The following is a 56115-nucleotide window of genomic DNA, read 5'->3' on the forward strand; positions in this document are numbered from 1 at the left end:
ACCCGGTGCACGGTGGAGGGCACCAGATGCAGCAGGCCCGCGATCCGTGCCGGTCCCCAGCGGCGCAGCACGCGCACCTTGATGATCCGCCGCTCGGTACGCGTCGGCGTCCGCCGTGGGCTGGCATGCGGGCGGCTGGAGCGGTCGGCCATGCCCGCCTCGCCGTGCTGCCGGTAGCGGTCGGCCCACCGCTTGGCGGTGCTCACGGAGACCTGGAAGCGTTCCGCGGCCCGCCGCAGAGGCCAGTTGTCGTCCACGACGCAGCGGGCCAGGCGCAGGCGTCCGGTCTCGGTCAGGGGTGCATTACGGTGGGGCACGAGGGCCTTTCTGGTCGCCGGTGCAGATGTCGCAATCCACACCGAGCCAGAAGGCCCTCACCTATTTCAAGATCACACGTCAGTGATCGCTGTCACCAACCTCCGTGGACAGAACAACTAGGGCCGCTCGACCGTCTCCAGGTAGAGCTTCACGAACCGGTCGACGTCCACCTCCAACGCCACGTCCACCAAGGGCTGTTCGCGGGCGCCCTCGTGGATCTCGGACTCGCCGGGGCGGGGGCGGCGGTCGACGATCGTCTGTCCGCGGGCCGGGCCTGGGGCGAGGGAGACCTCGACGGGCAGCAGGCGGGTGGCGATGCCCGCCGGGTCGGCGACCGCGCAGACCGCACCCGCGTCACCCAGCCCGCCGGCCGCCTCGGCCTCGGTGGGGCCGCCCTGGGCGGTGGGCCGGTGGGCGAGCAGCTCGCCGGCCAGCCGGGTGCCGGGCTCGTCGCTCGCCCGCAGCCGCCGTACGTCGGTGCCGGGGACGACGACCTGCTGGAAGACGTCGAGCCCGTACATGGTGATCGGCACCCCGGCGGTGAGCAGGATCGCCGCCGCCTCCGGGTCGTGCCAGACGTTGAACTCCGCGACCGGCGTGGCGTTCCCGACGGCCACCGCGCCGCCCATGAACACGATCCGCTCGATGTTGCGGGTCACCTCCGGGTGGGTGCGCAGCAGCAGGGCGATGTTGGTGAGCGGGGCCGTCGGGATCAGGGTGACCGGGCGCCGGGCGGCGAGGATCTCGCGGCGCAGCAGCGTCACCGCGTCCACCTCGACGGGCATGCGGTCCGGGGCGGGCAGGCCGAGGTCGCCCATGCCGTCCCGGCCGTGTACGGCGGCCCGGCGGGTGTTCTCGATCAGCGGCCGCTCGGCGCCCCGGGCGACGGGCAGGTCCGGGGCGCCGGCCTGTTCCAGCACGGTCAGCGTGTTCCGTACCACCTGGTCCACGTCCGTGTTCCCGGCGACACAGGTGACGGCCCGCAGGTCCAGAGCCGGGTGCCGGACGGCGAACAACAGCGCCAGTGCGTCGTCGACGCCGGTGTCGCAGTCGATGATCACGGGGAGGGGGGTGGTGGGCTGGTCGGTCACGGCGGAGCTCCTTCCTGCGTCCCTCGTGCCGACCCTATGCGCCCCTCACTCCCACAGCGCGCCCCTGCGAGCAGCGGCCCGGGCCGCGATCCGGGCAAGGAGCTCACCGACGGGCACAGGCCCCGGGCGGCGCCCGTCCCGCAGGCGTACGGCCGCCAGGCCGTCGGTGGACTCCCGTTCGCCGATCACCGCCTGGTACGGCACGAGGCGCGCCGCGCGGATCCGGGCGGCGAGACTTCCGCGTTCCGGGCCGGCGAGTTCCGCCCGCAGGCCCTGGGCGAGGGCCTCCCGGACCACGGACTCCGCGGGGGCGTACTGGGCCTCGGCGACCGGCAGTACGACCAGTTGTACGGGCGCCAGCCAGGCGGGGAAGGCTCCGCCGTGCTCCTCGACGAGGTGGGCGACGGCGCGTTCCATGCTGCCGATGACGCTGCGGTGGACCATGACGGGACGGTGCCTGGCTCCGTCGGCGCCGATGTAGCGCAGGTCGAAGCGTTGGGGCTGGTGGAAGTCGATCTGGACGGTGGACAGGGTGGCCTCGCGGCCGGCGGGGTCGGTGATCTGCACGTCGATCTTCGGGCCGTAGAAGGCGGCCTCGCCCCGAGCCTCCTCGTAGTCCACGCCGGACTCGTCCAGGACCTCCCTCAGCAGGGCGGTCGCACGCTGCCACAGGGCCGGGTCGGCGACGTACTTGCCGCCCTCACCGGGGAGGGACAGGCGGTGGCGGGCCGCGCGGATGCCGAGGTCGGCGTAGGCGCGGGCGATCAGGTCCAGGGCCGCCCGCGCCTCGTCGACGGCCTGGTCCAGGGTGCAGAAGATGTGGGCGTCGTTGAGCTGGATGGACCGCACCCGGGTCAGCCCGCCGAGCACACCCGACGGCTCGGAGCGGTACATGGCACCCAACTCCGCGATCCGCAGGGGAAGTTCGCGGTAGCTGCGGGAGCGGGAGCGGGAGCGGTAGATGAGCGCGTGGTGGGGGCAGAGGCTGGGGCGCAGGACGACCTCTTCCGCGCCGAGGCGCATGGGCGGGAACATGTCGTCGCTGTAGTGGTCCCAGTGACCGGACAGTTCGTACAGCTCGCGTTTGCCGAGGACGGGCGAGTACACGTGGCGGTAGCCGGCGGCTCGCTCGGCTTCCCGTACGTACTCCTCCAGGGTGTGCCGTACGACGGCCCCGTCCGGGAGCCAGTACGGCAGCCCCGCGCCCATCAGCGGGTCGGTGTCGAACAGGCCCAGCTCACGGCCGAGCCGACGGTGGTCGTGCATGGGGTCTCCTCGCGGTGGTGCGGCGGTGGGGGGCGAGGCACCGGGACGCGCACACACCGAAGCCCCGGGGCACTCGCCCCGGGGCTTCGGACTTGAGGTCACATGTCAGCGCGCCGGGACGTTCTCCGGCGTCGTCGTGCGGGAGGAAGAGGACTGGGCGCGCTGCATGGGGGGACGGTAGCAGTGGGGCGGAGGCGGGGCGACGCGTTTTCCGGTGGCGGTGGGGCCGGTCCTGATCACCCGGACGGCCCGGACAGCTGGTGAGCCGCCTGAGGCAGTGATGCCGTGAGTACATGTCCCACCCCCCGGCCGCCCGCCTCCCCGCCGCCGCCGTCCTCACCGCGGCCACGCTGCTCACCGCCACCGCCTGCCTCGCCGTCACACCGGAGCAGGCCCAGGACCCGCTGACCGTCACCTCCCCCGGGACCGAGCGGGACGGACAGGCCAGCCCCACCCCCGGCCTCACCGACGCCCAGGTCCGGGCCGCCCTGATCAACGAGGCCGATCTCGGCGCCCCCTGGATGCCCTCCGAGGGCGCGGCGACCTGGCGGGACGGGCTGCTGAAGGGGACGGCGAACGCCGCGCCCGACTGCCAGCGGCTGCTCGAGGGGCTGTACACCGAGGAACTGCTCGGCCCGCCCTCGGGCGGCCAGGCCGTGACCGCCCTGGACGACGGCGACGACCAGGCCCAGCTGCGCTACCAGGTCGCCGTCCACCGCCCCGCGGACGTGGACCGCACGCTGGCCTGGCTGAAGACGCTGCCGGGCACCTGCGGACAGTTCATGGCGACGACCACCCGCGCCGGCGTCGAGGCAGTCCAGGTCGAGGAGCTGCCGCTGCCGGCCCTCGGAGACGCCCGCCAGGGCCTGCGGGTCACGCTGACCGGCGAGGGCGGGACGGACGGCGAGGCGGCCCCCGTGCTCACCCTGGACGTCGCCGCCGTACGCGCCGGAGACAACGCGATCCTCCTGACCATCGGCGCCCTCGACACCGTGCCGCCGGACGACCTCGCCCCCCGGACCCTCGCACTCGGCACCGGACGCCTGATCCAGATCCGCGAACAGAGCCACACGCAGGCCTGACGCCCCTGGAGAGCGCCCCTGGGACCGCCCTAGAGGCTGTCGTCGTCGAATCGCCTGCGGTGCCCGACCACGTCGTGGGCCGCCTCCAGGGCCGTCCGCCCGCACGCGAACGCGTGCCCGCGCAGCCGGGCCAGCGCCTCGTCCGCGCCGACCCCCAGCTGGGCCATGATCATGCCGATGGCCTGGTGGATCTCGTCGTGCTCGGCGGTCAGTCCGCCCAGCCAGAAGCCGCCCGAGCGGCCGACCTCCTCCTCACCCCGGGGCAGCGACATCAGCGCCACGGTCAGCGCGCTCGCCAGCAGGCGGGCGGTGTGCAGGTCGGGGCCGGCCAGCTCGCCGGGCCCGGTGCCGTACAGGTCGAGCGTGCCCACGCACACCACGGCGTCGCCGAGCGGCAGCGAGTACGCCGCCCGGACCCCGGCGGCCGTCGCCTCGTGCGCGTACACCGGCCAGCGCGCCACGTCCGGCCCGGCCGTGAGGTCGCCGGCCAGCACCGGCTCGGTGGTCTCGGCGGCACACGCGCACGGCCCCTCACCCAGCGTGGCCTGCATCTCCGCCATGCCGGCCGCCGTCTCGTCGCTGGCCCCGACCAGCACGGGCAGCCCCTCGCTGCGCAATGACACGCTCGCGCCGGCGACCGGCAGCAGCTCGACCGCGACCGAGCACAGACGTCCGGGCACCTCTTCGGGCGCCGCGCCCCGCAGCGCCGCGGCGAGGGTTTCCGCCGTGTCCGCCCGGTGCGGTGCCGCACTTCCCGGAGCACCCGCGTGCCGCCGCCGCTCCTGGGGACCTCCGCAGCCGCCCACAGGAGCGCCGTCGTCGTCCCTGGGCCGCACCTGCACCGCCTCCTTCAGCATCGGCCCAGCCGTCGTCGAAGGCTCCCCGGGGCAGTTGTCCCTACCCCCGGGAGGACTCCCGACTACCCCTGGCGAGGGGGGCGAAACGGCGGGGGTACGGGACACCGCCAGGTGGCCTCCGACATCGTCCGGGGCCTCTTACAGTGCCGAGCCGCGCGGGCGCAGCGGGCGGCCGGCCGGAGGGCTGCCGCCGACCTGGGTGACGATGTCGGAGGCCACCTCGCGAAGCTTGGTGTTGCGCTGCTGCGACAGGCGCGTGAGCACGTCGAAGGCCTGCTCGGCGCCGCAGCGCCGCTGGGACATGATGATGCCGAGGGCCTGGTCGATGACCGTGCGCGAGGCCATCGCCCGCTGCAGGTCCAAGCTGAACTGCATCTGCCCGGCGATCTTCAGCGCGACGCCCAGCGCCCCGGAGGCGTGCCCGGCGAACAGGGCGGCCTGCTCCCGCACCGGCTCGGTGAAGGCGTTGGGCTCGCTGGAGTAGAGGTTCATGACCCCGCAGACCTGCTGCCGCGGCGGCGTCAGGGGCAGCGAGAGCATGCTGCACATGCCGTACTCGCTGCAGAGGTCGGGGAAGGGGCCGAAGCGGTCCTCCGCCTCCAGGTCCGGGATGTCGTGCGGCGTCCCGGTGCGCAGGGTCGACAGGCAGGGTCCGTCGTCGATCTCGTACTGCCGCTGGTCGAACAGCTCGACCTCGGGGTCGCTGGCCGCCGCGGTCGTGGGATGGTCGCCGCCCTGCGGACTGAGGGTGACCGAGCAGTGGGCGGGAACCGGCAGTGCCTGCGCGGTGAGAGTGACGAGTTCCTCCAGGAAGTCCTCCAACCGGTCCGACTCCACCAGCAGCGCCTGCAGCCGGGCCAGCACCCGCTCGCCGCGCCCGCCTCCGTCTACGTGTGCGTTCGTCACGACGAGCCTCCTGGGGATCCGAACGATCGTGCGAACTCCGAGTACCCCGCCAGGAGCGGCTGAGGCAGCCGGTACGGGCCGGACCGCTCTCCCGGCTTCCCGTACGGCACCGTGGCTCAGAGAGGGGGCTGCGCGGGCGCGGGACCGAGGGTGGTGGTACCGGGGGCCGTACGGTGGCCCAGTCCCGTCCGGTACGCGTCCAGTGCGGCCTCCACCCGCCCGGTCCGGCGCAGCAGGTCGCCGAGCATCCGGCACAGGTCGGCGAGATCACCGGCGGCGCCCACGCGCTCCAGCAGGCTCAGGGCGCGTACGTAGTGCTCCTCGGCCGCCTCCGTGTCCCGGGCGTCCTCGGCGATGATGCCGAGCAGGCGGTGCGCGGCCGCGGAGTGCACGGCGCCGCGCTCCGAGGACAGGTCGCCGAGCACCCCGTGCAGCAGCTCGGCGGCCTCCTGCGACCTGCCGCGCCGGTGCAGGACGTCGGCGAGCTCGACGGCGACCTGGCTGCTGTAGAGGGTGGCGCGGGTGGCGGAGAGCATGGCGAGCGCCTCGCGCAACTCGCCTTCGGCACAGTCCAGTTCACCGTCCTGGGCGTACACGTACCCGCGCATCCAGTGGCAGTTGGCGAGTTCGGTACGGATCTGCAGCTGGCGGTAGAGTTCGGCCGCCTTGACCAGTGAGGCGTCGGCCTCGGCGACCCGGCCCTCGGCGAGCAGGGTACGGGCGACGGAGCGGTGCATACGGGCGAGCAGCGCCGGGTCCTCGACCTGCGGGGCGAGGGCGAGGGCGAACTCGGCGGCCTGGGCGGCGCGGGCATGGGCGCCCATGTCCATGTACGGCCCGATGACGCTGGCGTAGAGCAGCAGGAGGGCGTCCGGATCGTGCAGGCCACCGCGATTGAGCTCGTCGAGCGCGGACTCCAGCAGATAGACGGCGTACCGGAGTTCACCGGCCAGGTAGTGAGCGACGGCCCGCCCGCGCAGCGCGGGCACCCGTACCGGCAACGGCTCCCCGGCCACGGCTGACTCGGCCCGCTCGAAGTACTGCCGGGCCTCCACCAGGTCACCGGTCTCCAGGGCGCACTCCCCGAGCCCCAGCAACGCGGTGGCCTGCTCACAGGCGAGCCCGTGCGCCTCCGCCTCCGCGAACAGGGCGGCGTACTGCGCGGCGGCCTCCTTCGCCTCCCCGGTGGCCAGGGTGCGCTGCGCCTCGGTGAGCCGCAGCCGCAGACCGGTGGCGAGGTGGGCGGGCCGTCCGGTGACCAGCTCCTCGAAGGCGACGCCGAGTCGCCCCGCGATGTGCCGCAACGCCTCGTCGGAGGCCCGCACGCGCCCCGCCTCCAGCGTCGAGATGTAGGCGGGCGTGTAGGCAGGCTCGGCCAACTGCCGCTGGGTCAGCCCGCGCTGAGCCCTCAGTCGCTGCACCCGCCGCCCGACGGTCTCCGGATCATCACGCTGCTGCATCCCCCGACTCCCCCTCCACCCCTTGCCGTTCGGCCGGGCCGACCCCTAGGTTAAGCGTCGCATTAAACATGCTTAACACGCCGCTGTTGTTGCGAGGTTGCCGTGCTCGGACGCTCATCCGCACGCTACGGACGCCCCACCGCACGGTACGCCAGGAGCCTGGCCGCCGCCGTGCTGGCCGTCGCCGCCCTGATCACCGCGGCGAACGCGGGCCCGGCACGAGCGACGCCCGCCCCGCCGGCCGCGCATGGGTCCGAGCGCTGAAGAGGCCGTCTCCCACGACGCCGGGAACGTCGCGCAGGGTTCGTGAGGGCGCGGACATCCCGCAGAGGTGACATGGGCGGCCGGACCCTCTCCCGGTGTACTTCCCGCTGGGCTCCGACGGCGTCTCCGAGGTGCACTGACCGGCAGCCACGGCGAGGACGTGGGCCGGCGTCTGCGGGTCCGCTCGTCGTACGTCAACGGCACCTCCGGTCGCACCGTGAACTCCACGACGCACGGCTCCCGGTAGGAAGTACTTCACGTTCACCAGCTGAGCCGTCACTGGGTCTGGAGCTGGCGCAGCTGCTGCTGGACGTGGTCCAGCGCACCCTGCCGCCGGCCCGGCACCCTCAGCCGCAACTCCGCGAGCGCGGGGCCGAGTTCCCGGGCCCGCGCCGTGTCGCCGATGCGCCCCCACTGGTGGTGGGCGCGGTCCACGGCCGCCTCCACGGCGGGCGCGTCCGCCGCCTGCCCGGCGGCCAGCCGGGCCGAGGCGACCGTCAGCCAGGTACGGCAGCTGCGCACCGGGTCGCCCGCGAACATCGCGAGGTCGGCGCGGACCTCCGCCCAGTGCAGGGCGTCCTCCGATGCGGGCCCGAGCGCGCGTACGGCCGCCTGTTCGTAGCGGGCGGCGAGGGCGTCGGCGTCGGCGTGCCGCCCGGCCTGGACGGCGGCGCTGATGGCCGCGTGCGGGTCCGCGCCGGGAGCGGAGCCCCCGGGGACGGCCAGCGCCAGATCACGGCCCGCGCTCGACTCGGCGATCCGGGCCCACGCCTGCTCGTGCAACTGCGCGAGCGGCGGCCGGTGTCCGCTGCGCAGCAACGTCGCCACCGCCTTCATGTACGACGGCTCGGCCGAGTCCCGCCGGCCGGGCGGTGGCGCGATGCGGCCGTACACCGCGCTGGTGCGGCCCGAGTCGAGCGGATGCGCGGCGAGGTACTGCCAGGTCTCGGCGTCCGCGTGCAGGTCGACGACCAGCGTGGTGTCCCCGGCGGAGCGCAGCCGCAGCTCCTCGCGGATCCAGTGCCAGGGCAGGGCCGTGTAGCGGACGGTGGCCGGGGTGGTGCGGGCCAGCGCCAGGTGGGGCAGGCGCTGGCGGCGGTCGAGCTGGAGCTGGCCGGTGACGAACACGGTCAGCGGACCGGGGGCGGCCGCGGCGGCGCGCAGCCGGGTGAGGACGGCCTGCGGGTCGAGCGGGTCGGCGAGTTCGATCACGTTGGCGGTGTCGGTACCGGAGAGCACGGCGGGGGAGACGGCCGCCAGCACGGGGAGCACGGAGGCCGCGTCCACCAGACGCCCCTTGCCCATCGGCGAGGCCGCGAGCAGCAGCACGGTTCCGGGCATCGTCCCCCCTTGTCGTCCTGTCGTCGTGTTCGTCGCGCCGGCGTTCCCGGTGATCGGTCAGAGCAGCACCGTAACCGCTGCGGCTGCGAAGGTGGGTGTCAGGACCGGAAAGCGCCTCCCGTCACACCCCTTCGAGCCTGCTGACCGCGAAGATCGTGGTGTCGTCCTGCAGGTGGCCGCCGGTGTGCCGCAGCACGCCGTCGCGGACCAGGCGCACCAGACGGCGCGGCAGGGCGGCGCGCGGGTCGGCGGCGACGGCGCGGGCCACCTCGTCGGCGAGGCCGTAGAAGACGCCGCGGCCGTCCCGGGCCTCGGTCACGCCGTCCGTGGTGAGCAGCAGGGTCTCACCGGGAGCGAGGGACACCCGGGTGGGGCGCGGAGGGTCGCCGGCGGGGACCAGTTCGCCGAGACCGAGGGGGAGGCGGTCGCCGGGCGGCAGGGACCGTACGCCCTCGGGGCCGGCCGCGAGCGGGGGTTCGTGGCCGAAGTTGACGACCTCGACGGTGCCGTCGTCCACCACGGGGAAGCCCAGCAGGACGGCGGTGGCGAAGCGGTCGCCGTCGTCGCGGCCCAGGGCGGTGCTGTGGTGGCGGTGGCGGCCCATGCGTATCTCCAGGCGGGCGGCGACGGTCGCCAGGTCCGGCTCGTGGTAGCCGGCCTCCCGGAAGGTGCCGAGCAGCGCTGCCGCCGCCTCGACCGCGCCCAGGCCCTTGCCCTGCACGTCGCCGAGGAGGACGCGGGTGCCGTGCGGGCCGGGCTGGATGTCGTAGAAGTCGCCGCCGACGCGGGCTTCGGTGTCGGCGGCCAGGTAGGCGGCGGCGTGCTCCAGGCCGGCCCAGCCGGGCGGCAGGGGGCGCAGCACGGTACGGCGGGTGGTCTCGGCGATGTCCCGCATGTGCAGCATGCGTTTCTCGCCGCGCAGCCGGATCGCGCAGGCCAGCGTGGCCAGGGCCCCGCCGAGGGCGACCAGGACGAAGTCGGACCAGCCCACCTGGTACTGGTTGAACCAGATGCTGTCGACGAGCACGTAGGTGACGACCGAGAGCACGGCGAAGGCGGCGGTGGTCCACAGCCCGCACAGGGCGGCGGCGATCCCGGGCACCAGGACGATCCAGGAGATGATCCGGAACCTCTCGGTGGTGTTGACGTCGACCACCGAGATCCCGAGGAGCAGCAGCAGCGGGACCACCCATGCGACGCTCCGGCCACGGATCCGCAGCAGCTGCCGCCGCCGCAGGGCCTCCTCGTCGGTCACGGCGAGCAGCCCTTCATGCCTCCAGCGAACCACGGGGCCGCCCGGCCCGCATCCGGGCACCCGGGTCCGGCAGGCCGACTTGCCAGGCCGCCCCTCCCAGGTGTGACCTGGAAGGCAGGGGCGAGGAGTAAGGAGTGCTCTCATGGCTCAAGCCGCACCCACGTCCGGTGAGGTGTCCCGGACCCGGCGTTCGCCCGACCTGTTCGACGAGCGGACCCACGCGGTCGCCAGGATCGCCGTGCCGGTCACGCTCGGGCTGCTGTACGGCTACTGGGCCGCGGCCAACCGCCGCGCCGGCGGTCCCATCACCGGCTGGAACCTCCTGTTCGGGTTCGTGACCGCGATCGTGTTCGCCGTGGTCTACCTGGGTGTGCAGGCCCTGGCCCCCCGGATGAGGCGCGAGCAGCACGCCCTGCTGTGGACCGCCTTCGCGGGCTGCGCCTTCGGCTTCCTGTACAACCAGACCGGCGCCACCGTCCTGCGGTCCGCCGGCATGGCGCTGGCCGTCGCGGCGGTCGCCTTCGTCGTGCTGTTCTACCGCTACTACACGCACGAGGACTCCGCCGGACGCCGGGTCACCTGACCCACCGCCGGCCGCGCGTGGACCCCGGCCCGGCGGCCGGGGTCCACGCGCTCCCCTGTGTCCCCCTCACCTGCCGCCGAGCCGGCTCCACACGGCCGGCGGCGTCAAACATGTCGGTGTCCTTTCACCAGGAAACACCCGTTCGGGTGAACTCTCCACCGGAGAGCGGAATCCCCAGTTCCACCAGGGTGTCGGCGAAGTGACACCCGTTCGGCTCGGCACATCCACCCGAACGCAGTCACACCGCTCGCGCGTCCCGGCCCCGGGCCGTGTCCTGAAAGCGTGGCCCCACATCCAAGGAGCGGCCTGTCGGCCGTGCTGATCGCCCTGTCCTGCCTTCTCGTGCCGTTCGGCGCGCCGACGGCCTGGGCGTCGTACGGGCTCGCCGACACGGGCCGGTACGTCACCGCCATGGCGCCCCTCGCCACCGACCCGGACGTGCGCGACGCCGTCGCGGACACCCTCGGTGACGGCATCATGCGCGAAGCCGGCCTGGGACACCCCATGCGCCGTACCGTCCGGCCCTTCGTGCACGACGCGGTGCGCTCCTTCACCCAGACCCGCGCCTTCCGCCTGGCCTGGGATGCCGGCAACCGGGCCACCCACGACGCCGTGCTCCGGGCGCTGCGCGACGAACGCGGGGCGGACGACCAGCCGGTCACCGTCGACCTCGCCCCCGTCACCGCCCTGGTCAAACGCCAACTCACCCACGACCACGTGCCGCTGGCCGCCCGCATCCCGGTCGCGCACACCACGGTCGCCGTGCTCCCGGCCAGGGAACTGGCCCGGCTCCGGAAGGGGTTCCCCGTGCTCGAAGTCGCCGGCTTCTGGCTCCCGGTCGCGGCCGTCGTCTTCGCCGCCACCGGGATCGCCCTCGCCGTCCACCGCCGCCGCGCGGTCGCCGCCACCGCCCTCGGCACGGCCCTGGGCGGCGCCCTGCTCGCCCTCGCCCTCGCCGTCGGCCGCCGCCTCACCCTCGCCGGCCTGCCCGCCGACGTCCCCCGCCCGGCCGCCGGTGCCGTCTACGACGCCCTCACCGACACCCTGCGCACCGTCTCCTGGCTGCTCCTCGCGTGCGGCCTGGCGGTGGCACTGGCCGCCTGGCTCACCCGGTACGTCCGCTTCTCGCGGGGCCCCCGCCTCGTGCGACGCCGGCGAGCGTCCGCAGCGCCCGTGCCAGCTCCGGCTCCGGCACGGACGCGAGCCCGAGCCTGACGGCGTCCGGGGTGCGACTGGCGTCCACACAGAAGGCCGTACCCGGCGTGACGGCGATCCCGTGCGCCGCGGCGGCGGCCGTGAAGGTGTCCGCCCGCCACCGCGCGGGCAGCTCCCACCAGGCGAAGTAGGCCTGTGGGTCGGACCGTACGGCGAATCCGGCGAGTTCCTCGGCGAGCAGCCGCTGCCGCCGCGCCACATCGGCCCGCTTGGCCGCCACCAGCCGGGCCACGGTCCCGTCCCCGATCCACCGCACCGCCGCCTCCAGCGCGAACGCGCTCGCGCTCCAGCCCCCGGACCGGATCGCCGCGGCGACCGCCTCGACCCGGTCCGGCGGTACGACGACGAAGCCGACGGTCAGGCCCGGGGCGACGCGCTTGGAGAGGCTGTCGACGAGGTGGGTGAGGGCGGGCGCGAGGGTGATGAGCGCGGGCTCGGTACCCCGGTCGTCCTCACGGAGGAAGGACCAGATGCGGTCCTCGACGACCGGGATCCCCAACTCCTGGACTGCCTCCGCCAGTTGTGCGCGCCGCTCGGCGCTCATCGTCACCGACGTCGGATTGTGCAGGGTCGGCTGGACGTAGAGGGCGGACAGGGGAGCGGTCCGGTGGGCGGCAGCCACCGCCTCCGGACGCAGGCCCCCGTCGTCCGCCGCGACCGGGACCAGCGTGATGCCCAGCCGGGCCGCGATCTCCTTGACCAGCGGATACGTCAGCGGCTCGACACCGACGCGACCGCCCGGCCGGACCAGCGAGGCGAGGGTCGCGGCGATGGCCTGGCGGGCGTTGCCGGTGAAGAGGATCCCGGCGGGGTCCGGGCGCCGGCCGCCCGTGGCCAGCAGCTCGGCGGCGGCCGCCCGGGCGGCGGCGGTTCCGGTGGCCGCCGCCGGACGCAGGGCCTGCGTCAGCGCGTCGGGGCTCAGAAGGACAGCGAGGGACGGGGCGAGCAGCTCCGGCTGGCCGGGCGCGGAAGGATAGCTGAGCTCCAGGTTCACGGGCGCGGTGGTGGCCGGCTCGATCAGCGCGTGCCCCGGCTGGACCGGCGCGGTGGCCCGCACGAACGTACCGCGCCCGACTTCGCCCACGACCAGCCCGCGACGCACCAGTTCGGCGTACACGCGCCCCGCCGTGGAGGCCGCGATCCCGCGCCGCCGGGCGAACGTCCGCTGGGGCAGCAGCCGTTGTCCCGGCCGGAGCCGCCCGGCGGCGATCTCACCGGCGATCCGGTCGGCGAGGTGCCGGAAGTCGTCCACAAGTCCCCTTGGTCCGCAGGTCGGTTGGATTGCACCGAGGGCAATGATCCTATTGCACCGAGTAATTGATCACCCTAGGGTCACCTGTATGGCCCCCTACCTCGCATACGCAGACAAAGGCCCCGAAGTACCGCACGGGGTCCCCCTCGTCCTCGTCCACGGCCACCCCTTCGACCACACGATGTGGACCCCCCAGCTCGAGGCCCTCTGCGCCACCCGCCGGGTGATCGCCCCCGACCTGCGCGGCTACGGCGCGTCCCCCGTCGTCCCCGGCATCACCCCGCTCCCCCGGTTCGCGCGGGACATCGCCGAGCTGCTGGACGAGCTGAAGGTGGAGTCCTTCGTGCTCGCCGGGCTGTCCATGGGCGGGCAGATCGTCATGGACTGCTACCGGCAGTTCCCCGGCCGCGTACGGGGCCTGGTCCTCGCCGACACCTTCCCGGCGGCGGAGACACCCGAGGGGAAGCGGGCCCGGGCCGCCATGGCCGACCGGCTGCTGCGGGAGGGCATGTCCGGGTACGCCGACGAGGTCCTGGAGCAGATGGTCGCCCCGTACGCCGCGCCCGAGGTCAAGTCCCACGTCCACCGCATGATGACGGACACCCCGCCCGAAGGCGCCGCCGCCGCCCTGCGCGGCCGGGCCGAACGCCCCGACTACCGCGACCTGCTGACCCGGGTCGCCGTGCCCGCGCTCGTGGTCGTCGGCGCCGACGACACCTTCACCCCGGTCTCCGACGCCGAGGCGATGCACGCCGCCCTCCCCGACTCCACCCTGCGCGTGATCGAGAAGGCGGCGCACATGCCCAACCTGGAACGGCCGGAGGAGTTCAACAGGGTGCTGGTGGAGTTCCTGGCGCGGGTGGACGGCGGACTCGTACCCTCGGGCAGGTGACGAACCAGCGCGGACGCGGACCCGGCGCCTGGTGTGCCGGACTGCTGTGCGCGGCGGTGAGCGTGGTCGTCGGCTGCCGGGTCGCCGACACCGACGGCATCACGCCGGTGACCCAGCTGCTCGCCTTCCTGCCGTGGCTGCTGCTCCCCACGGGCGCGGCCCTGCTCTGCTCGCTCCTCGCCCGGTGGTGGCCCGGCCTGGTGTGGGGCGTCGCCCTCCTCGGGCTGCTGGCCTGGTTCATCGAGCCGTACGGCAAGGCCGGCGAACCCGACGGGCGACCACTGGCCTCCTTCCGGGTGCTGACCTCGAACGTCGAGTTCGGGCGCGGAACCGGCTCCCTCGTCCCCGCCATCCGCCGCTTCGATCCCGCCGTGGTGTTCGTGGAGGAGTGCGACTACACCTGCCAGGCCACGCTCAGGCAGAAGTTCGGTGACGCCTACCCTTACCGCCGGGCGGTCGTCGCGGGCGGCTCCGAGGGCTCCCTCATCCTCAGCCGCTACCCGCTCCGCGCCACCGACGGCGTCACCGGCACCATGGGCATGCCCGGCGCCGTCGCCGACGTACGCGGCCACCCCGTACGGCTCCAGCTCGCCCACCCCATGCCGCCGCTCCCCGGTCAGCTGGGCCCGTGGCGCCGCGAGCTTGGCCGGCTGCGCGCCTTCGCCGCCGCCGACCGGCACACCCCCACCGTCCTGGCCGGCGACTTCAACGCCTCCCAGGACCACGCCGCCTTCCGCCACCTCCTCGACACCGGCCTGCGCGACGCGGCCCGCCTCGCCGGACACGACCGCACACCCAGCTGGCCCGCCCGTACCGCCCGGATCCTCGGCGCCCAGATCGACCACGTGCTGCTCTCCCCCGACTTCTCCGCGAACAGCGCCCGCTTCCTGCGGCTCACCGGCACCGACCACCGGGCGCTCCTCACCGACCTCACTCTCCACCAGCGGGAATGACCCCTGGCGGGCCGTGCGGCCCCGGCGTAGTGGGCGACACTGGCTGGTGCGGAACCTCCGGGCCCAGCAGGCCCCCGCCAACCGTCCCGCCGTGGCCCGCGCCGCGTCGCGAGGGCGGCACCCTGGCCGTCGGACTCGCCACCGGACGCACCGCCTACGGCGCGCCCGCCTCCGTGGGTGCCCTGTCCGGAGTCATCGGCGACACCGCCGACGCCTACCCCATGCGGTCAACATCGCGGTCCCCGTCGACCCGACCACGGCGGCCCGCGTCCGCGTCCGCCACGGCGCGGCTCCGCCGCCCCCGGCCGGGATCGCCCAAGTCACACTGCGGCTGAAGGAGTTGTCGGACGGCGTCCGCCATGCCGGGTCCCTGATCGCGGTCCGCACCGGCCTCACGGGACCGTCCGGCAGCGTCCTCGACCCCTGCGCCAGGAGGTGGCGGCGGCCCGGTCCATCACCTCACCGCACTGACCCTCCCCAAGATCGCCATCCGGGGCCGCTAACCTTACGTGTCCGTCCTGGCCAGGGATTGACGGGCATCAACTCAGCGAAGGGTTGCGCACATGGGCATTCTCACTCTCCTGCGGAACGCGTTCGGCCGGTCACGCAAGGGGCGTACCGCCGAAGCAGAGGGTGCGGACCACACGCCCGCGCCCGAGTCGACGCTCCCGTCCCCGTCCCCGGAACCCCAGCCCACGGCCACGCCCACGGCCCAGGTCCCGGAACCCCGCCCGTCCTCCCCGGAGGAGCAGGACCGGGAACACGACTTGGTCTCAGCAGCCTTCGACAACGTGGCGGTGCCCCGCCCGGCGCAGCCTGCGGACGGGGAGCGGGGGGCCGAAGCGGAGGCGGAGCCCTCGACCGAGCCTGAGCCGGTGGCCGAGGTGCAGATCGAGCTGAAGCCGGTGGCCGAGGCCGGGGTGAAGCCGGTGGCCGAGGTCCGGGTGGAGGCCGAGGTCCAGGTGGAGGCCGAGTCCGTGGCCGAGGGCGCGGGCGAGGTGAAGCCCGTGGCCGAGGCCGAGGCCGCTCCTGAGCCCGAGCCGGTGGCCGAGGCCGAGGCCGCGACGGAGCCGGAGCCGAGCGCCGAACCGGAACCCCAGCCGCTGGCCGCCCAGGCGGCGGAGCCCGAGCCGGTGGCCGAGGCGGAGCCGACCTCACAGGCCGACGCCGCTGCGGAGCCGGAGGCCGAGCCCGTATCGGAGCCGACGGCGGAGACCGCCCCCGAGCCCGAGCCGGCCGCCGAGGCGAAGCCCGCGCCGCCCGCCGAGCCCGGGGCCGCGACGGAGCCCGCGCCGGCCGCCGAGGCCGAGCCGGAGCCGCAGCCGATCGCCGCCCAGGCGGCGGACGAGCCGGCAGCCGCCGACGGCGAGGACGCCCCACAGGGACCACCCGCACCCGACAACGAAAGCCGCACGGGTGGTGCGGGCAGGAACCAGAAGGCCGAAGGCGAAGCCGAGGCCGGAGCCGAGGCCCCGCAGGGACCCGGCAAGCCCGCCACCCCCCTCACCCGCGTGAAGACCCACGCCCCCGGCCTCACCACGGCCTACAAGGCCGCGGCAACCGCCCTCAGGAAGACCGACCTCACCGGCACCCGAGCGAAGCTCTACCTCGTGCTGGACCGCTCCGCGAGCATGCGCCCGTACTACAAGGACGGCTCCGCGCAGGCGCTCGCCGAACAGACCCTCGCCCTCGCCGCCCACCTCGACCCCGAGGCCACGGTCCACGTCGTCTTCTTCTCCACGGAAGTGGACGGCACCACCGACCTCACCCTCACCGATCACGAGAACAAGATCGACGAGGTTCACGCCACCCTCGGCCGCATGGGCCGTACGAGCTACCACGCCGCCGTGGAAGCCGTACTCGCCCACCACGAGAGGACGAGGACGGCCGAGGACGCCCCCGCCCTGGTGATCTTCCAGACGGACGGCGCCCCGGACGCGAAGACCCCCGCCACCCAGTCCCTCACCGCCGCCGCGAAGAACCGCCCCTCCGTCTTCTTCTCCTTCGTCGCGTTCGGCGAGCACGACAACAAGGCCTTCGACTACCTCCGCAAACTGAAGACCGACAACACGTCCTTCTTCCACGCGGGCCCGACTCCCCGCGAGCTCACGGACACCGAGCTCTACGAGGGCGTACTGGCGGACTGGCGCCCGTAGGAGGCGCCGGGGGTGGACGGGGGCATACCCGTCCACCCCGCGAAACGCATGTGAGTCGATCTTCACGGGCCCAGTAGGATTTCGACTTATGGCGGCCACTGGATCCGAGAAGCAGGGTGGAAAGGCGTACTACGTCTCCACCCCCATTTATTACGTCAACGACGCTCCTCACCTGGGCCACGCCTATACGACCGTCGCAGGCGACGTGCTCACCCGCTGGCACCGTCAGCGCGGCGAGAAGGTGTGGTACCTCACCGGCACGGACGAGCACGGTCAGAAGATCATGCGCACGGCCGAGGCGAACGGGGTCACCCCGCAGGCCTGGGCCGACAAGCTCGTCACCGAGGCCTGGAAGCCCCTGTGGGAGCACCTGGAGATCGCGAACGACGACTTCATCCGCACCACGCAGAAGCGGCACACCGACCGCGTCCAGGAGTTCGTGCAGGACCTGTACGACAAGGGCGAGATCTACAAGGGCGGCTACGAGGGCCCGTACTGCGTCGGCTGCGAGGAGTACAAGCTCCCGGGCGAGCTGCTCGACGGCGAGGGCGAGTACGCGGGCCAGAAGCTCTGCCCCATCCACAAGAAGCCCGTGGAGATCCTCAGCGAGGAGAACTACTTCTTCAAGCTGAGCGAGTACGGCGAGAAGCTCCTCGCCCACTACGAGGCCAACCCGGACTTCATCCAGCCCGAGTCCGCGCGCAACGAGGTCGTGAACTTCGTCCGCCAGGGCCTGCAGGACCTCTCCATCTCCCGCTCGACGTTCGCCTGGGGAATCCCGATCCCCTGGGACGAGAAGCACGTGATCTACGTGTGGGTCGACGCCCTGCTGAACTACGCCACGGCGGTCGGCTACAACGAGAACCAGGAGAAGTTCGAGGAAACCTTCCCGGCCGACGTCCACCTGGTCGGCAAGGACATCCTCCGCTTCCACGCGGTGATCTGGCCGGCCATGCTGATGGCCCAGGGCCTCCCGCTGCCCGGCAAGATCGCCGCCAACGGCTGGCTGATGGTCGGCGGCGAGAAGATGTCGAAGTCCAACCTGACCGGCATCAAGCCGCAGGACCTGACCTCGCACTTCGGCGTGGACGCCTACCGCTGGTACTTCCTGCGCGCGATCGCCTTCGGCCAGGACGGCTCGTTCTCCTGGGAGGACTTCTCCGCCCGGTACACGAGCGAGCTCGCGAACGACTACGGCAACCTCGCCTCCCGCGTGGCGGCCATGGTCGGCAAGTACTTCGGCGGCGCGCTCCCCGAGGCCACGGCCGTCGGCGAGGCGGAGAAAGCGGTCCACGACGGCCTCGCCAAGGCCGTCGCGGAGGCCGACCGGAAGATCGGCGACGAGCTGGACTTCCAGGGCGGCATCCTGGCCGTCTTCGACTTCGTCAAGCAGGTCAACGGCTACCTCACCGAGCAGGAGCCGTGGAAGGTCGCCAAGGACGACTCGCCCGAGGGCAAGGCCCGCCTGGCGACGATCCTCTACACGGCGGCGGAAGCCCTCCGCGCGGTAGCCGTGCTCCTCAACCCGGTCATGCCGGAGACCTCCCAGAAGCTGTGGGACTCCCTCGGCGCGGAGGCCTCCCTCGGCGCCCTGGCCGACCAGCGGGTCCAGGAGGCCGGCGAGTGGGGCAAGCTGCCGGCGGGCTCCACGGTCACCAAGGGCGCGGTGCTCTTCCCGCGCCTGGAGGAGAAGCCGAGCGCGTAGGGCACGTCCCCTTGCACGCAGAGGCCCGGAAACGACTTGTTTCCGGGCCTCGTCACCGTGGGGCCCGAGCGGTCCGGGCAGATCCGTCCAAGCGGGGTGTCACCGCCCACTCCGCACCTGGACTCTCACGACTTCCGGGAAGGGGATCCTGCCGCGTACGTCACGAAGTCCGCCCAGGCGCCGGGCGTGAGCATCAGCCGGGGGCCCTCAACGTTCTTGGAGTCGCGGACATGCACGGTGCCGGGGGTGACGGCAAGCTCGACGCAGGAGTTGCCGTCGTTTCCGCCGCTGTAGCTGCTCTTGAACCACGCCAGCTCGGAGGCGTCCCCGGCAGTGGTCTCGCGGATCATGTTTCTCCCAGCAGTTGCTCGATGAAGGCCAGCGACTCCCCTGGCGAGAGCGCCTGAGCCCGGATGGTGCCATACCGGAGCTCAAGAATGCGCAGGTGTTTGAGTTCGGAGATCGGCCGACCGTTGAACGCGCCATCCGAGCGCCCCACGGCCGTACCGTCCGGAAACTTCAGCAACTCGATCCGACCGTCCAGGCCAGAGTGGGTGTCGCAGTTCATCGGCATCACCTGAAGCACGACGTTGTGCAACCGCCCCACCCCCAGCAGACGTTCAAGCTGCTGACGCCACACCATTGTGCCCCCGATGGGGCGCCGCAGGACCCCCTCTTCCAGGACGAAGCTGAGCGCTGGCGCGGGCGAACGTTCGAAGACCGACTGCCGGGCCAGACGAGCGGCCACCATGCGTTCCACATCGTCCGGAGAGTACGGCGGCTGCGCTGCCCCGATCACAGACCGTGCGTGCTCCGACGTCTGCAACAGCCCAGGAATGATGTGGCACTCGTACAGAGCGATCTCGACCGCCTTGGCCTCCAACTTGCCCAGCTCCCGAACCTTCTTCGGATACCGGACCTTCTTCACGTCCTCCCAAGCCGCCGCGATGAGTCCGCCCGCGTCCAGCACCTCGTCGGCCCTGTCCAGGTACTCCTGCCGGGGAATCCGCTTCCCGCCCTCGACCTTGTAGACGAGGTCCTCCCCGTACCCGACCGCCACCGCGAAGTCGGCGGCCCGCATCGCCACCGCCTCCCGCCGCAGCCTCAACTGCCGTCCCACCGTGGCGAGGACGGCCACACCCCACTCGTCGTCCGGATCCACCTCCCACCCCGGCTCATCAGCCTCGCTCTTGAGCCGCCGCACCTCTCCATCGACCGACATACCGCACCCCTCCGTCGTACCGCCGTGCCGCAACGCCCCTACCCGCAGGTCCCTTTCCGACAGCCCGGACAACAGCCGACAAGCCCCGGACAGTCACCGTACGTATCAGCGCTGTCACTGTTCACGGTAAGCACGCACCGCCACGCTCAGTGATGTGAACCAGGAAAAGTCCACCCAACTCCTCTCACCCGCCGACCACTTCAGCGTCCTGCTGTCCCCCACGCCACGAGGTGCCCGCCTCGCCCGGCTTCTCGCCACGGACTGGATGCGCACCCGGGATCTGCCCCACCGCGTCACCGAGGCCGCCGAACACCTCGTCGCCGAACTCGCCGCGAACGCCGCGACCCACGGCCGCCTCCCGGGACGCGACTTCCGCCTCGCGCTCCTGGCCCGCAGCGCGATCCTCCGCATCGAGGTCACGGACACCCGAGGTGACGACCTCCCGCGCCGCCGTCCACCCACCCCCGACGCCGAGTCCGGACGCGGCCTCCTCCTCGTCGATGCCCTTGCCGACCGCTGGGGCGTGAAGCTCGGACCGGTCCCCCGCAAGACCGTATGGGCGGAACTCGACCTACAGTGCGCGCGACCAGCGGAAACAGCACACGCACCGGAACCCGACCGGGTGTGCTCCGGTGCCGTCGGCGGTCTCCCCCAAGGACCACGAGAGGGAAAGAAACCGCACCAAGCCCCACCCCTACCGCCCTCGGCATGACCGGCTCGGCAGGGCCCGTACCGTCGAGCGCCCGGGAGACCTCTTCGCCCAGGATCCGGGAGCCGAGGCGGCATCGGCCTGAGTGAACCGGGGCGGGGCATCCGTACACCCCGGTCCCGTTCTGGCAGAGTACGGGTGTCGTGAACCTTTCCGAATCCCACCGGCGGCTCCTCACGGATGTCGTGTCCGTCGGTAGCCCGTACGTCCTCGTCCTCGCCGGCGGGTACGCCCTCCAGGCGCACGGTCTGCTGCAGCGTCCGCACGCCAACGTCGACTTCGCCACCGAGAGTTCCGAGGCGATGGAGCGGATCGCGGAGGCCGTCGGCTCGGCGCTGGAGGCGCGGGGGCGGCAGGTGCGGGCGGGGGTCGGTACCGCGCTCACCGCGCAGTTGACGGTCACGGACCCCCCGACCGGTGAGCCGTGCGCCCTCGCGCTGCACAAGGAGGCGTTCTGGCAGCCGCCGCAGCTCACCGATTACGGCCCCGCCCTGTCCCTGGAGGACGCGGTCGGTACGAAGATCCGCGCCCTGTACGACCGGGGAGCGGCCGTCGACCTGATCGATGCGCGGGCCGCCGCGGACCGCTTCTCCCTCCCCCGCCTTGAGGAACTGGGCCGCCGGCACGCCCACGACCCCTTCGACCTCCCCACCCTGCAGTCCCGGCTCACCGGCACGGACTTCTACGCCGACCAGGAGTTCCTGCGGTATGGGCTCGACGAACCGCAGATCAGCGCGCTGCGCGCCTGGGCACAGCACTGGTCCGACGACATCGCCGAACGGTTGCTGGAGGACGGCGCCTCCCCGGACGAGGAGCCCGATCCCGGCGCCGACGAGTGAGGTCCACCCGCTTCATCAAGGCGGGTAAAAGGACTGGTAAAGTCCGCTGACTTGGCGAGGGCGGGGGCCCTCGCGGGGAGGGAATTCCAGTGGGCATACACGCCCCGAGACGGCGCGGCCTGGCCGCGGCCGTCTCCTCGTTCGCGGTCGCCGTGGCGGCCGTATCCGTCGTCGTCCTGCCGGAGAGCGGCGCCTCGGCCGACCCTGCGGCCGGCACCACCGAGATCACGCTGACCGATCCCGCCTCCACGCGGCCGCGCACCGACCGGCCGCTCGTCGCCGGCGCGAGCGGCTTCCTGCACCGGCAGAGCGGGGTCTCCGGGCTGCTGTGGACGGACTACTCCGACGGCACCACCGTGGTCGTGGGCACCGCGGCCGGCACCTACACGCCCGCCGGCTCGTGCGAGAGCCTGGGCTCCACGACCTGCCCGGAAGCCTGGTACGGCTCCGACGGCGACCTGGTCGCGCTGCCGTCGGCCGAGTCCGTGGCCCTCTGGGACCCGGCGACGCGGACGGCCTCGTCCTTCACCTCCGACCAGGCGTACCGGGGGCTGGCCGGGCAGACCGTGATCACCGAGCGCGCGCTGCACGACCGCGTGGACGGTGAATGGCGCTCCCGTGCCATTACACCGTCCTGGCTGCAGGTCAACTCGGGCGCGATCAAGGCCGCCGACGCGCACGGCGCGCTGTTCCAGGTGGGCACGGACCTGTACTACCTCGACCTCGACACGGCCGTCGCCACCAAGGCGTTCAGCGCCGTGGGCGCCCGCCCGGTCACCGTGCAGAGCGACGACCGGACCGGCTGGTACGAGTCCGGCTCCGGCGACCTGCACCTGAAGCCGCGCACGGACCCGGGCGGCACCGAGCAGGTGATCGACCTGCCGTCGCCCGGCGGCGTCCTGGAGGGTGCCCCGGTCCTCGTCGGCGACTGGCTGCTGCTGCCGCTGTCCGGCGGCATCGGCAGCGGGACCGGCACCTATCTGAACGCCGTGTCCCTCGTGGACGGCTCGTCGCACACCCTGCTGGCCAAGGCCGGCGCGTTCACGGTCCGCGCCTCCGGCCACGGCGCCCTCGTCACCGGCGGCACCGACGCCACCGACTGGTGGGTGCAGCGGGTCAGCCAGGGGGCGGACGGCTCGCTGAGCGTGGAGAAGGTGGCGCAGGTCCCGGCCCTGGAGAACGCCAAGACGGGCCTCGCGCTCAGCCGGGGCAGCCTGCGCGTCGCCGAGGACAACCCGAGCAGCACCTCGGACACCACCTCGATCCGCACCCTCACCACGAACGGCGGCACCGAGCTGACCGCGTCCGAGGCGACGACCGGTGACACGGTCAGCGCCGTGTGCCCGTACCCGGGCGCCGGCTGCTCGGCGCTCTGGGGCAACAGCGGCGCCCATCCCGAGGACGTCTACCTCGGCACCTACGCCGATGTCAACGAGGGCGGCAGCGGGCTGGAGCACGCGGACCGGCTGGTCTCGATGAGGGACGGGAGCTCCGACCGCCACCTGGAGTACCAGACCGAGGGCGGCTCGATCGTCGACGTCTCCGACGACTACGCGGTGTACAACTCGGGTGGTTCCTCCCCGATGCAGTACGTCGGCGACTTCAGGCAGGGCGAGAAGCTGAAGCGGTCGGTGCGGGCTGCCGCGCTGAACGGCTCGACCCTGTGGAGCGCCACCACCACCGCCGGCAAGCTCACCTCGTACGACCTCGTCCAGGACCGCACCCTGGCCACCGTCACCGTCCCGGGCCTCGGGTGTGTGCCGGACGAGCTGCAGGCGGCGGGCCGCTGGGTGTACTGGGCGTGCGGCGACGGCTCGGCCGGCGTGTACGACACCAAGGCGGCTACGTCCCGCCCGGTGACCGGCGGTGACGTGCTGCTCGGCGACGGCTTCACCGTCCGCCACGACCACGGCGCCGACACCCTGGTGCTGACCGAAGCGGCCACCGGCGCCACCCGGGTGATCGCCTCCTCCGTGTCCGACACCGGCCTCGCCATGGACCGCCGCTTCAAGTGGACCGTGGACGAGTACACGGGCCTGGTCGCCTGGACCGACCTGTACGAGCGGACGCACATCGCCACCACCGGCGTCACCCCGTCGGCGGTGACGTCCTTCGAGACGCAGGCCGAAAGCTATGTGGAGCCGGGCTCGACGGCCCACTGGACCCACGTGCTGCTGTCCCGCCCGGTCAGCTCCTGGTCCCTGACCTTCACCTCGGTGCAGAGCGGCGCCACCGGCAAGGCCACCCGGACCTTCACCGGCGGCGCGGCCCCGGTCCGGGTGTCGGTGGACTGGAACGGCAAGACGGCGGACGGCACCCCGTTCCCGAACGGCCTGTACACCTGGACGCTGAAGGCGACCGGTCTCGGCACGACCACCCCGGTCACCGTGGCCTCCGGTGACGGCTTCCTGGGCCGTGGTTCGGCCGTGCGCCACGACTTCGGCAGCGTGGACGGCCCGGACGGCCGGGGCGACCTGCTCACCCTGAATTCCTCCGGCGGCCTGACCTACCAGTTCGGCACCGGCACCGGGAAGTTCAGCAACAAGATCACCGGTACCGGGTGGGCCACCAGCGTCAAGGCGGTCCCGTTCGGCGACCTGAACGGCGACCGCTGCAACGACGTCCTCGTCCGGCTGAGCAGCGGGGCCCTGCGCCTGTACAAGCCGGGCTGCGGCAAGGCCGTCACCCCGTCGACGTCGTACACCACCCTCGCGAGCAGCGGCTGGACCCAGTACGACGTGCTGACCTCCCCCGGTGACCTCACCGGCGACGGCCGCCCGGACCTGGTCACCCGCGCCGCCTCCACCGGCACCGTCTACCTCCACAAGGGCACCAGCGACGGCAAGCTGTCGTCGCGCGTGAAGCTGTACGACAACTGGAAGGGCTACAAGAAGATCGTGGGCGCCGGAGACCTCAACGGCGACGGCATCGGCGATCTCCTCGCCCAGGACGGCGCCAACACCCTCTACCGCTACAACGGCAGGGGCGACGGCACGTTCGCGGCCCGCGTGCAGGTCTTCTCCGGCTGGGGTGCCTCGTACAACGCGGTCGTCGGCGTCGGCGACATCACCGACGACGGCAAGGCCGACCTGGTCTCCCGCGACAGCAGCGGCAACGTCTACCGCAACAGCGGCGACGGCAAGGGCTCCTTCAGCGCCCGCACGCAGATCGCCACGGGCTGGGGCGGCTACAAGACCCTGTCCTGAGCCTCGGGCGAAACGGCAAGCAGAAGGGCTCGGAACCGGCATCGGTTCCGAGCCCTTTCCGTCGCCCGCGGCTTACTTCGGCTGCGGCTTCCGGACGGACAGGTGCAGCTCCTTGAGGCGGGACTCGTCCAGCTCGGTCGGGGCGCCCATCATCAGGTCCTGGGCGTTGCCGTTGAGCGGGAAGGCGATCGTCTCGCGGATGTTCGGCTCGTCCGCGAGGAGCATGACGATGCGGTCCACGCCGGGCGCGATGCCGCCGTGCGGCGGGGCGCCGAAGCGGAAGGCGCGCAGCATGCCGGCGAACTTCTCCTCCACGGTCTCGCGGTCGTAGCCCGCGATCTCGAAGGCCTTCAGCATGATCTCCGGCTCGTGGTTCCGGATCGCGCCGGAGGACAGCTCGACGCCGTTGCACACGATGTCGTACTGCCAGCCCAGGATGTCCAGCGGGTCCTGGGTCCGCAGGGCCTCCAGACCGCCCTGCGGCATCGAGAAGGGGTTGTGCGAGAAGTCGATCGCGCCGGTCTCCTCGTCCTTCTCGTACATCGGGAAGTCGACGATCCAGCAGAAGCGGAAGACGCCCTCCTCGAAGTGCCCGGCCCGCTTGGCGGCTTCCACCCGCACCGCGCCCATGATCTTCGAGACCTCGTCGAACTCGCCCGCGCCGAAGAACACCGCGTGGCCGGGGGCCAGGGAGAGGCGCTTGGTCAGCTCGGCGACGTTCTCCTCCGTGAGGAACTTCGCGATCGGGCCGGTCAGCGAGCCGTCCTCGGCCACGCGCACCCAGGCCAGTCCCTTGGCGCCCTGCTCGACCGCGTACTCACCGAGCTGGTCGAAGAACTTGCGGGGCTGCGCGGAGACGTCCGGCACCGGCAGCGCGCACACGTGCTGGCCGGCGAACGCCTTGAACTCCGAGCCCTCGAAGACATCGGTGATGTCCACCAGCTCCAGCTTGGCGCGCAGGTCCGGCTTGTCGGAGCCGTACTTCAGCATCGCCTCGCGGAACGGGATCCGCGGGAAGGGGGAGGTGACGTGACGGCCGCCGCCGAACTCCTCGAAGAGTTCCGTCATCAGCTTCTCGATCGGCTGGAAGACGTCCTCCTGCTCGACGAAGGACATCTCCACGTCGAGCTGGTAGAACTCGCCCGGCGAGCGGTCGGCGCGGGCGTCCTCGTCGCGGAAGCAGGGCGCGATCTGGAAGTAGCGGTCGAAGCCGGAGATCATCAGCAGCTGCTTGAACTGCTGCGGAGCCTGCGGCAGCGCGTAGAACTTGCCCGGGTGCACACGGGAGGGGACCACGTAGTCACGGGCGCCCTCGGGAGAGGTGGCGGACAGGATCGGCGTCGCCATCTCGTTGAAGCCCATCGCCGCCATCTTGTGCCGGATCGCGGAGATCACGGCCGTACGCAGCATGATGTTGCGGTGCATGCGCTCGCGGCGCAGGTCCAGGAAGCGGTACTCCAGGCGTCGCTCCTCGTTGACCCCGTCCTCGGTGTTGATCGTGAAGGGCAGCGGGGCGGCCGCACCGAGCAGCTCGACCTCGGCGACCTCGACCTCGATCTCGCCGGTGGGCAGGTCGGGGTTCACGTTCTCGGTTCCACGTGAAACAACCTGGCCGTCGACGCGGACCGTGGACTCCTTGGAGATCTTGTCCAGGGCCTCGTACGCGGGCGTACCGGGACGGGCCACCAGCTGCGTGATGCCGTAGTGGTCGCGCAGATCGATGAAGAGGATGCCGCCCAGGTCGCGCCGATTGTGCAGCCAGCCACTCAGCCGGACGTCGGTGCCGACGTCAGAGGCGCGGAGCTGGCCGCAGGTGTGGGACCTGTACCGATGCATCGTCGTTCATCGTCCTTCGTGGTGGGGTTTTCTCCTGCCGGCTCTGCGGACCGGCGGGAACGGGCACGGGGCCCGGACCCATCAAGGGTACCGGGCACCCCAAGATCGGCTCTCCACCATTACCGCCCGCCCGCCCACGGTGGCAGGTATCGATCAGATCTTCCTGAAGTGGGGCAATGAGCACTGGAGAGCCCCTGGCGTCGGTCGCCGAGGACCGGAACGAGATCACCGGGGTGGTGCCCCTGGCGGTCGACGAGGGCACCACCGCGATCACGGCCTTCCGCACAAGCGCCGGCACGGGGAACCGAGCATCTGGTTCGAGCTCTACGAGTCCGACGGCTCGGGCGCCCCGTAGCGCGTGCGGAGTTCGTGTGCGACACCGAAGGCGGCCGCGGTCAGCGGGACCGCGAGCAGCATGCCGAGGATGCCCGCGACGGAGGCTCCGGCGGTGATCGCCAGCATCACCACCGCGGGGTGCATCTGCACGGTCCGGCTCTGGATGACCGGCTGGAGCACGTGCCCTTCCAGCACCTGCACCGCAAGGACGACCCCCAGCGCCCACAGCGCGATGACGAAGCCGCGGTCGGCGAGCGCGACCAGCACGGCCACCGCGCCGGAGATGAAGGCGCCGAGGTAGGGGATGTACGCGCTGACGAAGACGAGGGCGCCGAGGCCGATCGCGCCGGGTACGCGGAGGACCAGCAGGCCGACGGTGATGCAGAGGGCGTCGATGAGGGCGATGACGGTCGTCCCGCGCATGAACCCCTCCACCGCCTGGAAGGCGCGGCGCGCGATGGCCTCCAAAGTGCCGGCGGTGCCGACGGGTGCGAGGGCCTTGAGGGTCTCCAGGGCGCGGTGGGAGTCGCGCAGGAAGAAGAAGACGAGCAGCAGGGCGAGGACGGCCTCGGCGAGGGTCTCGCCGACCACGCTGACCCCGCTGATGACGTTGGAGGCCGCGGTTGCGCCGAACCTGCTGAGCAGCTTGCGGGAGTTGGCGGCCAGGTCGTCGAGTCCGGTCCCGGCGGCTCCGAAGTGCTGGGAAAGGGACTTGGCGGCGGTGCGGAGCGAGTCGAGGATCTGGTCGCCGGTGTCGATGAGAGCGGCGACCACGATGTACACGGCGCCGCCGACGACGGCCACGACGGCGACACAGGTCAGTCCCGCCGCGACGGAGCGCTGCACCCCGGCGCCGACCAGCCGTCGGTACAGCGGCCTGAGCAACGCCGTGCCGAGCAGGGCGAGCAGGACCGGGACGACGGCGGTGCGGAACTCCGCGCAGAGGCGGACGCCGACCCAGCCGACGCCGGCGATGAGCAGCAGGACGGCGCACCAGGCGGCGAGGCGGCGAGCGGGGTCGGGCAGCAGGTGCACGCGTCCAGCGGATCATGTGCCGGGGCCGGCTGTCCTGCCGCGAGCCCCCGGCCGGGTGAGGCCCGCAACGCCTGCCGGTCCAGTACCCGGTGGACCGAGAGGCGGGCGGCGGGTGTCAGCCCAGTGCCTGCTCCGCGCCGAGCAGCAGCTCCTGCGCCAGAAACGCCCTCACCTCGTCCGGCGCGGCCCCCGTACGCTCCGCGATCGTGGACTGCAGCTCGGACCAGCACCGCCGCACCCGCTCCGTCAGCCGGGGATCCCCGGACGACAGGACGGCCGGCCGCGGCGGGCGCCTCGGCCAGGACCGCCTCGTCCGGTTCGGCGAAGCGGCTGAAGGCCGCCTCGAAGCCGGTGGCATGGGTGGCCTGGGGCCGGCCGGCGGCCAGGGGCGCGAGCTGGCGGGCCGCCTCGACCAGCGTCATGGCCGGCAGGTGGTCGTAGGCGTGGTCGAACAGCGCGCGGTTGTCGGAGCGGGGCGTGACCTCGGCACGGACGGCCTCCCCGGTGTGCTCGGCCCGGGAGACGACGACGTTCAGCGGGTTGGCTCGGCCGACCAGGACGGGCTCGACCTGCCAGGTGTCGTCGGGGCCGGCCCGGTGGCCGAAGTCCGAGGTGAGCGGGGCCGGGGTGCCGCGCTGGGCGTGCCGGAGCACCTCGTTCTCGTGCTTGTCGAGGAAGAGCAAGTCCATCTCGTGCTCCGCGACCTCCCGGTCGCCGACGAAGTAGCGCTGGACCACCCTGCCGTTGCGGACCCGCCCACGCTCCCATGCGTTCGTCCCAGATCATTCCTGTCGGTAACGGCGGCATGGTCGTCACCTTCACGAAGTACGGGGTAACCCCATGACAGACGAACCCGAGAGCCTGGACTACCTGTGGGACGGAACCGAGGACGGATGGGTCGTCATCACATCTGCCCTCGGGCTCGGCACCATCTACAACACCGAGACACGCATGGCTCTCCTCCTTGAGGATGAGACCGAATACGAGCACGCCATCCAGGCGATGCGCGAACACGGCCGTCCCTTCCTGGACTCCATCCCGTAGCGGAAGTGGTAGCCCGCTGACCAATCGGAGGCGGGCTACCACGTGGCCGCCGGGTACCGGGAGAGCAAACGGGAGGGACACCACGGTCCGCACACAGTCCGCAAGACACCCGGTCAAGACCGTCGCACCCCATCGCCACCAATCGGTAAAAAGCCAGTCCGCATCGATAACTTCAGCGAGCCCTACAGCCTGCCCTCAGACATCCCGTGCACGGCCGGGATGGTGCCCAGCCGACCTCTCTGGAAGTCCTCGAATGCCTGCTGAAGCTCTTCCCTGGTGTTCATGACGAACGGGCCGTAGTGGGCCATCGGCTCACGGATCGGCTGTCCGCCCAGGAGAACGATCTCCAGGTCCGGGGTGTGGGAGTCCTGCTTGTCGTCCGCGCGGACGGTCAGCGAGGAGCCGCTGCCGAAGACGGCGGTCTGGCCCAGCTGGACCGGGCGGCGCTCGGTGCCGACGAAGCCGTGGCCCGCGAGGACGTAGGCCAGGCCGTTGAAGTCCTCCCGCCAGGGCAGGGTGATCTCCGCGCCCGGCGCCAGCGTCGCGTGGATCATGGTGATCGGCGTGTGCGTGATGCCGGGACCGGCGTGGCCGTCCAGTTCACCGGCGATGACGCGGAGCAGGGCGCCGCCGTCGGGGGAGGTGAGCAGCTGGACGTTGCCGCCGCGGATGTCCTGGTAGCGCGGGGCCATCATCTTGTCCTCGGCGGGCAGGTTCACCCACAGCTGCAGGCCGTGGAAGAGGCCGCCGGACATGACGAGGGACTCCGGCGGGGCCTCGATGTGGAGGAGACCCGAGCCTGCCGTCATCCACTGGGTGTCGCCGTTGGTGATGGTTCCGCCACCGCCGTTGGAGTCCTGGTGGTCGAAGATCCCGTCGATGATGTAGGTGACGGTCTCGAAGCCGCGGTGCGGATGCCAGGGGGTGCCCTTGGGCTCGCCCGGCGCGTAGTCCACCTCGCCCATCTGGTCCATCATGATGAACGGGTCGAGGTAGCGGTAGTTGATCCCGGCGAACGCCCGGCGCACCGGGAAGCCCTCGCCCTCGAAACCGCTCGGCGCCGTCGTGACGGCGAGCACGGGACGTGCCACGGCGCCGGCGGGCACGGTCACACGGGGCAGCGTCAGCGGGTTCTCGACGGTCACTGCAGGCATGTCGGTACCTCCTTGGTAGGCCCATTTTAGTTGAGCGTTGAACTTCCTGTCACCGAGAACAGAGAAAGCCCGGAGGGAATTCCCTCCGGGCCCACCCGGCGACCGGTCTGCGCCGCCGGCCGCGCGGGACCAGCGGCGAGGCATCAGCCGTACATGCGGCGCATCGCGAACTCGACCATCTGTTCGACCGCCTTCGCGTCGAAGACCATGCGGTGCTCGCCCTCCATGTCCAGGACGAAGCCGTAGCCGGTCGGCAGCAGGTCGATCACCTCGGCGCCCGTGATGACGAAGTACTTCGACTCCTTGCCCGCGTACCGGCGCAGCTCCTTGAGGGAGGTGAACATCGGGATCACCGGCTGCTGGGTGTTGTGCAGGGCGAGGAAGCCGGGGTTGTCGCCGCGCGGGCAGTACACCTTGGAGGTGGCGAACACCTGCTGGAAGTCCTCGGCGGACATCTGGCCGGTGGTGAAGGCGCGCACCGCGTCCGCGAGCGAGGGCGGGGACGGCTCCGGGTAGAGCGGCGGCTGCTGGCCGTACCCGCCGAGGCCGCCGGGCTGCTGCGGCGGGGCGTACTGCTGCTGAGCGCCCGCATTCTGGTCGTAGCCGTACATGCGCGTAAGCGTACCGAGACAGCCCGCTCGGCATCAGGGCCGTCAGGCCCTCTTGAGCCGTTCCCCGGCGCGGGTATGTAGAGCCTTCTCACACTTGGACGGGTAGGGGTTGCTTCTTATTACCGACGGGTAGCATCATCGGGGTTACTTGTTGGTACGTGAACCAGATGCGAGGAGTCAGTGCCTCGCCGAGTCCTAACGGAGCCGTCACCATGGGGCACTACAAGTCGAACCTCCGCGACATCGAGTTCAACCTCTTCGAAGTACTCGGCCGCGACAAGCTCTACGGCACCGGCCCGTTCGAGGAGATGGACACGGACACCGCCAGGAGCGTCCTCGAGGAGCTGACCCGCCTCGCCGAGAACGAGCTGGCCGAGTCCTTCGCGGACGCCGACCGCAACCCGCCGGTCTTCGACCCCGAGACGAACACCGCGCCGGTCCCGGAGTCCTTCAAGAAGAGCTTCAAGGCCTTCATGGACTCGGAGTACTGGCGCCTCGGCCTGCCCGAGGAGATCGGCGGCACGACGGCTCCCCCGTCCCTGATCTGGGCGTACGCGGAGCTGATCCTCGGCGCCAACCCGGCCGTGTGGATGTACTCCTCCGGCCCGGCGTTCGCCGGGATCCTCTTCGACGAGGGCAACGAGGTCCAGAAGAAGATCGCGCAGATCGCCGTCGAGAAGCAGTGGGGCTCCACCATGGTGCTCACCGAGCCGGACGCCGGCTCGGACGTGGGCGCCGGCCGCACCAAGGCGATCCAGCAGGAGGACGGCTCCTGGCACATCGAGGGCGTGAAGCGGTTCATCACCTCCGGTGAGCACGACATGACGGAGAACATCTTCCACTACGTGCTGGCGCGTCCCGAGGGTGCCGGTCCCGGCACCAAGGGCCTGTCCCTCTTCCTCGTGCCCAAGTACCTCTTCGACTTCGAGACCGGCGAGCTGGGCGAGCGCAACGGCGTCTACGCCACCAACGTCGAGCACAAGATGGGCCTGAAGGCCTCCAACACCTGCGAGATGACCTTCGGCGACCGCCACCCGGCCAAGGGCTGGCTGATCGGCGACAAGCACGACGGCATCCGCCAGATGTTCCGCATCATCGAGTTCGCGCGGATGATGGTCGGCACGAAGGCGATCTCCACCCTGTCGACCGGTTACCTCAACGCCCTCGAGTACGCCAAGGAGCGCGTCCAGGGTCCCGACCTGGCGAACTTCATGGACAAGACCGCGCCCAAGGTCACCATCACCCACCACCCGGACGTGCGCCGCTCCCTGATCACGCAGAAGGCGTACGCCGAGGGCATGCGCGCCCTCGTCCTCTACACCGCCTCGATCCAGGACGCGATAGCCGTCAAGGAGGCGGCCGGCGAGGACGCCTCCACCGAGCACGCCCTCAACGACCTGCTCCTGCCGATCGTCAAGGGCTACGGCTCCGAGAAGGGCTACGAGCAGCTCGCCCAGTCGCTGCAGACCTTCGGCGGCTCCGGCTTCCTGCAGGAGTACCCGATCGAGCAGTACATCCGCGACGCCAAGATCGACACCCTGTACGAGGGCACCACCGCGATCCAGGGCCAGGACTTCTTCTTCCGGAAGATCGTCCGTAACCAGGGCGCGGCGCTCAACTCCCTCGCCGAGGACATCAAGAAGTTCCTGGCGCTCGGCACCGGCGGCGAGGAGCTGGCCGGCGCCCGCGAGCACCTCGCCAAGGCCGCCGTCGAACTGGAGGCCATCGTCGGCCTGATGCTCACCGACCTCGCGGCCACCGAGCAGGACGTCAAGAACATCTACAAGGTCGGGCTCAACACCACCCGCCTGCTGATGGCCTCCGGTGACGTCGTCGTCGGCTACCTGCTGCTCAAGGGAGCCGCGATCGCCGCCGAGAAGCTGGAGACGGCCTCCGCGAAGGACAAGGCGTTCTACACCGGCAAGATCGCGGCGGCGAAGTTCTTCGCGGCCAACGTCCTGCCCGGCGTCACCCTGGCCCGCAAGGTGGCCGAGGGTGTCGAGCTGGACCTGATGGAGCTGGACGAGGCCGCGTTCTGACCCGGCCGTACCGCCCCTGACCACTCGCGCGAGGGGCCGCTCCCGGCAGGGGGAGCGGGCCCTCGTGCGTCGTTAAAGTGAAGGCATGAGCGCAGCAGCCCGCTTCGACCGCGGCCACACCGACGACCTGATGTCCTTCCTCGCGGCGAGCCCGTCGCCGTACCACGCCGTGGCGAACGCCGCCGAACGGCTGGAGAAGGCCGGCTTCAGGCAGGTCGCCGAGACGGATGCCTGGGACGCGGAGACATCAGCGGCTTCCGCCACGGCGAGCGGCGGCAGGTACGTGCTGCGCGGCGGCGCGATCGTGGCCTGGTACGTCCCCGAGGGCTCGGCCGCCCACACGCCGTTCCGGATCGTCGGCGCGCACACCGACTCGCCCAACCTGCGCGTCAAGCCGCAGCCGGACAGCGGGGCGCACGGCTGGCGCCAGGTCGCCGTCGAGATCTACGGCGGGCCGCTGCTGAACTCCTGGCTCGACCGCGACCTGGGGCTGGCCGGACGGCTGACCCTGCGGGACGGCTCGACCCGCCTGGTGAACATCGACCGGCCGCTGCTGCGGGTGCCCCAACTGGCCATCCACCTCGACCGGTCGGTGTCCTCCGAGGGGCTCAAGCTGGACAAACAGCGGCATCTGCAGCCGGTGTGGGGCCTGGGCGACGACGTGCGCGACGGCGACCTCATCGCCTTCCTGGAGGAGGAGTGCGGGCTGCCGGCGGGCGAGGTGGCCGGCTGGGACCTGATGACGCACTCGGTGGAGCCGCCTGCCTACCTCGGCCGTGACCGGGAGCTGGTCGCGGGCCCGCGGATGGACAACCTGCTGTCCGTGCACGCGGGCGTGGCGGCCCTGACGGCCGTCGCCGCCTCCGGCGAACCGCTGCCCGCCATCCCGGTGCTGGCCGCCTTCGACCACGAGGAGAACGGCTCCCAGTCGGACACCGGCGCGGACGGGCCGCTGCTCGGCACGGTGCTGGAGCGCTCGGTGTTCGCGCGCGGCGGCGGTTACGAGGACCGGGCCCGCGCCTTCGCCGCCACCGTCTGCCTGTCCTCCGACACCGGGCACGCCGTCCACCCCAACTACGCGGAGCGGCACGACCCGACGCACCACCCGCGCGTCAACGGCGGCCCGATCCTCAAGGTCAACGTCAACAACCGCTATGCGACGGACGGTTCGGGCCGCGCCGTGTGGGCCGCCGCCTGCGAGAAGGCGGGCGTCCCCTTCCAGTCCTTCGTCTCCCACAACTCCATGCCCTGCGGCACCACGATCGGCCCGATCACCGCCGCCCGCCACGGCATCCGCACCGTCGACATCGGCGTGGCGATCCTGTCGATGCACAGCGCCCGGGAACTGTGCGGCGCGGACGACCCGTATCTGCTGGCGAACGCGCTGGTGGCGTTCCTGGAGAGCTAGTACCCCGGGTGGCGGAACGTCCCTGCACTGCATGGGGGTTGACAACGGGGGTACCCGCAGTGTCGGACCGGAACGGCCGGTCCGGACAGGAGGCGACACTCATGGGCCTCGGCGGGTGCATCATCCTCATCGCCGTGGGAGCCATCCTCACGTTCGCGACCGACTGGCACATGAACGGGATCAACGTTCATCTGGTCGGGTTCATCCTGATGATCGTCGGGCTGATCGGCGTCGCGACGTTCAGCAGCATCGCGCGGCGCAGGCGGGTCGTGGTGCCGCCCCCGACGACCACGGTCGTCGAGGAGGAGCGGCACCACCACCACGGAAGCGGATACGGCGACGGCTACAGCGACGGTTACGGCGTCTGACCCTCGGCCGGCTCGTCCAGCCCTGCCAGCACCAGCGGCAGCCGGTCCGCCCCGCCCTCGGTGAGGCGGACCGGGACGCCCCAGTCCTGCTGGTGGACGTGGCAGGCGGGGTATTCGTTGGACGGGTCGTCATCACACGACGCCGCCATCGCGGAGACGTGCAGCACGCCTTCCGGAACAGCGGGGCTTAGCTCGAGGGTGCGGGACAGGTCCGTGTCCGCGCCCTCTCCCTTCAGCAGCAGCTCGGGCGGGGTCGAGGAGACCAGCAGGCGGGTCGAGGGGCCGTAGCGGGTGTCCAGTTTCTGGCCCGCCGGGGCCTGGAAGATGACGTCCAGCCGGAGTTCGCCGGGGGCGACTTCGGTGGCCGCGCGCTGCGTGCGGTGGGCGACGGACTCCACCCGTACCGCCTCCTCCGGCAGCCGCAGCCGGGTCAGGCGGTGCCGGGCCGACTCCACGACCACGATGTCGTCGCCGACGAGCACGGCGTCGCTGGGCTCGCGCAGGTCGGTGGCGAGGGTGGTCACCTCACCGGTCGCCGGGTCGTAGCGGCGCAGGGCGTGGTTGTAGGTGTCGGAGACGGCCACCGAACCGTCGGGCAGGGCCGTCACGCCCAACGGGTGCTGGAGCAGGGCCTGCTCGGCGGCGCCGTCGCGGTGGCCGAAGTCGAACAGGCCGGTGCCGACGGCGGTGTGGACGTGACCGTCGAGGTCGACCCAGCGCAGCGCTGACGTCTCGGAGTCGGCGAGCCACAGCCGGTCGGGGGTCGCCGCGAGCCCGGACGGCTGCGCGAACCAGGCCTGTTCGCCCGGCCCGTCCACCAGGCCCTCGTTGGTCGTACCGGCCGTGACGGCGACGGTGCCCTCGGCCGGGTCGTACGCCCACAGCTGGTGCACGCCCGCCATGGCGATCCACACCTTGCCGCCGAAGACCGCCACGTCCCAGGGGGAGGAGAGGTCGACCTCGCGGGCCGGGCCCGAGGTCGGGGACCCCTGCCACCACTGGCGGCCGGTGCCCGCGAGGGTGGTCACCTCACCGGTGGCGAGGTCGAGTCGGCGCAGGGCGTGGTTGACGGTGTCTGCGACCACCACCGCCCCGTCGTCGAGCAGCGCGAGCCCCTGCGGCTCGTTGAAGGAAGCCGTCTCCCCCGTGCCGTCGGCGAAACCGCGCGCACCGGAGCCGACGCGCCGTACGAGGGTCTCCCCGTCCTCCTCCAGCTCCACCAGCTGGTGCCGGGTGGTGTCGCTGACCAGGAAGTTCCCGCTGGGCAGCAGGAGCGCCTTGCCGGGAAAGCGCAGGGCGGTCGGCTCCGGCTCCGGCGCCACGTACGGGCCGTCACCCCGCCGCAGCGTCCCCTTCGCCTCGTGCTCCGCCTCCAGATCGGTCACCAGCCGCTCGATGGCGTGCACATGCCCCTCACCGGCGTGCTGCGCGACGACGTACCCCTCCGGGTCGATCACGACGAGCGTCGGCCAGGCGCGCACGGCGTACTGCTTCCAGGTGGCGAGCTCCGGATCGTCCAGCACCGGATGCTCGACGCCGTACCGCTCCACGGCGTCCACGACCGCCCGGTGATCGGCCTCGTGCGCGAACTTCGGGGAGTGCACCCCGATGACGACGACCGTGTCCCGGTGCTTCTCCTCCAGCTCGCGGAGTTCGTCGAGGACGTGCAGGCAGTTCACGCAGCAGAATGTCCAGAAATCGACAATTACGATACGTCCTCGCAGCTCGGCGAGGCCGAGCCGCTTGTCATCTGTGTTGATCCAGCCGCCCTTGCCGGTCAGCTCGGGGGCGCGGACGCGAACGCGCCGGGGTGCGGAGTCGGTCATGTGTCCAAGGGTGCCATCCGGACAGGCGGGCCCCGTCCTCTCAGGTGAGCGGGTGTCCGGTCGTCGCGTCCACGTGGTCCGGGACATCGTCGTGGCGGTCGCCGACCGTGGACGTGCCCGTGGGTTCGAAGACCAGGATCGAGGCCCCGGACGGGGACAGGGGCTTGTGCTCGGTGCCTCGCGGGACCGTGAAGACCGACCCCTTGGCCAGGACGACCGTGCGCTCACCGGCCGGCTCGCGCAGGGCGATGTGCAGCTCGCCTTCCAGGACCAGGAAGAACTCGTCGGTGTGGTCGTGCGCGTGCCAGAGGTGCTCGCCCTCGACCTTCGCGACGCGTACGTCGTAGTCGTTGACGGCGGTGACGATGCGGGGGCTCCACAGCTCGTCGAAGGAGTCGAGGGCGGTGGCCAGGGAGACGGGTTCGCTGCTCATGTCCGTCATCCTCGGCGATGGCCCGGCACCCGAACGAGTGCTAGAAATCGCACATGCCGCAAGGATCCGCGCAGCCCGCACCGCCGCACCGCGTCGCCGTCATCGTCGACGAGGGCACGAACCCGTTCGAAGTCGGTGTCGCGACCGAGATGTTCGGACTGCCGCGCCCCGAACTCGGCCTGCCGGGACCGTTGTACGAGGTGACACTGTGCACGCCCGTACCCGGCGTCCGGATGAACCACGGCTTCTTCACCATGACCGGCGTACCCGGCCTGGAGGCGGTGGACGCGGCGGACACGCTCGTCGTACCCGGCCGCCCGGACAACGTGGTGCCGCGCGGCGTCGACGTCGTCGACGCCATCCGGCGCACCCACGCGCGCGGGGCCCGCGTCATCAGTTTCTGCACCGGCAGCTTCGCGCTCGCCGAGGCCGGGCTGCTGGACGGCCGCCGGGCCACGACGCACTGGCACTGGGCGGACTCCTTCCGGGAGCTGCACCCGAAGGTGCTGCTGGAGCCGGACGTGCTGTTCGTGGACGAGGGGGACGTGCTGACCGCCGCCGGCAGCGCCGCCGCGCTCGATCTCGGGCTGTACGTCTGGCGCCGGGACCACGGCGCCGAGATCGCCAACTCGGTGTCCAGGAGGCTGGTGTTCGCCGCGCACCGGGACGGCGGGCAGCGGCAGTTCGTTCAGCGGCCGGTGCCCGAGGTGCCGGACGAGTCGCTGGGGCCGTTGCTGGCGTGGGCGCAGGAGCGGCTGGGCGAGCCGCTGACCGTGGCCGAGCTGGCCGCCCGGGCGGCCGTCTCCCCCGCCACGCTCCACCGGCGCTTCCGTGCCCAGCTGGGGACCACACCGCTGGCCTGGCTGACCGGGGAACGCGTGGCCCTCGCCTGCCGGCTGATCGAGCGGGGCGAGGCGCGGCTGGACGTCGTGGCGGCGCGCAGCGGCCTGGGCACCGCGGCCAACCTGCGGGCGCGGTTGCGCCGGGAGACCGGGCTCAGCCCGTCGGCCTACCGGCGGCGTTTCGGGCCGGGCGCCGGGGAAGCGGTCCCGGTATGAGATTCCTCGTACGCGACCGGCTCCTCGGTATCGGTGACGACTACTGGATCGAGGACGAGCACGGCGACAGGGTGTTCCTCGTCGACGGCAAGGCCATGCGGCTGCGGGACACCTTCGAACTGAAGGACACGCAGGGGCGGGTCCTCGTCGACATCCACCAGAAGATGCTCACCCTGCGGAACACCATGGTGATCGAGCGGGGCGGGGAACCGCTGGCGCGGATCAAGCGCAAGCGGCTGTCCCTCCTGCGCAACCACTACCGGGTGTCCCTGGTGGACGACACGGAGCTGGACGTCAGCGGCAGGATCCTCGACCGCGAGTTCGCCGTCGAGTACGACGGGGAGCTGCTCGCGGTGATCTCCCGGCGCCGGCTGCACGTCCGGGAGACGTACGGCGTGGACGTCGTACGGGACGACGCCGACCCGGCACTGCTGATCGCGGTGGCGGTGTGCGTGATCCATCTGGCGGAGCAGGAACGGGAGGACGAGTAGGGCCGTCCGTCCGGTGCCGGGCCCGCGCTAACGGCGCGGAGTCTCCAGGCCCAGAACCCGGTCCTTCAGCGCCGGGAACTGTTCCCTCGTCACGCCCACCTTCGCCGGGTCGAAGTCCACCGTGAGGACCTCCTCGCCGGCTCCCGCCTCGGCCAGCACCTCGCCCCACGGATCCACCACGATCGAGTGACCCGCCTGCGGAACTCCGGCGTGCGTCCCGGCCGTTCCACACGCGAGCACGAACGCCTGGTTCTCGACCGCCCGCGCCTGAGCCAGCAGCGTCCAGTGCGCGCGACGGCGCTCGGGCCAGCCCGCCGGGATCACCAGGGTCTCGGCGCCGGCGTCGACGAGAGCACGGAAGAGTTCGGGGAACCGGAGATCGTAACAAGTGGCCACGCCGAGGGTGGTACCGGGCAGGCGGACCGTCACCAGGTCGCGGCCCGCGCCCATCAGCACGGCCTCGCCCTTGTCGAAGCCGAAGCGATGGATCTTGCGGTAGGCCGCGGCCAGATCGCCGGAGGGGGAGAAGACGAGAGACGTGTTGTAGAGGGGGCCTCCCGGGTCTCTTTCGGGGACCGAGCCCGCGTGCAGCCACACGCCCGCGTCGCTCGCCGCCTTCGCCATCGCCTCGTATGTGGGACCCTCGAGCGGCTCGGCCTCCCGGCCGAACTCCTCGTACGCGAAGGCACCCGTCGTCCACAGCTCGGGGAGCACGACCAGGTCGGACCCGGCCTGTTCACGGACCAGCGCGGCCACCCGGCGCCGCCGGTCTTCGACCGATTCGCCCTCGTCCACGGCGATCTGGATCAGAGAGGCGCGCACACTACCACCGTCCTGGCATTCGAGCCGTTCAAACCGGCCTACGATCGTCACACGAAAGCACTGCCGGGGTGCCTCACAGCAGCGTAACTTAGCGTTCCAAGACACCCGCCGACAGCAACGTCCCGCTGGCAACGCCGCCACAACCTGCCCGTGTACCGACCGCCGAGGGGTCCCGTTCCGTGAGTCTGCATCCCACCCTCCAGCCCTACGCCGACGCCTGGACCCACTCCATCGACGCGATATCCGAACTGGTTCAGCCGCTCGTCGAGGGCGAGTGGAACCGGCGGACCCCGTGTCCGGGCTGGTCGGTCCGCGACGTGGTCTCGCACGTCATCGGCATGGACTGCGAGATGCTCGGCGACCCGCGCCCCATCCACACGCTGCCCCGTGACCTGTTCCACGTCACGAACGAGCACCAGCGCTACATGGAGATGCAGGTCGACGTCCGCCGCCACCACACGGCGCCGGAGATGACCTCCGAGCTGGAGTACACGATCATCCGCCGCAACCGCCAGCTGCGGAACGAGTCCCGCGACCCCGGCCACAAGGTGCGCGGACCGCTCGGCACGGAGATCACGCTCGAGCAGGCCATGCGCGCCCGCGCGTTCGACGTGTGGGTGCACGAGCAGGACCTGCGCGCCGCCCTCGGGCGGCCCGGCAACCTGGACTCGCCGGGTGCGTACGTCACCCGGGACGTGCTGCTCGACGCGCTGCCCCGCGTGGTCGCGAAGGACGCCCAGGCGCCCCGCAGTTCCGCGATCGTCTTCGACGTGCACGGACCCGTCGAGTTCCTGCGGACCATACGCGTCGACATCCAGGGCCGCGGCAGCCTGGAGTCCACCCCCGCCCTCGGCCCCGCCGCCACCCTCACCCTCGACTGGGAGACCTACGTCCGCCTGGCCTGCGGCCGGGTCACGCCGGAGGCCGTGGCCGACCGCGTGAAGGCGGAGGGGGATCCGGAGCTGACGGCGGCGATTCTGCGGAACTTCGCGGTGACGCCGTAACGCGGGTGTCCCCTCCGGGGCCGCCCGGATATCCGGTGTCGCGGTGCGGCACCGAAAACCAGCGTGCCCGCCATGACGACCGACACCGGCAACGACACCCCGCCCGCCTTCTCCGCCGCCCCGCCGCCCCGGCTCACCTTCCACGGCCCCCTCTCCGAGTCCCGGGCGGCGGCGATGGTCCGGCGGCTCGCCGCGACGCGGCCCGCCACCGTGCTGGACGTCGGCTGCGGGTGGGGCGAGCTGATGCTCCGGGTCCTGGACGCCGTACCGGGCGCCCGGGGAACCGGGGTGGATGTCAGCGGTGAGGACCTGGCGCGGGGGCTCGCCGGGCGGGTGGAGTTCGTGGCGGAGTCCGCCGTGGGGACCGGGCGCGGGCACGCCGATCTCGTGCTGTGCCTCGGTGCCGGTCATGCGCTGAGCGGGGCCGAGCCGCCCCGGCACACCGCCGAGGCCCTGCGGGAGCCGCGCCGGCTGGTCGCCGACGGTGGGCGGGTGGTGCTGGGGGAGGGGTTCTGGGAGCGCACCCCGAGCCCGGAGGAGTTGTCCGGGATATGGCCGGGCGCCTCCGCCGCGGAGCACTACGACCTCGCCCGCCTCGTCGAGCTGGCCGTGGACGCCGGATTCCGGCCCGAGTGGGTCGAGACGGCCGGCGCCGACGAGTGGGAGGAGTTCGAGTCGGCGTACCAGGCCGACGCCGAGGTGTGGCTCGCCGGGTACCCGGACCATCCGCTGGCGGCCGAGACCCGCGAGCGGCTCGACCGGCACCGGGGGCAGTGGCTGAGCTACCGAGGGGTGCTGGGCCTGGCCGTATCCGACCCTCGTACCGGTGGCCCGGTGAGTCACGCGGGGACGTGCACGGTCTCCACGCGGCTGGCGACCAGCCGTTCCCGCTCCCGCCGGGCCGCCCGGCCGCGCAGCCGCAGGATCTGGCTGACGCCGAGGGCCTGGAGGACGAAGACCGCGGAGAAGGCGATCCTGTAGTTGTCGCCGGTGACGTCCAGCAGCACGCCGATCGCGAACAGGGTCGTCATGGAGGCGACGAAACCGCCCATGTTGGTGATTCCGGAGGCGGTGCCCTGACGCTCCGGCGGGTTGGCGGGGCGGGCGAAGTCGAAGCCGAGCATCGACGCCGGGCCGCACGCGCCCAGCACCGCGCACAGCACCACCAGCAGCCACCTGGGAGCGTGCTCGGCCGGGTAGGCCAGGGTCGCCGCCCACAGCGCCGCCGTCGCCGCGACCGTACCCAGCGCCAGCGGCAGCCGGGCCGCGTGGTGCCGGGCGACGATCTGGCCGTAGACCAGGCCGATCACCATGTTCGACAGCACGACCAGGGTGAGCAGCTCACCGGCCGTGGCACGGCTGAGGCCCTGGGCCTGGACCAGGAACGGCAGGCCCCACAGGAGGAGGAAGACCATCGCCGGGAACTGGGTGGTGAAGTGCACCCACAGGCCCAGGCGCGTCCCCGGCTCGCGCCAGGAGGCGGCGATCTGCCGGCGGACGTAGGCCGCGCCCTGGTGCGGGAAGGGCTCGGGCTCGTACCCCTCGGGGTGGTCCTTCAGGAAGAGCAGGACGAGGGCCAGCACGACCGCGCCGGCGAGGGCGCTGCCCGCGAACGCCGGGGTCCAGCCGACGCCGTGCAGCAACCGGGCCAGCACCAGCGTGGAGACCAGGTTGCCGGCCATGCCGACCAGGCCCGCCAGCTGCGCGACCAGCGGCCCGCGCCGGACCGGGAACCAGCGGGTGCCCAGCCGCAGCACGCTGATGAAGGTCATCGCGTCACCGCAGCCGAGCAGCGCGCGGGAGGCGAGCGCGGTGCCGTACGACGGGGAGAACGCGAAGCCCAGCTGACCCGCCGTGAACAGCACGGCACCGATGCTCAGCACCCTCTTCGTGCCGAGCCGGTCGACCAGCAGGCCCACGGGTATCTGCATGCCCGCGTACACCAGCAGCTGGAGGATGGAGAACGTGGACAGCGCCGAGGCGTTCACGTGGAAGCGGTCGGCCGCGTCCAGGCCGGCCACGCCCAGGGACGTACGGAAGATGACCGCGACGAAGTAGACCGCGACGCCGATCGACCACACCGCGACGGCACGGCGGCCGCCCGGCGGGTCACCCGGGAGGGCGGTGTGGGCGCTCGTCGCGCTCATCGGACCTCACCCCGCGCGAGGTGCGAGAACCAGCTCACGTGCCGGTGCACGACCTCCACCGCCGCCTCCGCGTCCCCCGAGCGCAGCGCGTCGAGGATCTCCTCGTGCTCGGCGAGGGTCTTGGCGATCCGGTCCGGGTGGGAGTGCATGACGGCGACGCCCATCCGCAGCTGGCGGTCGCGCAGCTGGTCGTAGAGGCGGGAGAGGATCTCGTTGCCGCCGCTGCGCACGATCTCCGCGTGGAAGCAGCGGTCGGTGACCGCGGCGGCGGCCAGGTCACCGGCGGCGGCCTGCGCCTTCTGCTTCCGCAGCAGTTCCTCGAGCCGCTCGAGCAGCCCGGACGGGGCGGGTACGGCCTTGCGTGCCGCGTGTTCCTCCACCAGCAGCCGGGTCTCCACCACGTCGGCGATCTCCTGCGCGGAGACGGGCAGTACCAGGGCGCCCTTCTTCGGGTAGAGCTTGATCAGCCCCTCCACCTCCAGGCGCAGCAGCGCCTCGCGCACCGGCGTGCGCGAGACCCCGACGGCCTCGGCCAGCTCGCCCTCGGTCAGGAGCGTGCCGCCCTCGTAACGGCGGTCCAGGACGCCGTGCTTGACGTGGGTGTAGACACGGTCGGCCGCGGGCGGCTGCTTGAGGGAGACGGGCGGGGCGACGGAGGGCACGGAAGGCATGAACACATCTTAGATACAACACGTACGCATACCCGGGACCGTCCACCATGCGGACCCGCGCGTCGCTCAACTCACAGCCGGAATCCGAAAGTCCCCGGAAGAGCCGTACAACCTTCTGTGCTACTTACGTGTCACACATGTGCGGCCCCACTCGCTTGCCCTCCAACCCGGCCGCACATCACGGGCATTCGACACATTCGAGGTATTTACTTGATTACCGGCATCAAGGGCATCCGCATCCGTCGAGCCGCCGCCGTCGCCGTCACGTCCGGCGCGATGCTCGCGACCGGAGCCCTCACCGCGGCGCCCGCGCAGGCCGTCACCACGCCCTCGATCGTGGCCAAGGGCGGCTACGTGATGAACAACGCCGACGCCAAGACGCTGTACACCAAGGCCGCGGACACCAAGCGCTCCACCGGCTCGACCACGAAGATCATGACCGCGAAGGTCGTGCTCGCGCAGTCGAACCTCGACCTGAACGCCACGGTCACGTTCCAGAAGGCGTACAGCGACTACATCGTCGACAACAACTACGCCTCCTCGGCCCACTTCATCGTCGGCGACAAGATCACCGTCCGCCAGCTGCTGTACGGCCTGATGCTGCCGTCCGGCTGCGACGCCGCCTACGCGCTGGCCGACAAGTTCGGCACCGGCTCCACCCGGGCCCAGCGCGTGGCGAACTTCATCGGCAAGATGAACACCACGGCCAAGAGCCTCGGCCTGACGAACACGCACTTCGACTCGTTCGACGGCATCGGCCACGGCGCCAACTACTCGACGCCGCGCGACCTGACGAAGCTCGCCAGCAGCGCGATGAAGAACTCCACGTTCCGCACGATCGTCAAGACCAAGTCGTACACGGCGAAGACGATCACCAAGACGGGCAGCATCCGCACGATGAGCCCGTGGAACAACACCAACGGGCTCCTCAACAGCTACAGCGGCACCATCGGCGTGAAGACCGGCTCCGGCCCCGAGGCCAAGTACTGCCTGGTCTTCGCCGCGACCCGGAACAACAAGACGGTCATCGGCACCGTCCTCGCCTCCACCTCCATCGACCAGCGTGAGGCGGACGCGAAGAAGCTCCTCAACTACGGCTTCGCCAAGCTCGGCTGACGCCTTCGCGGTGCAGGGGCCCGTCGCGGTGAGGACGCTGTTGGTTAATTCGGGCCCTGCTACTTCGCCCCGTCGAGCGTGAGCTCGGCGGGGCGAAGTGCTACGAAGTGGCTGGTGCGGGTGCGGGCCCGTGGTGTGCCGGTGAGGTGGGCGTAGATGCGGGCGAGGTTGAGGGCCGCGCCGGTGAGCTGGTGCTGGAGGCTGGTCTTGGCCAGTCCCCGGTAGCGGGATCTGCGCAGGCCGCAGCGCCCGACGGCTTGGGAGATGGTGCCTTCGACACCGGCCCGGATCTTGTAGCGGTCCTTTCAGGCATCGGTCTGCTGCCTGGCGCGGGCGCGGCCTGGACGGCTTCGTGCTCGGCGCGGTGGCGCAGGGTGATCTCACGGCGTTCGGCCTTCGGCGAGCTGACGCAGTCGCGCAGGCTGGGGCAGGTGCGGCAGTCGGCCGGGCTGAAGCGGACCCGGATCACCGGCAGACCCTGCTGCGAGTGCCGGTGATGCCACTGGGTGCTGATCACGCCGTTCGGGCAGGTCACCCGCTCGTGCTCCCAGTCGATGGTGAAGGCGTCCTGCCCGAAGGGGCCGCCGTTCTGGGCGGTGGTGTTGCCGACCACCGGGCCCTGGAGATCGACGTCGTGCTCGGTGCGGGCGGCCACGACCTGGGCGGCTGTGGGATATCCGGCATCGACCCAGTGCTCGCCGGGCAGGCAGTCACGTGCGGCCAGACCCGCGTGGACGACAGCGGCCATCCGGTCGTCGGGAACGGTGGCGAGGGTGGTGGCCACGTTCGTGATCAGGTTCGGGGCGTCGGGCTCGCAGGTTTCGGTGAGGTGGACCTTGTAGCCGTCCCAGAAGGTGTCGCGTTTGACGCTGCCGCGTGCCTCGATGTCATAGGGGGTGACCAGGCGCATCGCGCCCGGCGGCCGGTCTTTTGGGTCCCGCCGCCTCACCTCGCCGTCGACCAGGTGGAAGTACTGCACCCACGCCTGCCGCAGGGTCTCCACTTCGTCCAGCGTGCGCAGGGCCGGCGGGGCGTCGGGGGCGAAGACCGCCGCAAGCAGCCGCATGCCGTCCCTGCCGATCCGCAGGCCCACCTCATCCCGTCTGGTGCGGGCCTGGGGGAACCGGGAGTCCTCGGCCTTCGTCGCGTAGTGCCTGAACCAGTCCGGCTCCGCGATACCGGCCAGCCAGTCAGGGGCCTGCTCGGCCAGCGCGTTCAAAGCCGAGCGCAGCGTTTCCGCGACCATCTCCAGCCAGCACAGCTGACGGGCCGCGGACAGCACGTGCGTGGAGTCGGTGCGGGCCCGGCCGGCCGTCTTGAGCAGGCCCTTCTCCCGGGCCGCGGCCAGGATGGCGTCCAGCACCCGCCGTCCGGCGTCCGCCTCGACCAGCCGGTCCCTGAACTCCGACAGGACCGAGAAGTCGAAGCCGGGATCGGCCAGTTCCAGAGCGAGGGCGTACTTGAAGTCGATCCTCGCGCGGACCGCCTCCGCGGCCTGCCGGTCGGTCAGCCCTTCGACGAACTGCAACACCACAACCAGCGCCAGCCGGCCCGGTGACCAGGCCAGCTTCCCCCGCACCGGAAACAAGTCAGCGAACTGATCACCGGTGAACAGCGGCCCCAGCTCGTCCCGAACCCGGATCGCCAGGCTCCCCTTCGGGAACGCGGCCCGAGCGACCCGCACCGTCTCCGCCGGGATCTCCCCAGACCCCTTCGGCTGCATCGACATCCGCACCCACCCCATACGACAACGTCGGCCTTCAAGACCACAACCGGGTCTTGAAGGCCGACGTCACGCAGGGCCCGAATTAACCAACAGCGTCCGGTGAGCGGCGGGCCCTTCGCGTGCGCGGCGGCGTAGGGTGGCCCCGTCATGCGCGTCCCGGGGGAGGGTGAGAGCGGCGCCGAGCCGTGGGAGACCGCTGCCGTGCTGGTCCGGGCCGCGCAGGGCGGAGACGCCCTCGCCATGGACGAGCTGCTGACACTGGTGACGCCGTACGTGACGCGGCTGTGCCGCCCCATCGCACCGGCGGACACCGCCGACGCGGTCCAGGAGGCGCTGGTAACGGTCTTCAGGGGAGTCCGGGGACTGCGGGATCCGCTGGCCTTCTACGGCTGGGTGCGCACCGTCACGGTCCGCGAGGCGGTACGGGTCGCGCGGCGCACGGCAGTGGAGGAACCGGCCGACCCCGACGGCCTGGCACGCCTCGGCGGTCTCCGGGCGGACGCGGACGGGCAAGCATGTGATAACCGCGTAACGATCTCCAGTTCACCAGCCGAACAACCGTACCATGACACCTGGTTGCACATCTGACGGGGGATAGGGCGCGTATGGATGGTCATCAAGGTAGGCAGCCGGACCTGAAGGTCTCCGATTCCGACCTGAAGCAGCTCGCGGATGACCTGCATGCCATGCAGGAACATCTGGACAAGCAGGTCAGGCGCATGGACGCGCTGGTGGATCAGGTCGAGGCCGGGTGGCGCGGGCCCGCAGCGACGGCGTACCGGGAATTCCACAGGGCGGCGGCCGAGGACGCGATACGCATCCGTGAAGTGATGGAGCTGCTGGAGACGGCGGTGCGCCTGAGCAGGGGCGGGTTCAGCGAAACGGAGCTGGCCACCCTGGAGAAGTTCCGCCGGATTCAGGTCGCCACCGATGTCGAGAGTGAAGTGAACAAGCTGTCCACGCCCAATCCGGACGCCATGGCGGAACCCGCCCGGCCGCACAGCAGCTTCGACTCGATGTGACAGCCTTCGGGCCCGCGAACGGTAACCAAGCGTCTTCACAGGGGGTTTGATGTCGACTGACGGCGATCGCATCACCGTGTCCTTCGGCACGCTGAGTCACCTCACCAGTGAGCTGGAAGACATCGTCAAACAGCTCAACGAGAAGCTCGACGACCTGTACGACCGCGTCGAGCCGGTAGTCCTTTCCTGGCAGGGCGAGACGCGCGAGGTCTTCGTCGAGAAACTCGACGAATGGAGCCGTTCGGCCACAGATCTGCAGGCCGCGCAGAAGTGGCTGCACGAGGCCGTGAAGACGGGGCACATCAACTACGCGGCGGCCCACCGCGCCGTACTGCGCGGGTGGGGAGCCGCCTGATGGGGACGCCTCCGCCGCAGGGCGGGACCATCGACGTCAAGCCGTCCGACCTGCATCGGGTCGCGGGGGGCTTCGCCGGGGAGCAGACCCAGTTCGACAAAGCCGCCAGAAATCTGCTGACGCAGCTGCACACCTATCCGGACGCGGGTGGCTACGGCACCGCGGCCCAGGGCCTCGCCTCGGCTTACGTCGAGGTCGGCAACCGCTACCTGGAGGTGTGGGCCAGGAGCGTGGTCAGCATCGGCGGCGCCGCCGTCGGGTTCGCCACGACCGCCAACCACTACGCCAGGGCCGAGGCAGCCAATGACCCCTCCGGTCGGACGCAGGCCCACGTGCAGCCGCCGCCGGCGGTCGTCGACAAGCCCCCGCACTACGGCTCGGTGCCCAACCTGAAGTGGGGTGACGACGACGGCGGTGACGACTTCATCCGCTCGCTGCTGGAGCACATCCCGGACGTCGTCTGGCACGTCCTGCGGCCCCTGCTCGAGCACGCCTTCCGCTGGGGCAAGGTCGCCGAGGTGTACCCCTTTCCGCAGCAGCACTACCTCAACTCGCTGTCCCAGGACTGGGCGGACATGACGATGTCCCTCGGCACGACCGAGGGCAACCTCACCGGCTTGGTCAGCGGCATCACCCAGCAGACCAACAGCGAGTGGTACGACGCCATGCGCCAGTTCTGCAGCTCGCTGTGGGGCACGACGGCCTGGGGCAAGCGCACGGGCAACTACGAGTGGGGCCACGACAGCGCATCCAGCCCGACGGCCACGCATCCGGTGATGACCGTGCTGTTCGACACCGCGAAGAAGATCAGCGATCTCCTGCGGGAGTTCGCCGAGGCCGCCGTCGAACTGAACCACGATGTCTGGCAGATCTATTTCACTGCCGTGAAGCAGGCCATCAAGGACCTGGACCCGCGCCACTTCGACCTGGGTGACGTGAAGGACGGCGTCAAGAAGGTCGGCCACTTCCTCAAGGGCCTCGCGAAGGGCACCGCGGAAGTTGCCGCCGATATCACCCTCAACATCGACACCGCGGCGCTGAACCACGTCGTGGAAAGGTACAACAGCAAGGTAAACGCCCTCACGCCACAATTCGACGCACTGGGAGCAGGTTTGGACGAGGCCTATCGCCAGGCTCCCTCCTACGCGGCCGAGGAAGCGCGGGCGGAGGCCTTCGGAGCCCGTTCGCTCAACGACTTCAAGAACGAGCACAAATACACAAAGGACGATGACGAAAAGAACCATTTCTATCCGCTCGACCTGGCCAACGACGAGGGACTGTACGGTGGTCACTCCATCGACAGACACGTGGGCCTGACCGATGAGCAGCTCAAGGCCCGGCTCCGAGACGATTCGAGCGCTAGCTCCGCCTCCGCGTTCAAGGACCTGGCGTCTGCGCAGCGTTTCACCCAGGCCGCCCTCGATGACGTCGACAATGCCGATCGGATCGAGAAATGGATTGAGCGGGTCAAGAGGAGGCAGCAGAACAATCCCGGCTGGGATCCGAACAATTCAAAAATCCAGCCACCCATCGAGCTCTCCTTCACCGATGCGACCGGATCGACCGTCAGTGGTGCGGACTACGCACTTCACGGCAACCAGGCCCAGGTGAGTGACACGCACAAAGTCCGGGTTGTACTACGATACCGGGACGGACTCGAACCTCCGTTCATCGTTGTCACCTCCATGCCGGTGAACTGAGAATTCCCCGGAGGGAAACACCTTGCCATCGTTCACTTGGTCCGCCTTCGACAGAGGTCCGACGGCCAGAGTCCTGGATCTGGCCATCATGTGCCAGGAATCCGGGGGAACATTCTCGCTCACTGACGAACTGGCGGCGTTCGTACGCTTGGTGCAGTCGTCCAACGAGGCCCAGTGGCTCTGTCCCGTCACCACGGTGACGGCCCTTCTCGACCTCGCCGCCGAGTATCTCGACCGACGTGAGGGGACGTTGCCAGAGGAGTTCACGGCCAAGCTCCGCCGTGCCGCGGCTGGCGCAGACGGAGCAGAGTACCTGCGCGGGCTGGCGGCGTCACTCCGCGCGGTCGAGCAGGACACCGCGGGCGAGGCCTCCCTGCCTCCGGTCTCTGGGTGGGCGACCGGTGTCCGGCTCCGCATGCTCCAGGGCTTCTACGACAACTGGATCGCGTACGGCGAGTACGAGTCGCCGGAAGAAGCGATCAGTGCCGCGATCGAATCGGAGCACCCCTTCTGCGGGGAGTTCCTCGCCCCTGTGGCCTCGGAGACCCAGTACGCCCTCGTGCACCTGCTGGATTCGGCCGACTCGCAGGCCCGACTCGCACACACGATGCCCTGGGCCACGCCGGAGATGCTCACCACTCTGCTGGACGCCGTCAACGGCCACATGCGACACGAACACCCAGCCCCGCCCTCAATGCCGGACTCGGACCAGCAATGACCACCACACAACGCGCGGCCACCTATCCCGACCGCGAGACTGCCCAGTGGGCCACTCAGCAGGTCGTCAACCGCAACGAACAACTCATCCACCGCTGGCTCGCCCAGTCCACGCGGGCCCGGCTGACCATCGAGGCGTCCTGGCCGAGCCAGCCCGTCCCGGTGGGCCGCGTCCTGATCCAGGCGATGATGCTGGCCGGCCGCAGGCCCGTCGACGTTCGGGCCGCGCGCGTCATCCTCAAGCGGGACGCAGGCACGCCACACGGCTTCCGCGTGCACGCCACGTTCCCGGTCTACCTCTGACCCGGTACCTCTGGTCCCCGTACCTTCGCGCCTGCCGCGCCCCACCTCCCTCCCCCGACCCGCGGAGCCGATCGCCGTGCCCATGAACCCGCTGGAACACGACCACCGCTACGGTGAGCTGGACCAGGTGATGCGCGCCTACACAGGCCAGATCGCCGATGACACCCAGGACGAGCCGAGCCTCGCCCTCACCGCGTATCTGCGGCACACCTGGCACAACCGTCCATGGGCGCTACCGATCGCCGAGCAGCAACTGCGCGACTACGCCAGCACCCCTCCCGGCCGCCTCCGGCAGCATCTCGGCGAGTTCTACGCCATTCCGGACGTCGGCCTGCCCGACGGCGGCGTCCAGAACTGGCTCTTCCTTCTCGCCGACCACATAAAGCGCAGCGTCGAGTCCGGCGAGGTGCCACCGCCCGCCACCCCGGTCACCCACTGGGAATGGCAGGCCCGGTTCGCGGAGTTGGGTCAGTTCCTCAGCGGGTGGTTCTCGCAGGACATGCCGGACGAGTTCCACGACCATGACGCCGCCGTGGACGACTACCGGGCCTCCACCGACCCGCAGCTCCTAGCCCGCCTCGTCGGCGAACTCCACGAGCTCCTCGCCCTGGACCTCGATGAGTCCGATTACGCCCAGGCCGTCGCCGAGCTGGGCATGGAGGTCGACCCACCCGCGCCTTACTCACCCAGTGGATGGCTGGCCCTCGTCGCCGACCGGCTCGGCACGCCCCGCGCCGAATACGGGCCGCCGGCGTAAGGGCTGCGTCTACGTGATCAACGGCTCCAACAAGGCGGAGAGGATGTGTTCGATGGCACGGTCACCCGCGTTCGCAACGGAAACCGCGATTTTTTTCCCTCGCCACCATGAACTCCCGGGTTCCTGGTGGCCCATGTGGCTGTACGGGCGCCTGCTCGGCGAACGGCGCGGGCGGGCCTTCGTGCGCCGGGTCGCGGAGCGGGCGGCGCTGCGTTAGGGCCGCGAGCGGCCGGTGAACAGCTCCTCGATGGCGTCGGCCACGGCCTGCGGGCGTTCCTGGGGCAGGTAGTGCCCGGCGCCGGGCACCAGTCGCACGGTCAGGTCGTCCGCGTACGGCTCCGCCCCGGCCAGCAGCGAGGGCGCGATCACCCTGCCCCGCTCGCCGCCCAGCAGGAGCGTGGGCACGGTCAGCCGGTGCCGGCGCCAGCTGCCGCGCATCAGGGCGGGGACGTCCCGCAGCACGTACTGCCAGAACAGTGACTGCCCGGCGTGCGCGGCGACCGAGGTGGCGGCGGCGTACTCGGCGAGTTCCGCCTCCGGCCAGACGGCGGGATCCGCGACCTGGTGGCGCAGGAGGAACCGGTGAAACCGGTCCAGTGTCGCAGCACGGCCCGCCCGGTCACCGGGTACTCCACGAACGCGGTGAACCACATCCGCCACAGGTTGGGCACGACCGCCCGGTGCCGGGGCCAGGGGTGGCACATGTTCAGCGCCAGATACCCGCTGAAGCGGTCCGGTGCCCGCAGGCACAGCCGGAATCCCAGGTGCGCGCCCCAGTCATGCCCGACGAGCCCCACCCGCTCCAGCCCGAGCGCGTCGAGCAGCGCGAGCACGTCCTCGGCGAGGCCGTCCATGTCGCAGCCGCGCCGGGTCTGCCCCGACCAGCCGAAGCCGCGCAGGTCGGGGCAGACGAGGCGGTGGCCGTCCGCCGCCAGTGCGGCGACCCGGTGCCAGCCGAACCAGTGCTGCGGGAAACCGTGCAGCAGCAGGATCGGTTCGCCGGTGCCGTACCCGGCGACGTGCAGCCGGGTACCCCGTACCTCCAGCCACCGGTGCTCGGCCTGTTCGTCCTTGGGCATCGGCCGGTCGGACTCGATCACCGTGTGCGGTGCCATGGCCGCCCCCTCTCGGGTCGGAGCGGTCCCCCGTCGGGTCCGCGTCGACGTGCCAGGAGGAGGGCCGGGGCCGAAAGGTTCCCCCGGCTTCGACGAGCGGGCGGCACTCACCCCAAGCCGGGCAGTCTCCGCAGTTCACCGACCTTCAGGAGACGGCCCAGTAGGAGATAGACGACCGCCAGGACGAGCGTCCCCGTGAGGGTGGCGAGCACCGTCGGTGCGATGCCGTCGCCCATCGCGGCGCCGCAGGCCCGCGCGGCCGCCCAGCCCGCCCCCGCCGCGCAGGCCGACGCGGCCAGCAGCTTGGCGTAGGTGGCCCGCAGGGTTCCGTCGTCGAGACGGCCGCCGGCCTTCCTGGCCGGCAGGCGTGCGGTGAGGGCGAGTCCGGCCAGGTAGGAGAGGGTGTAGGCGCCGGCCATGCCGGTGACCGCCCAACGGGTGGGCAGCAGCAGGTGGCAGGCGGTGGCCAGGGCGATGTTCACCGCTCCGATCTTTACACCCGTCACCATGCGTTCACGATACGGCAGTTGTGATCACGGACGCTCAACTGACCTTCGCGCCAGTGGAATCAGCGAACTTCGCTCGCAATCGTGAATATGACGGCCGCAGTTGGCATATTCGATTCCCTCCGCTTTACGTTCCGCAGCGGAGGTGGTTCACGTGAACGAACCCAGCAAGCGACACGACTCTGCCGAACGGCACGAGGCGATCGATGTCAGCGACTTCGTCTACGCGGCGACCGGCGCCCGGGTGCGCCGACTGACCATGCCGGACGGGACGCATTGGTTTCCGGCGGTGGATGTCTGCAAGCGGTTGGGTCACACCAACACGCAGAAGGCACTCTCCGACCACGTCCCGGAAGACCATCGAGAGAATCTCGAGACCCTAACTGGAGGTTACGGTCTCAGCATTCCCGCAGGTAGAGAGTGGCGCCGAGACCTGAATGTCATCTCTCTGCAGGGTCTCATCCTCCTCGTCAACGCCTGCACCAAACCCGCCTGCGCCCCCTTCAAGCAGTGGGCCGCCGAGGTGATCGAGACAGTGCAGCGGGAGGGTTCTTACACTCTGGAAGAGGCCGAGGTGCAGCCCACCGACCCCGGCGCCCCGGTCGTGTACGCCATGCCCGATCAGGTCGCTGAGGCCATCGTCCGGCTCGAGGCGCACAACCTTCAGCTGGACGAGGAGCTGGCGAACGCGCAGCATGAATCGCTGGCGTTGCAGAAGGAGACACTCTCGCTTCAGAAGGAGACGGTCACCCTGCAAAGGGAGACCCTCACGCTGCAAAGGGAGATGCTGGCCACGCAGAAGGCCACGCTCGCCGTGCAGCAGGCCGTGGTCCGGGCGATGGAACGCATCGCGGACCGGCTCGACGCTCTCGTCCTCGACCGTCGGGCGCCCGGCGGTCGCCTCACGGTGCTGCCCACCACGGAGTCCGTGCTGGCCGACTGGCGGCACCGGCTGTCCGTGACGGAGGACGTGTGGACGGTGGCCGTGGTGATCGCACCGGTCCTCGTCGAACAGGGTGAGCTCCGCGAGCCGCTCGAAGCGATCGCAGCCCGTACGGGCCTTTCCGTACACCGCGTCAACGAATGCCTCCGCCTGCTGCAGAAGCACGCCTGCATCCGTTCGCAGGGCGCGGCGGCGGAGGACGGGGCGCCTGTGTACGTGCTCAACCAGTCCTGAGGGGGAAAGAGGAGGGGGCGGTCGCAAGAAGAAGTTGCGGCCGTCCCCTCCAGGTCCCCGAGGCTACCCCGTGACGCTCGTCACGCCCAAGTGATCAGCCGCTTCGGCTGTTCCAGGATCGCCGCCACGTCCGCCAGTACCTTCGAGCCCAACTCCCCGTCCACGAGCCGGTGGTCGAAGCTCAGCGCCAGGGTGGTCACCTGACGGGGCTTGACCTTGCCCTTGTGGACCCACGGCTGGAGCTTGATCGCGCCGACCGCGAGGATCGCGGACTCGCCGGGATTGAGGATCGGCGTGCCGGTGTCTACGCCGAAGACGCCGACGTTGGTGATGGTCACCGTGCCGCCCTGCATCGCGGCGGGCGACGTCTTGCCCTCCTTCGCCGTCGACACCAGCTCGCCCAGGGCCTCGGCGAGTTGCGGGAGGGTCTTGGCGTGCGCGTCCTTGATGTTCGGGACGATCAGACCGCGCGGGGTGGCGGCGGCGATGCCCAGGTTGACGTAGTGCTTGAGCACGATCTCCTGGTTCGCCTCGTCCCAGGAGGCGTTGATCTCCGGATTGCGCTTGATGGCGACGAGGAGGGCCTTGGCGATCAGCAGGAGCGGGTTCACCCGCAGGCCCTGCATCTCCTTGTCCTGCTTCAGCTCCTCGACCAGCTTCATCGTCCGCGTGACGTCGACCGTCACGAACTCGGTGACGTGCGGTGCCGTGAACGCCGAGCCGACCATGGCCTGCGCGGTGACCTTGCGGACACCCTTGACCGGGATGCGGGTCTCGCGAGCCGTGTCGTACGTCGTCACCGGCGCCGGGGGCGCGGACACGGGCGCGGTCGCCACCGGCGCGGGGGCCGACGGCGCCGGGGCCGCCGCCGCGTGGACGTCCTCGCGCGTGATGATGCCGTCCGGGCCCGACGGGGTGACCGTGGCCAGGTCGACGCCCAGGTCCTTGGCCAGCTTGCGCACCGGCGGCTTGGCCAGCGGGCGGGGCTTCGCAGCGGCGGCCCCGTGGCCGTTCAGCTCCGACTGGACCGCCACCGCCGCCTGGGGGACCGTGACCTCCGGGCCCTTGCGGGGGCGCCGCTTCGTCGAGGACGCGGCGACGCCGTACCCGACCAGGACCGGCTGGCGCCCCGAGCCCGCCGACTTCGGCTGCTCAGCCTTCGATTGCTCCGCCTCGGGCGGCTCGGGCTGCTTCTCCTCGGGAGCCTCCGGTGCCGCCCCGCCCGACACGTCCACCGCGATGATGGGCGTGCCCACGTCCACCGTGGAGCCTTCGGGGAAGTGGAGGTCGCGGACCACGCCGTCGTAGGGGATGGGGAGTTCGACGGCCGCCTTGGCCGTCTCCACCTCGCACACCACCTGCCCGTCGGTCACCGTGTCGCCCGGCTGGACGTACCACTTGAGGATCTCGGCCTCGGTGAGTCCCTCGCCCACGTCGGGCATCTTGAACTCGCGCACGGACGCTTCCGTCATCGTCGTCACGACCCTCTCCTCAGTACGCCAGGGCGCGGTCGACGGCGTCGAGCACCCGGTCCAGGCCCGGCAGGTACTCCTCCTCCAGACGCGCCGGCGGGTACGGGGCGTGGTAGCCGCCGACCCTCAGCACCGGGGCCTCCAGGTGGTAGAAGCAGCGCTCGGTGATCCGGGCGGCGATCTCCGCGCCCGAGCCGAAGAACACCGGTGCCTCGTGGACCACGACCAGGCGGCGGGTCTTCTCCACCGAGGTCTGGATGGAGTCGAAGTCGAGCGGGGAGACCGAACGCAGGTCCAGGACCTCCAGGTTCTTGCCCTCCTCGGCGGCCGCGTCGGCGACCTCCTGGCAGAGCTTGACCATCGGGCCGTAGGCGGCGAGGGTCAGGTCGGTGCCCTCGCGGACCACGCGCGCCTTGTGCAACGGGCCGGGGATCGCCTCGGTGCTGACCTCGCCCTTGTCCCAGTAGCGCCGCTTCGGCTCGAAGTAGATCACCGGGTCGTCGCTCTGGATGGCCTGCTGCATCATCCAGTAGGCGTCGGACGCGTTGGACGGAGAGACGATCTTCAGGCCCGCGACGTGCGCGAACAGCGCCTCCGGGGACTCGGAGTGGTGCTCGACCGCGCCGATGCCGCCGCCGTAGGGGATCCGGATGACGACCGGGAGCTTGACCTTGCCCAGCGAGCGGGCGTGCATCTTCGCGAGCTGCGTGACGATCTGGTCGTACGCCGGGAAGACGAAGCCGTCGAACTGGATCTCCACCACCGGACGGTAGCCGCGCAGGGCCAGGCCGATCGCCGTACCGACGATGCCCGACTCGGCGAGCGGGGTGTCGATGACGCGGCTCTCGCCGAAGTCCTTCTGCAGGCCGTCGGTCACCCGGAAGACACCGCCGAGCTTGCCGACGTCCTCGCCCATGATGACGACTTTGGGGTCCGCCTCCAGGGCACGGCGCAGCGACTCGTTGATCGCCTTGGCCAAGGGCAGGTTCTTCACCGTCTCCGCCATGATCAGACCCCCTCTGCGTCCGCGAACGACGCCTGGTAGGCGGCGAACTGGGCGCGCTCCTCGTCGACGAGCGCGTGCCCGTCCGCGTACACGTTCTCGAAGATGGCGAAGTGGTCCGGGTCCGGCATGGCGCGGACCGCTTCGCGTACTCGTCTGCCCAACGCCTCGCTCTCGGCCTCGAGTTCCGCGAAGAATCCCTCGTCCGTGTGGTTTGAGGCCTCCAGGTACCGGCGGAGGCGGAGGATCGGGTCCTTCGCCTCCCAGGCCTGGCGCTCCTCGTCCCCGCGG

General features: G+C 71.2%; 53 protein-coding genes and 3 pseudogenes (1 of these 56 only partly in view). 28 read left to right on the forward strand and 28 right to left on the reverse strand.

What is annotated here, in order from left to right; translation table 11 throughout:
- From ACIBBH_RS11550 to thrS, 3 genes are all read right to left on the reverse strand, one after another.
- A partial coding sequence (locus tag ACIBBH_RS11550; protein WP_399404044.1) for a leucine zipper domain-containing protein occupies window positions 1-317 on the reverse strand: 317 nt, incomplete at its 3' end.
- A gap of 117 nt (window positions 318-434) precedes the next feature.
- Window positions 435-1409: a nucleoside hydrolase gene (locus tag ACIBBH_RS11555; RefSeq protein WP_399404045.1), complete on the reverse strand. Its 975-nt coding sequence runs from the start codon at window positions 1407-1409 to the stop codon at window positions 435-437.
- Window positions 1410-1454: 45 nt separating this feature from the next.
- Window positions 1455-2675, reverse strand: a complete 1221-nt coding sequence (gene thrS / locus ACIBBH_RS11560) for a threonine--tRNA ligase (RefSeq protein WP_399404046.1) — start codon at window positions 2673-2675, stop codon at window positions 1455-1457.
- A gap of 293 nt (window positions 2676-2968) precedes the next feature.
- Between thrS and ACIBBH_RS11565 the strand changes: the two genes are divergently transcribed.
- Window positions 2969-3757, forward strand: a complete 789-nt coding sequence (locus ACIBBH_RS11565; protein ID WP_399404047.1) for a hypothetical protein — start codon at window positions 2969-2971, stop codon at window positions 3755-3757.
- A gap of 29 nt (window positions 3758-3786) precedes the next feature.
- On the opposite strand, the gene ACIBBH_RS11570 is transcribed toward ACIBBH_RS11565, so the two are convergent.
- From ACIBBH_RS11570 to ACIBBH_RS11580, 3 genes are all read right to left on the reverse strand, one after another.
- The gene (locus tag ACIBBH_RS11570; RefSeq protein WP_399404048.1) at window positions 3787-4614 is read right to left on the reverse strand and encodes a GAF and ANTAR domain-containing protein; all 828 of its coding nucleotides are present in this window, start codon (window positions 4612-4614) and stop codon (window positions 3787-3789) included.
- 138 nt (window positions 4615-4752) lie between these two features.
- Window positions 4753-5520, reverse strand: coding sequence for an ANTAR domain-containing protein (locus ACIBBH_RS11575; RefSeq protein ID WP_399404049.1), 768 nt, complete (start codon window positions 5518-5520; stop codon window positions 4753-4755).
- A gap of 116 nt (window positions 5521-5636) precedes the next feature.
- A complete protein-coding gene (locus tag ACIBBH_RS11580; RefSeq protein WP_399404050.1) occupies window positions 5637-6980 on the reverse strand; it encodes a tetratricopeptide repeat protein in 1344 nt (447 codons plus the stop codon).
- Between the two features lie 102 nt (window positions 6981-7082).
- On the opposite strand from ACIBBH_RS11580, the gene ACIBBH_RS11585 reads away from it, so the two are divergent.
- Window positions 7083-7244, forward strand: coding sequence for a hypothetical protein (locus ACIBBH_RS11585; protein ID WP_399404051.1), 162 nt, complete (start codon window positions 7083-7085; stop codon window positions 7242-7244).
- A gap of 276 nt (window positions 7245-7520) precedes the next feature.
- Here the strand turns inward: ACIBBH_RS11585 and ACIBBH_RS11590 are convergent, their stop codons facing one another.
- Both ACIBBH_RS11590 and ACIBBH_RS11595 read right to left on the reverse strand, forming a co-directional pair.
- Window positions 7521-8585 carry a hypothetical protein gene (locus ACIBBH_RS11590; protein ID WP_399404052.1) on the reverse strand — a complete coding sequence of 355 codons (1065 nt, stop codon included), beginning with the start codon at window positions 8583-8585 and terminating at the stop codon, window positions 7521-7523.
- A 121-nt stretch (window positions 8586-8706) separates the two neighbouring features.
- Window positions 8707-9840: a PP2C family protein-serine/threonine phosphatase gene (locus ACIBBH_RS11595; protein ID WP_399404053.1), complete on the reverse strand. Its 1134-nt coding sequence runs from the start codon at window positions 9838-9840 to the stop codon at window positions 8707-8709.
- Between the two features lie 142 nt (window positions 9841-9982).
- Here ACIBBH_RS11595 and ACIBBH_RS11600 point away from each other — a divergent pair, with 142 nt between their 5' ends.
- Both ACIBBH_RS11600 and ACIBBH_RS11605 read left to right on the forward strand, forming a co-directional pair.
- The gene (locus ACIBBH_RS11600; protein WP_399404054.1) at window positions 9983-10423 is read left to right on the forward strand and encodes a hypothetical protein; all 441 of its coding nucleotides are present in this window, start codon (window positions 9983-9985) and stop codon (window positions 10421-10423) included.
- A gap of 282 nt (window positions 10424-10705) precedes the next feature.
- Window positions 10706-11638, forward strand: coding sequence for a hypothetical protein (locus tag ACIBBH_RS11605; RefSeq protein ID WP_399404055.1), 933 nt, complete (start codon window positions 10706-10708; stop codon window positions 11636-11638).
- On the opposite strand, the gene ACIBBH_RS11610 is transcribed toward ACIBBH_RS11605, so the two are convergent.
- Window positions 11529-12890, reverse strand: a complete 1362-nt coding sequence (locus ACIBBH_RS11610) for a PLP-dependent aminotransferase family protein (protein ID WP_399404056.1) — start codon at window positions 12888-12890, stop codon at window positions 11529-11531. The genes ACIBBH_RS11605 and ACIBBH_RS11610 overlap by 110 nt on opposite strands.
- A gap of 88 nt (window positions 12891-12978) precedes the next feature.
- Here ACIBBH_RS11610 and ACIBBH_RS11615 point away from each other — a divergent pair, with 88 nt between their 5' ends.
- From ACIBBH_RS11615 to metG, 4 genes are all read left to right on the forward strand, one after another.
- Window positions 12979-13782: an alpha/beta fold hydrolase gene (locus ACIBBH_RS11615; protein ID WP_399404057.1), complete on the forward strand. Its 804-nt coding sequence runs from the start codon at window positions 12979-12981 to the stop codon at window positions 13780-13782.
- Complete coding sequence (locus ACIBBH_RS11620) at window positions 13779-14735, forward strand: endonuclease/exonuclease/phosphatase family protein (protein WP_399404058.1); 957 nt, start codon at window positions 13779-13781, stop codon at window positions 14733-14735. Before ACIBBH_RS11615 ends, ACIBBH_RS11620 begins: the two co-directional genes overlap by 4 nt.
- Window positions 14736-15298: 563 nt before the next feature.
- Window positions 15299-16891, forward strand: a complete 1593-nt coding sequence (locus tag ACIBBH_RS11625) for a VWA domain-containing protein (RefSeq protein WP_399404059.1) — start codon at window positions 15299-15301, stop codon at window positions 16889-16891.
- Window positions 16892-16979: 88 nt separating this feature from the next.
- Entirely contained in the window at window positions 16980-18596 is a 1617-nt protein-coding gene (gene metG, locus ACIBBH_RS11630; RefSeq protein ID WP_399404060.1) for a methionine--tRNA ligase, read from the forward strand.
- Window positions 18597-18721: 125 nt separating this feature from the next.
- On the opposite strand, the gene ACIBBH_RS11635 is transcribed toward metG, so the two are convergent.
- Window positions 18722-18946 (reverse strand): DUF397 domain-containing protein, encoded by a 225-nt coding sequence (locus tag ACIBBH_RS11635; protein WP_399404061.1) that lies wholly within the window; start codon window positions 18944-18946, stop codon window positions 18722-18724.
- The gene (locus tag ACIBBH_RS11640; RefSeq protein ID WP_399404062.1) at window positions 18943-19818 is read right to left on the reverse strand and encodes a helix-turn-helix domain-containing protein; all 876 of its coding nucleotides are present in this window, start codon (window positions 19816-19818) and stop codon (window positions 18943-18945) included. Before ACIBBH_RS11640 ends, ACIBBH_RS11635 begins: the two co-directional genes overlap by 4 nt.
- Before the next feature lie 154 nt (window positions 19819-19972).
- Here ACIBBH_RS11640 and ACIBBH_RS11645 point away from each other — a divergent pair, with 154 nt between their 5' ends.
- From ACIBBH_RS11645 to ACIBBH_RS11655, 3 genes are all read left to right on the forward strand, one after another.
- On the forward strand, window positions 19973-20530 hold the full coding sequence (locus ACIBBH_RS11645; protein WP_399404063.1) for an ATP-binding protein: 558 nt from the start codon (window positions 19973-19975) through the stop codon (window positions 20528-20530).
- 140 nt (window positions 20531-20670) lie between these two features.
- Entirely contained in the window at window positions 20671-21366 is a 696-nt protein-coding gene (locus ACIBBH_RS11650; RefSeq protein ID WP_399404064.1) for a nucleotidyl transferase AbiEii/AbiGii toxin family protein, read from the forward strand.
- A gap of 89 nt (window positions 21367-21455) precedes the next feature.
- On the forward strand, window positions 21456-24572 hold the full coding sequence (locus ACIBBH_RS11655; protein WP_399404065.1) for an FG-GAP-like repeat-containing protein: 3117 nt from the start codon (window positions 21456-21458) through the stop codon (window positions 24570-24572).
- Window positions 24573-24644: 72 nt separating this feature from the next.
- On the opposite strand, the gene aspS is transcribed toward ACIBBH_RS11655, so the two are convergent.
- The 3 genes and pseudogenes from aspS to ACIBBH_RS11670 form a co-directional block, all read right to left on the reverse strand.
- Complete coding sequence (aspS, locus tag ACIBBH_RS11660) at window positions 24645-26408, reverse strand: aspartate--tRNA ligase (protein ID WP_399404066.1); 1764 nt, start codon at window positions 26406-26408, stop codon at window positions 24645-24647.
- A 324-nt stretch (window positions 26409-26732) separates the two neighbouring features.
- Window positions 26733-27779, reverse strand: a complete 1047-nt coding sequence (locus ACIBBH_RS11665) for an AI-2E family transporter (RefSeq protein ID WP_399404067.1) — start codon at window positions 27777-27779, stop codon at window positions 26733-26735.
- A 389-nt stretch (window positions 27780-28168) separates the two neighbouring features.
- Window positions 28169-28468, reverse strand: a pseudogene (locus tag ACIBBH_RS11670) (AfsA-related hotdog domain-containing protein); the annotation flags it as partial.
- 151 nt (window positions 28469-28619) lie between these two features.
- On the opposite strand from ACIBBH_RS11670, the gene ACIBBH_RS11675 reads away from it, so the two are divergent.
- Window positions 28620-28823, forward strand: coding sequence for a hypothetical protein (locus ACIBBH_RS11675; protein ID WP_399404068.1), 204 nt, complete (start codon window positions 28620-28622; stop codon window positions 28821-28823).
- A 182-nt stretch (window positions 28824-29005) separates the two neighbouring features.
- Here ACIBBH_RS11675 and ACIBBH_RS11680 read toward each other — a convergent pair whose 3' ends face one another.
- Both ACIBBH_RS11680 and ACIBBH_RS11685 read right to left on the reverse strand, forming a co-directional pair.
- A complete protein-coding gene (locus tag ACIBBH_RS11680) occupies window positions 29006-29977 on the reverse strand; it encodes a pirin family protein (RefSeq protein ID WP_399404069.1) in 972 nt (323 codons plus the stop codon).
- Between the two features lie 143 nt (window positions 29978-30120).
- On the reverse strand, window positions 30121-30588 hold the full coding sequence (locus tag ACIBBH_RS11685; protein ID WP_399404070.1) for an SseB family protein: 468 nt from the start codon (window positions 30586-30588) through the stop codon (window positions 30121-30123).
- A gap of 212 nt (window positions 30589-30800) precedes the next feature.
- On the opposite strand from ACIBBH_RS11685, the gene ACIBBH_RS11690 reads away from it, so the two are divergent.
- The 3 genes from ACIBBH_RS11690 (at window position 30801) to ACIBBH_RS11700 (ending at window position 34403) form a co-directional block, all read left to right on the forward strand.
- Window positions 30801-32627, forward strand: a complete 1827-nt coding sequence (locus ACIBBH_RS11690) for an acyl-CoA dehydrogenase (protein WP_399404071.1) — start codon at window positions 30801-30803, stop codon at window positions 32625-32627.
- An 85-nt stretch (window positions 32628-32712) separates the two neighbouring features.
- Window positions 32713-34035: a M18 family aminopeptidase gene (locus tag ACIBBH_RS11695; protein ID WP_399404072.1), complete on the forward strand. Its 1323-nt coding sequence runs from the start codon at window positions 32713-32715 to the stop codon at window positions 34033-34035.
- A 101-nt stretch (window positions 34036-34136) separates the two neighbouring features.
- Window positions 34137-34403: a DUF6458 family protein gene (locus ACIBBH_RS11700; protein WP_399404073.1), complete on the forward strand. Its 267-nt coding sequence runs from the start codon at window positions 34137-34139 to the stop codon at window positions 34401-34403.
- Here the strand turns inward: ACIBBH_RS11700 and ACIBBH_RS11705 are convergent.
- Window positions 34391-36229, reverse strand: a complete 1839-nt coding sequence (locus ACIBBH_RS11705; protein ID WP_399404074.1) for an NHL domain-containing thioredoxin family protein — start codon at window positions 36227-36229, stop codon at window positions 34391-34393. The genes ACIBBH_RS11700 and ACIBBH_RS11705 overlap by 13 nt on opposite strands.
- A gap of 40 nt (window positions 36230-36269) precedes the next feature.
- The gene (locus ACIBBH_RS11710) at window positions 36270-36662 is read right to left on the reverse strand and encodes a cupin domain-containing protein (RefSeq protein ID WP_399404075.1); all 393 of its coding nucleotides are present in this window, start codon (window positions 36660-36662) and stop codon (window positions 36270-36272) included.
- 53 nt (window positions 36663-36715) lie between these two features.
- On the opposite strand from ACIBBH_RS11710, the gene ACIBBH_RS11715 reads away from it, so the two are divergent.
- Both ACIBBH_RS11715 and ACIBBH_RS11720 read left to right on the forward strand, forming a co-directional pair.
- Window positions 36716-37720 (forward strand): helix-turn-helix domain-containing protein, encoded by a 1005-nt coding sequence (locus ACIBBH_RS11715; protein ID WP_399404076.1) that lies wholly within the window; start codon window positions 36716-36718, stop codon window positions 37718-37720.
- On the forward strand, window positions 37717-38211 hold the full coding sequence (locus ACIBBH_RS11720) for an LURP-one-related/scramblase family protein (RefSeq protein WP_399404077.1): 495 nt from the start codon (window positions 37717-37719) through the stop codon (window positions 38209-38211). Before ACIBBH_RS11715 ends, ACIBBH_RS11720 begins: the two co-directional genes overlap by 4 nt.
- A gap of 27 nt (window positions 38212-38238) precedes the next feature.
- On the opposite strand, the gene ACIBBH_RS11725 is transcribed toward ACIBBH_RS11720, so the two are convergent.
- Window positions 38239-39033, reverse strand: coding sequence for a carbon-nitrogen family hydrolase (locus ACIBBH_RS11725; protein ID WP_399404078.1), 795 nt, complete (start codon window positions 39031-39033; stop codon window positions 38239-38241).
- Window positions 39034-39212: 179 nt separating this feature from the next.
- Between ACIBBH_RS11725 and ACIBBH_RS11730 the strand changes: the two genes are divergently transcribed.
- Together ACIBBH_RS11730 and ACIBBH_RS11735 are read left to right on the forward strand one after the other, a co-directional pair.
- A complete protein-coding gene (locus ACIBBH_RS11730) occupies window positions 39213-40037 on the forward strand; it encodes a maleylpyruvate isomerase family mycothiol-dependent enzyme (protein ID WP_399404079.1) in 825 nt (274 codons plus the stop codon).
- Between the two features lie 72 nt (window positions 40038-40109).
- Window positions 40110-40875 (forward strand): annotated as a pseudogene (locus tag ACIBBH_RS11735) (SAM-dependent methyltransferase).
- Between the two features lies 1 nt (window position 40876).
- Here ACIBBH_RS11735 and ACIBBH_RS11740 read toward each other — a convergent pair.
- Together ACIBBH_RS11740 and ACIBBH_RS11745 are read right to left on the reverse strand one after the other, a co-directional pair.
- A complete protein-coding gene (locus ACIBBH_RS11740) occupies window positions 40877-42184 on the reverse strand; it encodes a nitrate/nitrite transporter (RefSeq protein WP_399404080.1) in 1308 nt (435 codons plus the stop codon).
- Window positions 42181-42855: a GntR family transcriptional regulator gene (locus ACIBBH_RS11745; RefSeq protein ID WP_399404081.1), complete on the reverse strand. Its 675-nt coding sequence runs from the start codon at window positions 42853-42855 to the stop codon at window positions 42181-42183. The genes ACIBBH_RS11740 and ACIBBH_RS11745 overlap by 4 nt, the downstream gene beginning before the upstream one ends.
- Window positions 42856-43065: 210 nt before the next feature.
- On the opposite strand from ACIBBH_RS11745, the gene ACIBBH_RS11750 reads away from it, so the two are divergent.
- Entirely contained in the window at window positions 43066-43971 is a 906-nt protein-coding gene (locus tag ACIBBH_RS11750) for a D-alanyl-D-alanine carboxypeptidase family protein (protein WP_399404082.1), read from the forward strand.
- Between the two features lie 59 nt (window positions 43972-44030).
- Here the strand turns inward: ACIBBH_RS11750 and ACIBBH_RS11755 are convergent.
- Window positions 44031-45700 (reverse strand): annotated as a pseudogene (locus ACIBBH_RS11755) (IS1182 family transposase).
- A gap of 144 nt (window positions 45701-45844) precedes the next feature.
- Between ACIBBH_RS11755 and ACIBBH_RS11760 the strand changes: the two are divergent.
- The 7 genes from ACIBBH_RS11760 to ACIBBH_RS11790 all read left to right on the forward strand — a co-directional run bounded on the left by ACIBBH_RS11760 (window position 45845) and on the right by ACIBBH_RS11790 (window position 50551).
- Window positions 45845-46285, forward strand: a complete 441-nt coding sequence (locus tag ACIBBH_RS11760) for an RNA polymerase sigma factor (RefSeq protein ID WP_399404083.1) — start codon at window positions 45845-45847, stop codon at window positions 46283-46285.
- A 17-nt stretch (window positions 46286-46302) separates the two neighbouring features.
- Window positions 46303-46719: a WXG100 family type VII secretion target gene (locus ACIBBH_RS11765; RefSeq protein WP_399404084.1), complete on the forward strand. Its 417-nt coding sequence runs from the start codon at window positions 46303-46305 to the stop codon at window positions 46717-46719.
- A gap of 49 nt (window positions 46720-46768) precedes the next feature.
- Window positions 46769-47074, forward strand: a complete 306-nt coding sequence (locus ACIBBH_RS11770) for a WXG100 family type VII secretion target (protein ID WP_399404085.1) — start codon at window positions 46769-46771, stop codon at window positions 47072-47074.
- Window positions 47059-48774, forward strand: coding sequence for an RNase A-like domain-containing protein (locus ACIBBH_RS11775; RefSeq protein WP_399404086.1), 1716 nt, complete (start codon window positions 47059-47061; stop codon window positions 48772-48774). Before ACIBBH_RS11770 ends, ACIBBH_RS11775 begins: the two co-directional genes overlap by 16 nt.
- Window positions 48775-48862: 88 nt before the next feature.
- Window positions 48863-49492, forward strand: coding sequence for a hypothetical protein (locus ACIBBH_RS11780; protein WP_399404087.1), 630 nt, complete (start codon window positions 48863-48865; stop codon window positions 49490-49492).
- Window positions 49489-49794, forward strand: a complete 306-nt coding sequence (locus ACIBBH_RS11785) for an RNase A-like domain-containing protein (RefSeq protein WP_399404088.1) — start codon at window positions 49489-49491, stop codon at window positions 49792-49794. Before ACIBBH_RS11780 ends, ACIBBH_RS11785 begins: the two co-directional genes overlap by 4 nt.
- Window positions 49795-49870: 76 nt before the next feature.
- Window positions 49871-50551 (forward strand): contact-dependent growth inhibition system immunity protein, encoded by a 681-nt coding sequence (locus ACIBBH_RS11790; RefSeq protein WP_399404089.1) that lies wholly within the window; start codon window positions 49871-49873, stop codon window positions 50549-50551.
- A gap of 213 nt (window positions 50552-50764) precedes the next feature.
- Here the strand turns inward: ACIBBH_RS11790 and ACIBBH_RS11795 are convergent, their stop codons facing one another.
- The 3 genes from ACIBBH_RS11795 to ACIBBH_RS11805 form a co-directional block, all read right to left on the reverse strand.
- Window positions 50765-51013, reverse strand: coding sequence for an alpha/beta fold hydrolase (locus tag ACIBBH_RS11795; RefSeq protein WP_399404090.1), 249 nt, complete (start codon window positions 51011-51013; stop codon window positions 50765-50767).
- Window positions 50989-51666, reverse strand: a complete 678-nt coding sequence (locus ACIBBH_RS11800) for an alpha/beta fold hydrolase (RefSeq protein ID WP_399404091.1) — start codon at window positions 51664-51666, stop codon at window positions 50989-50991. The genes ACIBBH_RS11795 and ACIBBH_RS11800 overlap by 25 nt, the downstream gene beginning before the upstream one ends.
- A gap of 107 nt (window positions 51667-51773) precedes the next feature.
- On the reverse strand, window positions 51774-52175 hold the full coding sequence (locus ACIBBH_RS11805) for a hypothetical protein (RefSeq protein ID WP_399404092.1): 402 nt from the start codon (window positions 52173-52175) through the stop codon (window positions 51774-51776).
- Window positions 52176-52326: 151 nt separating this feature from the next.
- Between ACIBBH_RS11805 and ACIBBH_RS11810 the strand changes: the two genes are divergently transcribed.
- Window positions 52327-53349, forward strand: coding sequence for a Bro-N domain-containing protein (locus ACIBBH_RS11810; protein ID WP_399404376.1), 1023 nt, complete (start codon window positions 52327-52329; stop codon window positions 53347-53349).
- An 80-nt stretch (window positions 53350-53429) separates the two neighbouring features.
- Here ACIBBH_RS11810 and ACIBBH_RS11815 read toward each other — a convergent pair whose 3' ends face one another.
- The 3 genes in view from ACIBBH_RS11815 to pdhA are tightly spaced (at most 10 nt apart) and all read right to left on the reverse strand, a layout consistent with a single transcriptional unit that may run on beyond the window.
- The gene (locus ACIBBH_RS11815) at window positions 53430-54830 is read right to left on the reverse strand and encodes a dihydrolipoamide acetyltransferase family protein (protein ID WP_399404093.1); all 1401 of its coding nucleotides are present in this window, start codon (window positions 54828-54830) and stop codon (window positions 53430-53432) included.
- 10 nt (window positions 54831-54840) lie between these two features.
- Window positions 54841-55827 carry an alpha-ketoacid dehydrogenase subunit beta gene (locus ACIBBH_RS11820; protein WP_399404094.1) on the reverse strand — a complete coding sequence of 329 codons (987 nt, stop codon included), beginning with the start codon at window positions 55825-55827 and terminating at the stop codon, window positions 54841-54843.
- A gap of 2 nt (window positions 55828-55829) precedes the next feature.
- Window positions 55830-56115, reverse strand: the end of a protein-coding gene (pdhA, locus tag ACIBBH_RS11825) for a pyruvate dehydrogenase (acetyl-transferring) E1 component subunit alpha (RefSeq protein ID WP_399404095.1). 902 nt of this gene lie beyond the right edge of the window; the window shows 286 of its 1188 coding nt (coding positions 903-1188); the start codon falls outside the window, past its right edge; its stop codon occupies window positions 55830-55832.

Source organism: Streptomyces sp. NPDC051636 (assembly GCF_044453765.1).
Classification (GTDB): Bacteria; Actinomycetota; Actinomycetes; order Streptomycetales; family Streptomycetaceae; genus Streptomyces.

Excerpts from the sequence above, each read along its gene's own strand:
- thrS (WP_399404046.1), bottom strand. The coding sequence starts at position 2,675 with ATGCACGACCACCGTCGGCTCGGCCGTGAGCTGGGCCTGTTCGACACC.
- ACIBBH_RS11565 (WP_399404047.1), top strand. The coding sequence starts at position 2,969 with ATGTCCCACCCCCCGGCCGCCCGCCTCCCCGCCGCCGCCGTCCTCACC.
- ACIBBH_RS11570 (WP_399404048.1), bottom strand. The coding sequence starts at position 4,614 with ATGCTGAAGGAGGCGGTGCAGGTGCGGCCCAGGGACGACGACGGCGCT.
- ACIBBH_RS11580 (WP_399404050.1), bottom strand. The coding sequence starts at position 6,980 with ATGCAGCAGCGTGATGATCCGGAGACCGTCGGGCGGCGGGTGCAGCGA.
- ACIBBH_RS11590 (WP_399404052.1), bottom strand. The coding sequence starts at position 8,585 with ATGCCCGGAACCGTGCTGCTGCTCGCGGCCTCGCCGATGGGCAAGGGG.
- ACIBBH_RS11600 (WP_399404054.1), top strand. The coding sequence starts at position 9,983 with ATGGCTCAAGCCGCACCCACGTCCGGTGAGGTGTCCCGGACCCGGCGT.
- ACIBBH_RS11615 (WP_399404057.1), top strand. The coding sequence starts at position 12,979 with ATGGCCCCCTACCTCGCATACGCAGACAAAGGCCCCGAAGTACCGCAC.
- ACIBBH_RS11625 (WP_399404059.1), top strand. The coding sequence starts at position 15,299 with ATGGGCATTCTCACTCTCCTGCGGAACGCGTTCGGCCGGTCACGCAAG.
- metG (WP_399404060.1), top strand. The coding sequence starts at position 16,980 with ATGGCGGCCACTGGATCCGAGAAGCAGGGTGGAAAGGCGTACTACGTC.
- ACIBBH_RS11635 (WP_399404061.1), bottom strand. The coding sequence starts at position 18,946 with ATGATCCGCGAGACCACTGCCGGGGACGCCTCCGAGCTGGCGTGGTTC.
- ACIBBH_RS11640 (WP_399404062.1), bottom strand. The coding sequence starts at position 19,818 with ATGTCGGTCGATGGAGAGGTGCGGCGGCTCAAGAGCGAGGCTGATGAG.
- aspS (WP_399404066.1), bottom strand. The coding sequence starts at position 26,408 with ATGCATCGGTACAGGTCCCACACCTGCGGCCAGCTCCGCGCCTCTGAC.
- ACIBBH_RS11675 (WP_399404068.1), top strand. The coding sequence starts at position 28,620 with ATGACAGACGAACCCGAGAGCCTGGACTACCTGTGGGACGGAACCGAG.
- ACIBBH_RS11680 (WP_399404069.1), bottom strand. The coding sequence starts at position 29,977 with ATGCCTGCAGTGACCGTCGAGAACCCGCTGACGCTGCCCCGTGTGACC.
- ACIBBH_RS11685 (WP_399404070.1), bottom strand. The coding sequence starts at position 30,588 with ATGTACGGCTACGACCAGAATGCGGGCGCTCAGCAGCAGTACGCCCCG.
- ACIBBH_RS11690 (WP_399404071.1), top strand. The coding sequence starts at position 30,801 with ATGGGGCACTACAAGTCGAACCTCCGCGACATCGAGTTCAACCTCTTC.
- ACIBBH_RS11695 (WP_399404072.1), top strand. The coding sequence starts at position 32,713 with ATGAGCGCAGCAGCCCGCTTCGACCGCGGCCACACCGACGACCTGATG.
- ACIBBH_RS11700 (WP_399404073.1), top strand. The coding sequence starts at position 34,137 with ATGGGCCTCGGCGGGTGCATCATCCTCATCGCCGTGGGAGCCATCCTC.
- ACIBBH_RS11705 (WP_399404074.1), bottom strand. The coding sequence starts at position 36,229 with ATGACCGACTCCGCACCCCGGCGCGTTCGCGTCCGCGCCCCCGAGCTG.
- ACIBBH_RS11710 (WP_399404075.1), bottom strand. The coding sequence starts at position 36,662 with ATGAGCAGCGAACCCGTCTCCCTGGCCACCGCCCTCGACTCCTTCGAC.
- ACIBBH_RS11715 (WP_399404076.1), top strand. The coding sequence starts at position 36,716 with ATGCCGCAAGGATCCGCGCAGCCCGCACCGCCGCACCGCGTCGCCGTC.
- ACIBBH_RS11720 (WP_399404077.1), top strand. The coding sequence starts at position 37,717 with ATGAGATTCCTCGTACGCGACCGGCTCCTCGGTATCGGTGACGACTAC.
- ACIBBH_RS11740 (WP_399404080.1), bottom strand. The coding sequence starts at position 42,184 with ATGAGCGCGACGAGCGCCCACACCGCCCTCCCGGGTGACCCGCCGGGC.
- ACIBBH_RS11745 (WP_399404081.1), bottom strand. The coding sequence starts at position 42,855 with ATGCCTTCCGTGCCCTCCGTCGCCCCGCCCGTCTCCCTCAAGCAGCCG.
- ACIBBH_RS11760 (WP_399404083.1), top strand. The coding sequence starts at position 45,845 with ATGCGCGTCCCGGGGGAGGGTGAGAGCGGCGCCGAGCCGTGGGAGACC.
- ACIBBH_RS11765 (WP_399404084.1), top strand. The coding sequence starts at position 46,303 with ATGGATGGTCATCAAGGTAGGCAGCCGGACCTGAAGGTCTCCGATTCC.
- ACIBBH_RS11770 (WP_399404085.1), top strand. The coding sequence starts at position 46,769 with ATGTCGACTGACGGCGATCGCATCACCGTGTCCTTCGGCACGCTGAGT.
- ACIBBH_RS11780 (WP_399404087.1), top strand. The coding sequence starts at position 48,863 with ATGTGCCAGGAATCCGGGGGAACATTCTCGCTCACTGACGAACTGGCG.
- ACIBBH_RS11785 (WP_399404088.1), top strand. The coding sequence starts at position 49,489 with ATGACCACCACACAACGCGCGGCCACCTATCCCGACCGCGAGACTGCC.
- ACIBBH_RS11800 (WP_399404091.1), bottom strand. The coding sequence starts at position 51,666 with ATGGCACCGCACACGGTGATCGAGTCCGACCGGCCGATGCCCAAGGAC.
- ACIBBH_RS11805 (WP_399404092.1), bottom strand. The coding sequence starts at position 52,175 with ATGGTGACGGGTGTAAAGATCGGAGCGGTGAACATCGCCCTGGCCACC.
- ACIBBH_RS11820 (WP_399404094.1), bottom strand. The coding sequence starts at position 55,827 with ATGGCGGAGACGGTGAAGAACCTGCCCTTGGCCAAGGCGATCAACGAG.